The sequence below is a fragment of the Raineyella sp. genome (assembly GCF_034933565.1).
GTDB lineage: Bacteria > Actinomycetota > Actinomycetes > Propionibacteriales > Propionibacteriaceae > Raineyella.
Genome location: NZ_JAYFNG010000052.1, coordinates 1 through 57,671 on the forward strand (window position 1 = coordinate 1; position 57,671 = coordinate 57,671).

Sequence of the window (57,671 nt, forward strand, 5' to 3'; positions counted from 1 at the left end):
ACCCCCACCCCCCCCCCCCCCCCGCGGGGCGGGCGCCCGGCCGCACCTGTCCCACCCGTCGTACCGCTGCCGTACTTCAGCGCCCCGTCGAACTCCCCCACGGTGTTGTCCTCGGGCCAGCCCATGTCGGTCCTCGCGACGAACTCCCCCTGCGGTGTCCTGACCTCGTACTGGAGCACCGGTTCAGCGATTCCCATCTCCTTCAGCACCGCGCGGCTGACCGACTCGCCACCCGATTCCGCCAGCGGCGAGGCGTACGCGGTGACCGCCCGCGCCACGGCGATGGCGCCGCGACCCTTCTGGGCACTCAACACGGCAGTGATCCGGTCCCGTAGACCAGCCGTCCGCTGCCCGGGAGGCCGGTTGCGCAGCGCGCTGTCGGCGACCACCAACCCACCAGCGAAGCCCAGCAGCCGGGCGCAGTCCACCACGGTCCACGCGACCGAGGTGAGTCGTACGCCGTCGATCTCGACGATGCACTCCGTCGGAATGCGCGCTCGGTGACTGATCAGCCTGCTGCGGCGACTGCCGCCCCCGACCTGTCGTGACACGTGGACCGCGTCACCGAGCTCCGACCAGGGCACCTCGAGCCCGTGCCACACCGCGGCGGAGACATGACTGATCACGGTGGCATCGCCCAGCTCGCCGACGGTCGCCCGTACCCGCTGCCGGTGGCGCTCAGCGGGCGTGTCCGGCCGGGACGTCGCATAGATCCCCCGCCGCAGCCGCACCAACGACCCGTCCGCCAGCGCCCGGTCGATGTCATGCGGGGTCAGGCCACGCGCCGCGAGTTCAGGGGTCGAGACCAGTCGGTCGGGGTCCCGGTCGGAAGCTTGCAGACTGTCCACGGCACCAGTGAACATGCCGCGGTGGTGCCCAGGACCCGGGACAACACACTCGCCAACATCGGCACCCGAACGGACAACACCGTCCGGGCGTACGTGGCGGGGCAACACCGTCCGGACCGCACGTGGCGGGGCAACACCTGTCCGGAGAACACTCGTTGGGGCAACATTTCCGGGAAGCGCGCATCCGGGCGCTCCGGGCACTGCCGGCGGAGGCAGTGAGGCAGACCACCACCATGAGGCGGGCAATCGGGCATCTGCATCGGCATCGGCATCGGCATCGGCATCGGGCGATTCTCGAGGCCGCTGGGTGCCATCAAGTTGACGTTGGCCGATGATTCGCAGGTCAGCCGATCGTCCGTGACCTGGCCGACGGACTTCCGTCGCACAGCTTCCACAGTGTCGGCCAACGCCAGTACCGTCGCACAGCTGCCCAACACCAGTACCGTCGCACAGCTCCGCTGCCACCGACCGACAACCACGACCACCGACCGACACCGGGCCCGCCGCCATCCTGCGGAAACGCCTGAGGGGCGGGCCCCGTGTGGGACCCGCCCCTCAGGACGGATGTCAGCTCCTCGGGACCCGCGGGCCCGAGGCCGTGCTCACTTGACGGAGACGGAGGCGCCGGCAGCCTCGAGCTTCTCCTTGGCCGCGTTGGCGGCGTCCTTGGCGACCTTCTCCAGGACCGGCTTCGGGGCGGCCTCGACGAGCTCCTTGGCCTCCTTCAGACCGAGGGAGGTGAGCGCGCGCACCTCCTTGATGACCTGGATCTTCTTGTCACCGGCGGACTCGAGGACGACGTCGAACTCGGTCTGCTCCTCCTCGGCGGCGGCCTCAGCGGCGGCGGCCGGGGCGGCAGCGGCCACGGCGACCGGAGCGGCGGCGGTGACCTCGAAGGTCTCCTCGAACAGCTTCACGAACTCGGAGAGCTCGATCAGCGACATCTCCTTGAAAGCGGCAATCAGCTCGTCGTTGCTCAGCTTGGCCATGATTGGTTCCTCACTTCTTGGTGTGTGATGCAGTCTGGCCGTACGGGCCACGCCTGCGGTGTGGGTGATCCTGACGGATCATTCGGCAGCAGGCGCTGCCTCGGCGGCCTCCGCAGCCGGGGCTGCATCGGCGGTCTCAGGCTCCGTGGTCGCCACCGCGGCCGGCGCTTCGCCGGCGCCCGCGATGAGGAGGGGGTCCGCCTCGGCAGCGGTCTGCAGGGCGCCGAAGGCGCGCGCAGCAGTCTGCAGCGGTGCGGCGAACAGTCCGGCGGCCTTGGAGAGGTTGCCCTTCATGGCGCCGGCGAGCTTGGCGAGGTAGACCTCGCGCGACTCGAGGTCGGCCAGCGCGCCGACCTGCTTGGCGTCGAGGAAGTTGCCCTCCAGGACGCCACCCTTGATGACCAGGAGCGGATTGTCCTTGGCAAAGTTCTTGAGGCCCTTGGCCACGGCCGCGATGTCACCCTTGATGAAGGTCAGGGCGTTCGGGCCGGTCAGGATCTCATCCAGCATGTCGATGCCGGCCTTGTTGGCCGCCAGCTTCATGAGGGTGTTCTTTGCCACGGCGTAGGTGGCGTCCTCGCCCAGCGCGCGCCGAAGGGTCTTCAGCTGCGCCACGGAGAGGCCGCGGTACTCGGTGAGCACAACAGCGTCAGAGCTCTCGAACTGCTCCGTGAGCTGGGCGACAGCTGCTGCCTTGTCCTCCCTCGCCATGGTTCTCCTTCCACTTCTGTCGTGTGCACGTCCCGACGGGACGTACGCCTCGACCGCGACTCGACCCGACGGAGGGCAAACAAAAAGCCCCATGCGCAGCACGGGGCACAGGAGCATCCGCCGCTCGGGACGGACCCGACGAAGGACAATCATGAATCTCGCCTGCGCGGGCCTCCGGGCGGAGCTTAAGGGCGTACGACGGACGTACGACCACCAGCGGTCTTCAGCTCGTCAAACTATACGGAGGGCCACCGTGACAGGCAAATCGGCGATCACCACGATGACCACCGCACAGCCTCATCGCCGCACAGCCTCATCGCCACGGGGCTAGGCCTCATCGCCGCGGCTGCACTCGCCGCCGAGCGATCGACGCCGCCGGGTAGGGGCGGGAAGGTCTCCGACAGCGGTCGAGGGCCCGGCCCCGATGAGAATCGGAACCAGGCCCTCGCACTGCGGAGTCCTGCATCAGCGTCCGACGAGCAGAACCGCCGCAGCGGCGGCCTCTCGTTTGCCGGAGCGGCTCAGGCGCTCGCCTCGCTGCCGGAAGTCGCCCCGATGCCGGGACGACTCAGGCGGTCGCCTCGAGGTCGGCCTTGACCTTGACCGGGTCCATCAGGACGCCGGGGCCCATGGTCGAGGACGCGGAGATCTTCTTCACGTAGCGGCCCTTGGCGGTCGTCGGCTTGAGGCGGACGATCTCCTCGACGGCGGCGTAGTAGTTCTCCAGCAGCTGGTCGATGCCGAAGGATGCCTTGCCGATGATGAACTGCAGGTTCGAGTGGCGGTCGACGCGGAACTCGATCTTGCCGCCCTTGATATCGGTGACGGCCTTGGCGACGTCCATGGTCACGGTGCCGGTCTTCGGGTTCGGCATCAGACCGCGCGGGCCGAGGACACGACCCAGCTTGCCGACCTTGCCCATCATGTCCGGGGTGGCGACGACCGCGTCGAAGTCCAGGTAGCCACCCTGGATCTTCTCGATCAGTTCGTCGGCGCCGACCTCGTCGGCGCCCGCGGCCGTGGCGGCCTCGGCGTTCGCACCGGTGGCGAAGACGAGGACCCTCGCCGTCTTGCCGGTGCCGTGGGGAAGGTTGACCGTGCCGCGGACCATCTGGTCGGCCTTGCGGGGGTCGACGCCGAGGCGCATCGCGACCTCGATCGTCTCGTCGAACTTCGCGGAGGCGTTGTCCTTGACCAGAGTCAGGGCCTCATGCGGGGAGTACAGGGCCTGTTCGTCGCGATGGGCGGCGGCTGCCCGATATGCCTTGCTGCGCTTCATGAGCTGGTTTCCTTTTGGTGCTGGTACCAGTGGTGGTGCGGACCGCGCCGGTCCTCCCACATCCGGTGGATGGAGCCCGATCCGTCTCGTACGGACCGGAACGGGATCAGTCCTCGACGGTGACACCCATGGAACGGGCGGTGCCGGCCACGATCTTCATGGCAGCCTCGACGTCGTTCGCATTGAGGTCGGGGAGCTTGGTGGTGGCGATCTCACGCACCTGGTCGGCGGTGAGCTTGGCGACCTTGTCCTTCAGCGGGTTGGACGAGCCCTTCTTCAGGCCGGCGGCCTTCTTGATCAGCTCGGCGGCCGGCGGGGTCTTCGTGACGAAGGTGAAGGACCGGTCCTCGTAGATGGTGATCTCGACCGGGATGACGTTGCCGCGCTGGGATTCCGTCGCGGCGTTGTACGCCTTGCAGAACTCCATGATGTTCACGCCGTGCGGGCCGAGGGCGGTACCGACAGGCGGTGCCGGGTTGGCCTGGCCGGCGTTGATGGCGATCTTGACGATCGCCGCGACCTTCTTCTTGGGAGGCATGCGATGGGTCCTTTCAGTGCATGCTCATGGGCGTACGCGGACGTACGTCCAGCTCTTCGGTGGCCGCACGGGGTCGTGCGACCGGGGTGTCGGTGGCCCGCCTCGCAGTGGGCCTCCACAGAGGCCCGCGGAGGCGGGAACCGGGCGCCGCGGACGCGCAGGGCGTCCGGACGCGGCGGCCGTCGGGGCAACCTGGCTGGGGCGCCCGGAGTCCGACCGGTGCGTCGGACGGACCGCCCGGGGGCGGGCGTACGACGCACAGTGTCGAATCATAACCCGAGGACCCCTCCGCCGCGTAATCCGCGGGTCGGAGGGGTCCTCGTACGTGCCTGCTGGGGCCGGCCGACCGGCCGCCGGGTCAGGACTTCTGGATCTGCGGGAAGGTGAGGTCGACCGGGGTGTCGCGGCCCATGAACTCCACCGTCGCGATGAGGCGCTGGGTGTTCGGGTTGATCTCGGTGATGATGCCCGGGACGCCGGCGAACGGGCCCTCGATGACCATGATCGAGTCGCCGATCTGGTAGTCCTGCACCTCGACCTTCTTGGCCGGACGCTTGCCCTTGCCCACTGCCGAGGCAGCGACGCGTGCCACGACCGAGGGCCGCATCATGTTCTCGACCTCGTCGAGGGTGAGCGGCGTCGGGTCGTTGGCGTTGCCGACGAAGCCGGTCACCGCCGGGGTGTGCCGGATGCAGCCCCACGACTCGTCGGTCAGGTCCATCCGGACCAGGACGTAGCCGGGCAGGTAGACCCGGGTGACTTCCTTCTTGTTACCGTTCTTCATCTCGACGACCGTCTCGGTGGGGACGACCGTCTCGTAGATGTAGTCCTCCATGTTGAGGGAGGTGACGCGCTGCTCGATGTTCTGCTTGACGCGGTTCTCCATGCCGGCGTACGTGTGCACCACGTACCAGTCGCCGAACTTGCTGTCCAGGTCGGTGCGCAGGTCGGCCATCGCGGTGGCGACCGCGGTCTCGGCGTCGAAGTCCATCACCGGCGCGGCGGTGGTCTCCTCCTCCTGGTCCGCGTCGAAGTTCAGGTTGATCTCGAAGTCGTCGTCCAGGCCGCGGGCGGGAGCGGAGGGTGCGGTGACGTCCTGCTCACGCTCCTCGACGCTCTGCCCGGCCGGCTCCTCGTCGGAGGACACCTCGGACACCTCGCCGAGCGACTCCTCGTCGACCGACTCGGCCGCGGCCGACGTCTCGGCGCCGGTCTGCGGCTCGGCGGCCGTCGTGGCGGCCCCGTCGGTGCCGAAGAGATCGGCGACGCTGAGCTCCTCGTCGGTCGGCTCCTCGGCCGTCAGACCGAAGTCCAGGTCGGGCTCGTCACCGACGGTGTCGTCCTCGAACGCGTCCAGGTCGATCTCCACCTCGGACTCGTCGAACTCGTCGTTGTCTGCCACGTTTCCCTCTCGGTCGTTGTCGTACGTCGTCATCCGCCGAACACCTTCAGCACCACCCAGCCGAGCCCGGTGTCGAGCAGGCTGACGAACACCATGATGAACGCCACGAAGAGGAGCACAGCGACGAAGGAGCCACCCATCTCCTGCCGGGTCGGCCAGGTGACCTTCTTCAGCTCGTCGACGGACTGCCCCACGAAGGCGATCGGGCCGGCCTTCTGCTCGTACGGGGGAAGCGCGGAACGGCGCGAGGAATCGTGGGCCCTGCGCACGGGGCGGCGACCACTCGGTCCGCCGGCACGGCGGTCGGGGGTGCCCTCCTCGGCGGCTGCGACATCATCGGAATCCTGCGGATCCCTCAGGTCCTCTGCCACACATCGTCCTTCGTCTCGCCAGGTCAGCGACCTGTCCGGTCTCGGTGCCCCCCGGCGGTCGAGGCGTGCCCCGACAAGGCAGTGCCATCGACCGGCCCGGACGACATCACCGACTCTAGCGCCAGCGAGGACTGCTCGTCGCGCCCGGAACACGCCTGTGCCCCGGACTCGCACGGCACGAGGGACTTGAACCCCCAACCTTCGGTTTTGGAGACCGATGCTCTGCCAGTTGAGCTAGTGCCGTCCGTCGTACGGTTACCCGTCCGACAAGATCGATAGTGTACGCAGGTCCCCGGCCGGATGTCGAACCGGAGCCGCCGCACCGCGTTCTGCGGCACGCTGCAGATACGGGACGGGACCGCGGACAGGCCTGCTGTGGGCACACCGTCGGGCGCAGTGGGCATCCGACGCGGCGCCGTCGGGCACGCAGAAGGGTGCCGTCGACGCCCGGGCTCAGGCCCGGTCCACCACCACCGCCGAGCGGGGCCCCAGCCGCAGACCGACGGCGGTCTCCTCCACTTCCCCGGTGGCCAGCAGCACGAGGCCGGCCACGGCACTCACCACTGTCCCCTCGCCGAGGTTGACGGCGACCACGATCCGTTCGCCACGCTCGAGGACCAGCAGGTCACCGCCGGCGGCGAGCGCGACGCGGGTCCGGGCGAGTCGGGGGTCGCCGAGATCGGGCCAGGCCCGGCGCAGCGCGATCAGGTCGTGGACCAGGGCGAGGTGGGCCGCGTACGGCTCGCGCAGCGGCTCGCTCCAGTCGAGGATCGAGTCGGTGAAGGTCCGGGGGTCCTGCGGGTCGGGGACGACGCCACTGTCCCAGGCCATCCGGGCGAACTCGGCCCGCCTCCCCTCGGTCACCGCCCGGCCGAGGTCGGGCTCGGGGTGGGAGGTGAAGAACGCCCACGGTGTCGAGGCGCCCCACTCCTCGCCCATGAAGAGCATCGGGGTGTACGGCGCGGTGAAGGTGAGCACCGCCGCCAGGGCCAGGGTCCGGTCGTCGACCCGGGTCCGCAGCCGGTCGCCGGCGGCCCGGTTGCCGATCTGGTCGTGGTTGCCAGCGCACACCACCAGCCGCCACCCGGGCGTCCCCGGCGGGAGCGGCCGGCCGTGCGTACGTTGCCGGAAGGTGGACCAGCGCCCGTCGTGCAGGAAGCCGTGGCCGAGCACATGGGCCAGCGCCTGCGGGTCGGCGAAGTCGACGAAGTAGCCGACGTCCTCCCCGGTCAGCGTGGCGACGACCGCATGGTGGAAGTCGTCCGCCCACTGCCCGGCGAGGCCGTAGCCGCCGGCCTCCCGCGGGGTGAACAACCGCGGGTTGTTCTGGTCGGATTCGGCGATCAGGGTGAGCGGGCGCCCCAGGAAGGCGCTCAGCGCGTCGACCTGGACCGACAGCTCCTCGAGGATGTCGACGGCCCGGCCGGGGTCGGTGAGGGCATGCACCGCATCGAGCCGCAGCCCGTCGACGTGGAAGTCGCGCAGCCAGTGCCGGGCGTTGTCGAGAAGGTACTGCTGCACCTCGTCGGAGTCCGGCCCGTCGAGATTGACCGGGTTGCCCCACGGGGTGTCGGTGCTGGTGTCGAGGTAGGGGCCGAACATCGGCAGGTAGTTGCCCGACGGGCCCCAGTGGTTGTGGACGACGTCCTGGATCACCGCCAGGCCGCGGGCGTGGCAGGCGTCGACGAAGGCCTGGTAGGCCCACGGCCCGCCGTACGCCTCGTGGACGCAGAACCAGTCGACCCCGTCGTAGCCCCAGCCCCGGGGACCGTTGAACGCCGCCACCGGCATCAGCTCGACGGTGTCCACGCCGAGGTCGACCAGATGGTCGAGCCGCTCGATCGCGGCAGTGAGGGTGCCCTCCGGGGTGAAGGTGCCGATGTGCAGCTCGTAGATGATCGACCCGGCCAGCTGCCGGCCGGTCCAGCCGCTGTCGGTCCACGGGAAGGCGGCCGGATCGTACGTCCGGGACACGTCGTGCACCCCGTACGGCTGGCGCAGCGTCCGCGGGTCCGGCCGCGGGGTCGGGTCGTCGTCGAGCAGGAAACCGTAGTCCAGCTCCCCGTCGGCCGCCAGCTCGACCGGTGCCACCGGTTCCCACCAGCCGTCCTCACCCCGGGTCATCTCGGTGATGACCGCGCCCGCGCCGCCGGCGGCGGCGGGAGCTGCGGGAGAGCCCGAGGCGGCCGTGGCAGCTGCGGGAGACCCCGAGGCGGCCGTGGCGCCGGCCGGAGTACCTGCGGCGGTGGCCGGGGTGTCGGCCGTCGGGATGTCCGCGGCGGCCGTGGGGCCGGACGCGGCGGGCCGGGTCCACAACCGGACCCGTCGGGGGCGGGGGGCCCAGACGGCGAAGTCCGGCCATCTCCCGGCGAGGTCGCGGATCGGTACGCTGCCGTCAGTCACGGGGGTCCTCCGGGGTCAGGGGAACAGGAGTCGGCCGGCGGTTCAGACCCGGACGTCGTCCAGACTGCAGTTCACCAGGTTGGGCTCGGGCACGAGGCTGACCCCGTACGTGTCGCGGACGCCGTCGCGGACCGCCCGGGCGAGCTCGAGCACATCGGCGGTGCTGGCGCCGCCGCGGTTGGTGAGCGCGAGCGTGTGCTTGGTCGACAACGTCGCCGGCGCGGCCCCCTCGCCGTAGCGGGGCAGGTGCCAGCCCTTGGTGTAGCCGGCGTGTTCGATCAGCCAGGCGGCCGAGGTCTTCACCCTGCCGGGGCCCGCGGGGTAGCGCGGCGCACCCTCCGGCAGATCCGCGGCGAGGGCCTCCGGCAGCACCGGGTTGGTGAAGAAGGAGCCGGCGCTCCAGGTGTCGTGGTCGGCCGGGTCGATGACCATGCCCTTGCCGGCCCGCAGCTCGAGCACCGCCCGGCGGACCTCCGGGGCGCGGGCCGGCTCGCCGAGGCCGACGCCCAGCTTGTCGGCCAGCTGCTGGTAGCGGACCGAGGAGAGCAGGTCACCGAGCAGGAACTGGAACGCGACGTCGAGGATGATCCAGCGCCCGGGCTCCTCCTTGAACCGCGAGGTGCGGTAGCCGAACCCGCACTCGAAGGGGAAGAAGGTCCGCTGGGCCCGCTCCTGGCGGTCCCAGGCGCGGACCCGGACGATGTAGTGACCGACCTCCGTGCCGTACGCCCCGACGTTCTGGATCGGCACGGCGCCGACCTGACCGGGGATGCCGGACAGGCACTCCAGGCCGCGCCACTGGCGGGTGATCGCCTCCTGGACGAACCCGTCCCAGGACTCCCCCGCGGCGACCGTCACGTTGGCGCCGGCGCAGCAGGACTCCTCCTCCACCCACAGGCCCGAGGTGGCGACGTTGACGACGAGTCCGTCGAACCCCTCGTCACCGATCAGCAGGTTGGACCCGCCGCCGAGGATCAGCACCGGCTCCCCCGTGGTGTCGGCCGCGGTGACCAGGTCGATCAGGGTCCGGTCGTCGCGGGCGACCTCGAAGCGGGCGGCCGGCCCGCCCAGGTGGAAGGTGGTGTGGTCGGCGAGGAGCTCAGCCACGGTCCACCTCCGCGGTCGCCTGACCGAGCACCTTGACGTCCTCACCGTCCGGCCCGGTGATCACCGCGGTGATCGTCACCGTGGCGGTCTCCTCGGTGAGCGCCGTGATGGCGGCGGTGATCCGCAGCTCGACGCCGGTCTCGTCGTCGGGGACGGGCACCGGGCTGGTGAAGCGGCAGGAGTAGGCCCGGACCTTGGCCGGGTCACCGACCCAGTCGGTGACGATCCGCAGCGCGGTGGCCATCGTCAGCATGCCGTGCGCGATGACCGATGGCATGCCGACCCGGCGGGCCATCCGGTCGGACCAGTGGATCGGGTTGAAGTCGGTGGACGCGCCGGCGTAGCGGACCAGGTCGGCCCGGGTCAGTGTGACGGTGAGCGGCGGCAGCGCGGTGCCGATGGTCAGCGGCGTGGGCTCGGTCATCATCGGGTGCCCTCCTCGGTGGCGCTCCGTACGGCGGCCTTCGGCTCCTTCGGCGCAGGCACCTCACGGTTGTGGATCAGCTGGGCCGTCACGGTGCAGACCTGCTCCCCGGCGACGGTGCTGACGTCGACCGAGGTGGTGACGAACTCCATCGGCCCACGCACTCGGACCTTGTCGAGAGTGAGCACGCCGACGACCTCGTCGCCGGCCCGCAACGGACGGTCGTAGCGGAACTTCTGTTCGCCGTGGATCACCCGCTCCAGCCGCAGCTCGAGCTCCGGATCGGCGAACATCGCCTCCCATGCGGTCGACGCGATGACGAACGCGAAGGTCGGCGGGGCGATCGGGTTGGGGCCACCGTACGAGGGGTTGTCGTCCCCGATCGCCCGGGCGAACTCGTGGACCTTGGCACGGGACACCTGGTACGGCTCCGTGGCCGGGTAGGACCTCCCGGCGTGCTCAGACGTGATGGCCATGACCCCAACGCTACTCGGTCCGGTGATCGGCGGGGAGGCTCGTGGGACGTCCCGCCGGACGCCTCGGCCGGATCACCGTACGACCCGCGGCGGGGCCGCGTGCCCGCCACGGCGGGGACATCGGGGCCCGACGCGTCGGCGCGGGGAAACGCGACAGGGCGCCACCACGTGGGTGACGCCCTGTCGGGAAGTCTGTCGCGTACGCTCAGCGGGTCTCGCGGTGAGCGGTGTGACGGCCGCACTTCGGGCAGAACTTGTTCATCTCCAGACGATCCGGGGTGTTGCGCCGGTTCTTCTTGGTGATGTAGTTCCGCTCCTTGCACTCGGTGCAGGCAAGCGTGATCTTCGGGCGAATATCAGCACCCTTGGCCATGATCGATCCTCTGTCTGTTCAAGTTCACTGGTCTGAATGGTAGCGAGGGCGGGATTCGAACCCGCGACCTCACGATTATGAGTCGTGCGCTCTCACCAACTGAGCTACCCCGCCATGTTCCGGACCAGTCACCTGGCTGGCATCCACGGTGGCAACGACTGCGGTTGTCGCTGGCCGTGGATCCGGAGTCCGAGCCCCCAAGCAGAATCGAACTGCTGACCTTCTCCTTACCATGGAGACGCTCTGCCTACTGAGCTATAGGGGCCTGCACCCTGTCCCGGACGGCGAGTTCCGGCACAGCTGCCGGGGAACCAACTTACACAACCCGGCCCGACTTGCCAAACCGTGGTTCGGCGAGGTCCAGCCAGGGGTGCAAGCCGGGACTCCGACTGTGCGTGGCAGGTGCTGGATTCGAACCAGCGTAGGCGAAGCCGACGGTTTTACAGACCGCTCCCTTTGGCCGCTCGGGCAACCTGCCATGCCTGATCCCCCCGGTTTCCCGGGTTTCTCGGGCGACGGAAACCATAGCAAGGTTCCACCACTCAGCGCAAAACGGCGCCGCGATGCACTGCCGGGCGGCCTCCGCGATGCACTGCCGGGTGGCCTCCATGGCGGACGACCGGCCACCGGGCCGACCACGGGCCGACCACGGGCCGACCATCGGGTCGGCGCTGCACCGCCGACCGACCCGGCTGCGGAGGGCTGCCGAGGCGACCGGTGCAGGGCAGAATGGTCGGACACCGACCCCCATCCCGAGGAGCGCATCGTGGCCAGTGAGAACTCTTTCGACGTCGTGAGCAAGGTCGACCACATGGAGGTGGCCAACGCCGTCAACCAGGCGGCCAAGGAGGTGCACCAGCGCTTCGACTTCAAGGGCACCGACGCCAGGGTCACCCTGTCCGGGGAGGACGTCATCGAGCTCGAGGCCACCACCGAGGAGCGGGTCGCCGCCGTGCTGGATGTGCTGCAGTCCAAGCTGGTCCGCCGCGGGATCAATCTGAAGTCGCTGGATGCCGGCGCCCCGCGGTCCTCCGGGAAGGTGTGGAAGATCACCGCGTCGATCCAGGAGGGGATCAGCCAGGAGAACGCCAAGAAGGTGTCCAAGCTGATCCGCGACGAGGGCCCCAAGGGTGTCAGGACGCAGATCCAGGGGGACGAACTGCGGGTCTCCTCCAAGAGCCGCGACGACCTGCAGACCGTCCAGTCGCTGATCAAGGCGCAGGACTACGACTTCGCGGTCCAGTTCACGAACTACCGGTAGGCCGCCGGGACGTCGGGCGCCGACGTCACCCCCTGCCCCTATGCTGGGCGGGTGCTGCGCATCGCGACCTTCAACGTGAACGGGATCCGGGCCGCGGAGCGACGCGGTTTCCCCGCCTGGCTGGCCGCGCGTACGCCGGACGTGCTGGCGGTGCAGGAGATGCGCTGCCCGGTCGGCGAGGTGCCGGACGTGTTCGGCGGCTACCACCTCGTCCACGACGCGGGGACGATCCCGGGGCGCAACGGGGTGGCGATCGCCAGCCGGACGGCGCCGAGTGCGGTCCGGCTCGGGTTCGGCAGCAAGGAGTTCGACCGCGAGGGTCGCTACCTGGAGGTCGACCTCGACCCCGCCGACGGGCCCCGGCTGCGAGTCGCCTCGGTGTACGTGCCCAAGGGCGGCACACCGTACGAGGACGAGGCCTCGCTGGCGAAGATGCAGCGGAAGTTCCGCTTCCTGGAGTCCTTCTCCCGCCACCTGACCCGGAGCCGGCGCGAGGCGGGCCGGGAGGGTCGGGAGTTCGTCGTGATGGGCGACTGGAACATCGCCCCGACCGAGCTGGACATCCGCAATTGGCGCTCCAACCGGCGCTCGGAGGGCTTCCTGCCCGAGGAACGGGAGTGGATCGCCGGGGTCCAGTCGCCCCGCACCCTGGTCGACGTGGTCCGCCGCCATCACGGTGAGGTCGAGGGCCCCTACTCCTGGTGGTCGTGGCGCGGCAAGGCCTTCGACAACGACGCCGGCTGGCGGATCGACTACCAGCTGGCCACCCCCGGGCTGGCCGGCGCCGCGTCCGTGGCCGGCACGGACCGCGATCCGGCCTACGACACCCGGATCTCCGACCACGCCCCGGTCGTGGTCGACTACCAGCTGTGAGCGCACGCGTCACGCCGTGAACGTACGACGCCTCGCTCCTCTTGCCCGACGGAGGAAGGAACCCTGATGGAGCTGACCAGCCGCAGCACCGACGACGTCCTGTTCGGCACCGACGGCCCGGTGGCCCGGATCGTGCTCAACCGCCCGCGGGCGATCAACGCCCTGACCCTGGGCATGGTGACCGACATCCACGCCGCGCTGGAGGAGTGGGCGCTCGACGAGCGTGTCGGCGTGGTGGTCGTCCAGGGTGCCGGCGCGCGAGGGCTGTGCTCCGGCGGGGACGTCCGGGCAGTGCGCAGGAGCGTCCTGGAGGACGGCGACCCCGGCCCCTTCTTCGCCACCGAGTACGGCATGAACGCGGCGATCGCCGACTTCCCCAAGCCGTACGTGGCGCTGATGGACGGGATCGTGATGGGCGGTGGCGTCGGCGTGTCCGGCCACGGCTCGATCCGGCTCACCACGGAGAACACCCGGCTCGCGATGCCCGAGACGATCATCGGCTTCACTCCCGACGTCGGCGCCCAATGGCTGCTGGCCGGGGCACCGGGCCAGATCGGCGCCTGGATGGCGATGACCGGGGTGACCATCGACGGCGCCGACGCGGTGGCCGCCGGGTTCGCCGACGCCATGGTCGCCGCCGACCGGATGACGGAGATGGCGGCACTGGACGGGCGCCGCGACCCGTGGCTGTACGCCCTGGCCGAGGGCGCCCCGTTCACCGGCGTGGAGCTCTCCTTCCCCGCCCTGTCCGCCCTGCACGAGGACGGCCCGACCCGGCGGTGGATCGACGAGTGCTTCACCGGCGCGGACGCCACGACGATCGTCGGGCGACTGCTCGACCACGAGCACCCGGCCGCCCGCCGGGCCGGCGCCGACCTGCGCCTGCGCTGCCCGCTGTCGGTGGTGACCAGCCTGGCGGCGCTGCGCCGGGCCCAGGCGATGTCCGGGGTGCACGAGGTGCTGGCCCAGGACCTGCGGGTGGCCGAGCGGATGGCGATGCTGCCCGACTTCGCCGAGGGGGTCCGTGCCCAGCTGGTCGACAAGGACCAGGCCCCGCGGTGGAGCGATGCCTCGATCGAGGACGTCGACCCGCAGGAAGTGGCCGAGCTCTTCGCCGATTGAGCCGAAGAGCCGGTGCGGGCCGATTGAGCGGGAGGGCCGGGCCGGTGAGCCGGGGAGCGCCGGCGAGCGGGTCGGCTCCGCTCGCCCCTGTGGTCAGGGTTGCCGGGCGAGCAGCGGGCCGTGATCGGCCGGATCCAGGCCGTCGGGTGCCCCGATCGGGGCCCGCCACGCGGCCCGGTCATGGCGCACCATCAGCACGGCGTACGGCACCAGGGAGGCGATGGCGAGCCAGCCCGCCTGGTTGCGGAATGCCAGGTTGGTGGCGTAGTAGACGACCATCCCGACGCTGACCCAGACGGCAACCCGGACGAGGCGCCGCGACGGCCGGGCCACCGGGAGCAGCAGCCCGCCCCACAGCAGGTACCACCCGTGCAGGGCGGCGCCACCGATCGCGGCGGCCAGCAGGCCCCAGGAGACGAACCGGATCGGTCGGTGCAGCGCGATCCGGGCACCGATCCACCCGATGAACCCGACGGTGGCGACGCCGAAGACGCCCTCGACCGTCGCGGTGATCACGCCGCCCCATTCGTAGTAGCCCCACTGCAGGACGAGCCCGTTCACCGCCTGGGCGACCAGGCTGCTCGGCGCGATGGTGGGTACCGATCCGGGCACGGTCATCGCGTGCAACCAGCCGAACCCGAGCCCGGTGAGCAGCGACACGGCGCCGAACGACGCCAGCGCGATCGCCGCGGTCGTCCCGGTCCGCCGCAGGATCTCCCGCCAGGCGGCCCAGCGGCGCGCCTCGGCGGGCAGGAACATGACGGCGACGGCGAGGCCGGCCAGCGCGGCCGGTTGCTTGGCCGCGGTGGCCACCCCGACCAGGATCGCCGCGGTGACGAACGACCTCCCGCCGGCGTACCACAGGGCGAGGACCATCAGGCCGACCATCAGGGCGTCGTTGTGGGCGCCGCCGACGAAGTGGACGATCATCAGCGGGTTGGCCACGGCCAGCCACATGCCCCGGTCGGCCTCCGGGCCGACCGCCCCGGCATGACGCAGCAGCGCGGGCAGGCAGGCGGCGATCAGCACGACCCCGAGGACGGCCGGGATCCGCATCGCCATGGCCGCCAGATAGGCGTGCAACGGGCTGCCCACCGTCGGCACGAGACCGCCGGTCGCGTCGACGAGGATCCGCTGGATCTGCAGACTGAGGGGGCCGTACGGCGCCGGGGTGTAGAGCCAGACCCGCGACACCGCGTCGGCGAACGGGCCGGGCAGGGCCCCCGGGCCGACCTGGTAGGGGTCGACGCCGCGGGAGACCAGCCAGCCCTGCGCGGCGTACGAGTACGCGTCGTGGCTGAAGATCGGTGGCGCCACCAGGAACGGTGCCGACCAGAGGGCGAGCACCGCCCGGAAGTCGTGCCGGCCCGACGCCGACGGGCGCAACCGCAGCCAGGCGTCCAGCGCGAACCATGCCCCGGTCAGCGCCACGAGTGAGGCGAAGGTGCTGCCCACGGGCGTACGGACCATCCCGCTGCCCGGCAGGGACCAGAGCGGGGAGCTGTCCGGGATGAAGGCGGGGCTCAGCGACCCCAGGACGATGAGGACGAACCCGAGCAGCCCCTGGCGGACCATCGGGTCGTACCATTCGGCGGCCAGTGCCGCCAGGGCGTCCGCGGCACGGAGCCGCAGGGTGTGGTCGCGACGATCGAGGCGCTCGCGGTGCGCCCGCTGATCGTCGTACGTGCCGTGATCGCTGTGGTCGCCGTACGCGACATGAGCGCTGCGGTCGCCGTGGTCACGGTCGGAGAGGGTGGTGCGCCGGGGGTCGGGGAGCGACCCGAGGTCGCGCAACTGTTCACCTGCCATCCGCTTCCCTTCACGCGTTCCCCGGCCCGGCGCGAGGCGCTCGCACACCCCGCGACGTCATCCTCCGACAAAGGCACCTACTGTGCCAGGGTAAGCGTCCGGCCGCACTTCCGGCCAATCCCCCGCCCCCCGAGGCCCCCGGACCGGGGCCCGGAGGACGGCCGAACAGGACCCGACGACGGCCGAGCAGGCCCCCGGGAGGGTCGAACAGGGGCCGAACGAGGGCGGAACGGTTCAGTCCGTCCCCGGTGCCAACCGGTCGCGTTCGTGGACCAGGTCGGCGGTGCTGTGGCCGGGCGCCACATGACCCTCGGCCCACTCCAGCGCGTCGAAGGGGCACTCATCGACGCAGATGCCGCAGTACATGCACACCGACCAGTCGATCGCGAACCGGTCCAGCACGTTGTGCACCCGGGGCCGGCGGGCGTTCTCCGAGCCCGGGTCCGATTCGGTGTGCGCCTCGATGCTGATGCACCAGACCGGGCACTCCCGGGCGCAGATCATGCAGGAGGTGCAGCGATCCTCGATCAGCTGGATCGCGCCGTGGCCGCCGGTCACCGGTCCGCCCCCCGCTCGCTCCGTCCGCCCCGCTCACTCCCACGGCCCCGCTCGCTGCGTCCGCCCCGCTCGCCGTCACGGGAGCGACGGACCCGTCCGCCCGCGGCACCGGCGGCGATGTCCTCGGCGTCGGCAGGACCGGCGGCGGGGTCGCGATCACCCCAGACGGCCGGGTCGGGCACCCCGGGGGGCACCATCCGGCGGCGGGACCGGCCGCCCTCACCGGGCTCGGTCGCCCCGGGCCACGGCACCGCGACGCGGGCGGCGAGCAGGTGGTCCTTGAGCAGCGGCGCCTCGGGGGCGTCCGGGGCGAGCAGCAGCCGCCGCGGGTCACCGCCGTCGAAGGTGACCGCGAACCCCTCGCCCGCCTCGCGCTCGCACCAGCCGGCTCCGGGGAAGACCGTCGCCAGGCTCGGCAGCACCCCGTCGCGCCGGGACACACCGGTCCGCAGCCGGACCGCCCGCCCGGTGCGGTCCTGCAGCCGGCAGACCACCGTCACGGTGTCGGCCCGGCCGATGTCGTCGGTGGCGTCGAGCCAGTCGAACCGGTCGAAGCCCTCGTCCCGGGCGCCCTGCGCGGCCGCCACCCAGTCGGCGGGATCGACCCGGCGGATGATGTCGTCGAGCAGGTCGTCGGTGCCCCCGGTCATCGATCCTCCTCCACGGCCGGGGCCGAAGGCGCCGTCCCCGCGCCGGCGGTCAGCCCGGCCAACGCGTCCTCCAGTGATCCCGGTGGCGGCGGGCAGCCGGGCACGAACGCGGCCACCGGGACGAACTGCCCGATGCCGTCGGCGACCGCGTACGAGTCCCAGTAGGGCCCCCCGGAACTGGCGCAGGCGCCGTACGCGACGACCCGGGCCGGTCGTCCGGCCCGGGTGCCGAGGGCGTCGATCGCCTCCACGACGACCGGGACCAGGGCGTCGGGCACGGTGCCGGAGACCACCACCGCCAGCGGTGCGTCGGGCCGGAGGCCGGGCACCGCAGGATCGATCCCGGGCCGGTCGAACACAGCGGGATCGACCTCGGGCCGGTCGAGCGTCGCGGCCTCGAACTCGAGGGCGCAACAGGCCAGTCCGAGGTCGGCGACGAGCAGTCGACCGTCGCCGTACCAGTCGTACACGCGTGTGCCCTGAGCCATACCGGACAGCCTATCGCCGTGCGCGTCCCGCTCCCCGGACCACCCTGAAGCATAAGGACTTGCGCGAGGAATCATTAGCAGATCAAATAGGTGAGGCTCACCTGACGCCGCACTAGACTTGACCGGCGCCTCCACCCGAGGCGGCGTACGACACAAGAAGCGAGGCATACCGACGTGGCAGACGTCCAGATGCTCAACCGCGTGGTCATCCGGTTCGCGGGCGACTCCGGCGACGGGATGCAACTCACCGGTGACCGGTTCACCGCGGAGGCGGCATCGTTCGGCAACGACATCTCCACGCTGCCGAACTTCCCGGCAGAGATCCGTGCCCCCCAGGGCACGATCCCGGGTGTGTCGAGCTTCCAGGTGCACTTCGCCGACTTCGACATCATGACCCCCGGCGACACCGCCGACGTCCTGGTCGCGATGAACCCGGCCGCACTGAAGGCCAACCTCGCCCAGCTCAGGCGCGGCGGCCTGATCATCGTCGACACGGCCGAGTTCACCAAGCGCAACCTGACCAAGGTCGGCTACTCTGCGAACCCGCTGGAGGACGGCTCGCTGGACGACTACCAGCTGCACGCCCTCGATCTCACCGGCATGACGGTCGCCGCGGTGCACGACTTCGGGCTGACCCGCAAGGACGCCTCGCGGGCGAAGAACATGTACGCGCTGGGCCTGCTCAGCTGGCTGTACAACCGCGACACCGAGACGACGCTGAAGTTCCTCAGCGAGAAGTTCGCCGGCAAGCCGCAGCTGCGTGACGCGAACATCACCGCCTTCCGCACCGGCTACGCCTTCGGCGAGACGACCGAGACGTTCGGCGTCACCTATCAGGTCGCCCCGGCCCCGATGCCCGCCGGCCGCTACCGGCAGATCTCCGGCAATGTCGCCCTGGCGTACGGCCTCGTCGTCGGCGCGCAGAAGGCCGGCATCCCGATGTTCTTCGGCGCGTACCCGATCACCCCCGCCTCGGACGTGCTGCACACCTTGTCGAAGCTCAAGCGGTTCAACGTGATGACCTTCCAGGCCGAGGACGAGATCGCCGCCGCCGGCTCCGCGCTGGGCGCCAGCTTCGCCGGCCGGCTCGGCGTGACCGCCTCCTCCGGCCCGGGCATCGCGCTGAAGTCGGAGACCATCTCGCTGGCGGTGATGACCGAGCTGCCGATGGTGATCTGCGACGTCCAGCGCTCCGGCCCCTCGACCGGCATGCCGACCAAGACCGAGCAGGCCGACCTGCTGATGGCGCTGTACGGGCGCCACGGTGAGGCGCCGGTGCCGGTGATCGCCGCCCAGTCGCCGTCGGACTGCTTCACCGCGGCCCTCGAGGCCGTCCGGGTCGCGATCGAGTACCGTACGCCGGTCTTCGTGCTCACCGACGGCTACCTGGCCAACGGCGCCGAGCCGTGGAAGGTGCCGCAGCTGGAGGACATCGCGGCGATCGACCCGCAGTTCGCCACCGGGCCGAACGGCCCGAAGGGCGAGTTCCTGCCCTACCTGCGCGACGAGGAGACCCTCGCCCGCCCATGGGCCGCCCCCGGCACCCCCGGCCTCGAGCACCGCCTCGGGGGGATCGAGAAGGACGCCCGGACCGGCAACATCTCGTACGACCCGGCCAACCACCAGCTGATGACCGACACCCGCCAGGCGAAGGTGGACCGGATCACCCGGATCATCCCGCCGCTCGAGGTCGACGACCCGGGCCGCGCATCCGGCGACGGCGCCCGCGTGCTGGTGCTCGGCTGGGGGTCCACGTACGGCCCGGCGCTGGCCGCCATCCGCCGGATGCGGAAGACCGGGACGAAGCTCGCCCACGCCCAGCTGCGCTGGCTCAATCCGTTCCCGGCCAACCTGGGCGAGGTGCTGCGGTCGTACGACAAGGTCGTCGTGCCGGAGATGAACCTCGGCCAGCTGGCCATGCTGCTGCGCGCGAAGTACCTGGTCGACGTGCAGAGCTACTCGCGGGTCCGCGGCCTGCCGATCTCGGTCGACGAGTTCGAGGCGGACCTGTTCGAGATCGTACGAGAGGTCGAGGGCCGGGCGCCTGCCGCCGCGGCCCCCACCCCGGAAGGAGCCCTCCAGTGACCGCCACCCAGGACCGGCCCGCGATCAGCCGTGGCCTCGCCCACGTGCCGCTCGCCCTCGAGCCACTGAACCGCAAGGACTTCGTCTCCGACCAGGAGGTCCGCTGGTGTCCCGGCTGCGGTGACTACGCCGTGCTCGCCGCCTTCCAGGGCTTCATGCCCGAGCTCGGCATCAAGCGCGAGAACACCGTGATCATCTCCGGCATCGGCTGCTCGTCGCGGTTCCCCTACTACGTCGACTCGTACGGCATGCACTCGATCCATGGCCGCGCCCCGGCGATCGCCACCGGCGTCGCGGCGGCCCGGGAGGACCTGGCGGTGTTCGTGATCACCGGCGACGGGGACGCGCTGTCGATCGGCGGCAACCACCTGCTGCATGCGCTGCGCCGCAACGTCAACATCACCGTCCTGCTGTTCAACAACCGGATCTACGGGCTGACCAAGGGCCAGTACTCGCCGACCTCGGAGCTGGGCAAGGTCACCAAGTCGACGCCGATGGGGTCGCTCGACCAGCCGCTCAACCCGGTGTCGCTGGCGCTCGGCGCCGAGGCGACCTTCGTCGCCCGCGCGATCGACTCCGACCGCAAGCACCTCAGCGAGGTGCTGAAGGCGGCTGCCGCGCACCGCGGCGCGTCGCTGGTGGAGATCTACCAGAACTGCCCGATCTTCAACGACGGTGCGTTCGACGCGCTGAAGGGTGGCGAGGAGTCGGCCGAGGCGATCATCCCGCTCCGCCACGGCGAGCAGATCATCTTCGGCGTCGGCGGCCACCTGGCCGTGGTCCGGGACCGGGCCACCGGGGCGCTGCGCATCGCCGAACGTGCCGACGTCGCCGCGGAGGACATCGTCGTCCACGACGCCCACCTCGACGACCCGTCGTACGCCTTCGCCCTCTCCCGCCTGAGCAGCGCCGGTCACCTGCAGCGCTCCCCGATCGGCATCTTCCGCGATGTGGCGCGTCCGTCGTACGACGACGAGGCGCGCGAACAGGTGCGGACCGCCCGCGGCGACGGGGCCGACACCGAGGCCTCGCTGCAGGACCTGCTCTACGGGCAGGACACCTGGGAGGTCGTCGGCTGATCCACCTCGGTCGACGGCTCTGGGTCGATGGCCCGCGACGATGTCCTCGGTCGCGGACCGTCGGCCGAGGAGCTGAGCCCCGGCTGAGAATCGCGACGACGCGCACGGTGGGATCCACCGTGTCGCGGGAGGACCCGCCTAGCTTAGGGTGGACTTATTCCACCCGGCGTGCCCGGCCACCCCGTCCCGGTGGCCGGGGCGAAGCAGCCAGGGGCGCCGTCGTGGCACCCCGGAGGAAGTCCCGATGACCCCATCCCGCCCGTCCGTCCCCGTCCGCCCGTCGTCCCGACCGCCGGTCCGCTCGACCCGACCGGCCTGGCGCCGCGCGCTCGTCGCCGCCGCCCTGCCGTTGCTCGCGGCCGGGGTGCTGACCGCCTGCGCGCCGCCGTCACGGGCCGACCGTTCCGCGGCGAGCCCGAGCCCGACGCCGACCCCGCTGGTCGTGGCGGGCACCAACCACAACGCGGCGGCCCAGGCGTACGCCTATCCTGCGGCCAAGGTGCAGGGCTGGCTGCGGCAGGGCAACACGGCGCCCGACTACCCGACGCAGAAGATCGCCTTCCTGACCTTCGACGACGGCCCGAGCGCCGACGCCACCCCGCAGGTGCTCGACGCCCTGCGTGCCAACAACGTGCCGGCGACCTTCTTCGTGATCGCCGGACCGCTGGGCCTGGGGCGCACCGGCCCGGCCCAGCTGCGCCAGGAGGTGGAGGCCGGCAACGCGGTGTGCATCCACTCGTACAGCCACGACTACCAGTACCTCTACCCGCAGCGGCAGGCGAACATCGACCACATCCTCACCGACGAGGCGAAGGCGCTCGACCACATCCGGGCGGCGCTCGGCCCCGACTACACCCCCGGCTGCTTCCGCTACCCGGGTGGTCACATGTCCTGGAAGGGCCTGGCCGACTCCGACGCCGGTCTGGCCGGCCGTGGCCTGTCGTGGATCGACTGGAACGCGATGACCGGCGACGCGGAATCCAAGAGCAAGGTGCCGAGCACGCCCGAGGAAGCGGCGGCCAACGTACGCCACGACATGGCGCTGGTGAAGAACCCCAATGTCGTGGTCATCCTGATGCACGACGCACCCGGCAAGAAGATCTCCACCGAGGCGCTGCCGCTGATCGTCTCCGACCTGCGGGCGGCCGGCTACGCGTTCGGCGTGATCGCCTGATCATCCGCCGCGATGTCGTCCGGGACCGCCGGACAGGGCCCGGACCCGCGATGTCCCAGTAGACCGCGATACGCATGTCCCGACCCTGTCCGGGTGGGTAGTTGATAGATTGACGGCCGGGCGGTGGACCGCCGGGCACCGCCGCCCTTCCCCCGGGGTGATCTGGGCGCGGTCCGTCCGTACGCCGACACGGGTCCGTAGGCCGGCACGGTTCGTACGCCGCCCCTTCCGGACGTCCCCGACCGCGAGGAGATCGCGCATGCCCGAGCCGACCGCCACCACCACCCGGCCCGGCCTGCAGCGCGGGCTGCTCAGCGGGTTGGGCGCGTACCTGCTGTGGGGCTTCTTCCCGCTCTACTGGCCCCTGCTGTCGCGGGCGGGAGCGATGGAGATCCTCGCCCAGCGGATCGTCTGGTCGCTGGTCTTCGGACTGCTCGGCTGCCTGCTGCTGCGGCGCAGGTTCTGGCAGGGTCTCGACGGTCGCCGTGCCTGGATGACCCTGCTCGGCGCCGGGGCGCTGGTGAGCGTCAACTGGGGCACCTACATCTGGGCGGTGAACAACGGCCACGTCCTCGACGCGGCGCTGGGCTACTACATCAACCCGATCCTGTCGATCCTGCTCGGCGTGGTGTTCCTGCATGAGCGGCTCTCCCGGCTGCAGTGGCTGGCCGTCGGGCTCGCCGCGAGCGCGGTGGTGGTGCTCACCGTCGAGGTCGGCGGCCTGCCGTGGGCCGCACTGGTGCTGTCGGTGTCGTTCGGGCTGTACGGCCTGCTGAAGAAGGGCGTGCGGATCGACGCACTCTCCGGGATGGTCGTCGAGGGCCTGGGCATCAGTGTGGTCGCCCTCGCCTTCCTGATCCGGCTGCAGGCCAGCGGGCGCAGCACGTTCACCGCGTACGGTCCGCTGCACACCGGCCTGCTGGTCACCGGCGGTCTGGTCACGTTGGTGCCGCTGCTGTTCTTCGCCGACGCCGCCCAGCGGCTGCCGCTCACCACGCTCGGGCTGCTGCAGTACGTGGCGCCAACCATGCAGTTCCTGATCGGCTGGCTGGTGCGCGGCGAGGTGATGTCGCCGGGGCGCTGGGCCGGCTTCCTGCTGGTGTGGATCTCGATCGCCATCGTCAGCGCCGAGGCGCTGGTGGCCTGGCGGCGGCTGGACCGGGTGGGCCGACGGCGCCCGACTACGATCGGCTCATGACAGTTGAGGAGAGCCCCGTCGTCCTGGACCTCACCGCGGTGGACGAGGCGGTCCCCGCCCGCACCGACTTCTATCGGCACGTCAACGGCGCCTGGCTCGCCCGAGCGGTGATCCCCGACGACAAGCCCCTCACCGGCGCGTTCAGCGACCTGCGTGACCGCTCCGAGGAGGCGGTCCGCGACATCGTCACCGGGCTGGGCACGCCCGGGCCGCACGAGGGGCCGCAGACCGATGCGGACCGGATCGCCGGACTGTACGCGAGCTTCATGGACACCGCGACGATCGACGCGCTGGGCACCGCGCCGCTGACCGACGACCTGGCCGCGATCGAGGCGATCACCGACGTGCCCGCTCTGCTCACCCTGTTCGGGCGCAACGCCCGCCGCGGTCTCGGCACCCTGGTGTACGGCGGGGTCGACGCCGACCCGGGGGCCCCGGAGGCGTACGCCCTGTTCATCAGCCAGGGCGGGCTGGGGCTGCCGGACGAGGAGTACTACCGGCTCGACCGGTACGCCGACATCCGCACCGCCTACGTCGACCACATGGAGCGGATGTTCGGGCTGGCCGGGTTGCCCGGGCCGCGGGCGCAGGCCGAGTCGGTGATGGCGCTGGAGACGGCGATCGCCGCCTGTCACTGGGACAAGGTGCGTCGCCGCGACATGGTCGCCTCGTACAACCCGATCGGGATCGCCGCGCTGACCGACCGGGTCGGGGCGCTCAATCCGGCGGTCGACCTGCGCCGCTACTTCGACGCGCTGGGCGTGGAGGGGCAGAAGGTCACCGGGGTGATCGAGTCGCAGCCGTCGTTCCTCGACGACGTGGCACCACTGCTCGTCGCCGACCGGCTGCCCCAGTGGCGTTCCTGGGCCCGCTGGCGGCTGCTGGTCGGCACCGCCGCGTACCTGCCGGAGGCGTTCACCGCCGAGAGCTTCGCCTTCTACGGCACCACGCTGTCGGGCACCCCGACGATCAAGCCCCGCTGGAAGCGGGGCGTGGCGCTGGTCGAGGGGTGCGTCGGCGAGGCGGTCGGGCGACGCTACGTCGACCGGTACTTCCCGCCGGCGGCGAAGGAACGCTGCGACGAGCTCGTCGCCAACCTGCTGGAGGCCTACCGGCGCTCGATCAGCGCGCTGGACTGGATGACCGACGCGACGCGGACGGAGGCGCTGGCGAAGCTGGCGAAGTTCACCCCGAAGATCGGCTACCCGGGCAAGTGGATCGACTACACCAAGCTGTCGATCAGCCCCGACGACCTGCTCGGGAATGTACGCCGCACCGCGGAGTTCGAGACGGATCGTGAGCTGGGCAAGCTCGGCGGGCCGATCGACCCTGAGGAATGGTTCATGACCCCGCAGACGGTCAACGCGTACTACCACCCGTTGCGCAACGAGATCGTCTTCCCCGCCGCGATCCTGCAGCCGCCGTTCTTCCACCCGGAGGCCGACGACGCGGTCAACTACGGCGGCATCGGCGCGGTGATCGGCCACGAGATCGGGCACGGCTTCGACGACCAGGGCTCGACCTGCGACGGCGACGGCAGGCTGCGCAACTGGTGGACCGACCGGGACCGGGAGGCGTTCACGGCGCGGACCGCGGCGCTGATCGCCCAGTACGACGGGCTGTCCCCCGAGGGGGCCGACGGGCTGACCGTCAACGGGGCGCTCACCATCGGGGAGAACATCGGCGACCTCGGCGGTGTGTCCATCGCCTACCAGGCGTGGCGGATCGCCCTCACCGACCCCGCGACGGGTGAGGTGGCCGAGCCGGAGCCGCTCGAGGGGCTGAGCGGGGCCGAGCGGTTCTTCATGAACTTCGCCCGGATCTGGCAGCAGAAGACCCGGCCCGAGACGGTCCGTCAGCGGCTGGCGACCGACCCGCACTCCCCCTCCGAGTTCCGTTGCAACCAGACCCTGAAGAACGTCGACGCCTTCCACGTCACGTACGTCACGCAGCCGGGCGACGGGATGTGGCTCGCCCCCGAGGAGCGTGTCCGGATCTGGTGAGCCGGCGAGCGGTGGCGATCGCCCCGCCCGACCCGGCCCCGGCGAACGGCACCGGCCTGGCACCGTCCGCCTACGGCACGGAGCCGGCGCCGGTGTGCCGGTGTCCCATCAGGTGCAGCACCCGGTGCGCCATGTCGTCGAGCAGCGTGTAGCGCATCGTCCTGCCGTCCCGCTCGGCGCCGACCCAGCCCTGCCGGCGCAGCACCCGCAAGGCCTGGGAGGTCGTGGTGGGCGTGGTCCCCGCCGCCTCGGCGAGGGCGCCGACCGTGCAGCCCGGATGCAGGTGCATGTAGGCGAGCAGGCGCAGCCGGGTGGGGTCGCCGAGCAGGTCGAACCGGGCGGCCCAGGCTGCGATGTCGTCCGCCGGGATGGGGAGCGGTCCGTCGGCCGGGCGGGTCATCTCAGGCCCTCCAGCCGGAACCCGTACGGCAGCTCGAGGCGATGCGCCGCCAGCAGCTCCGGGTCCGACAGGACGTCGAGGGCCGGGCCGTCGGCGACGATCCGGCCGCCGTCCAGGACCGCGCACCGGGTGCACAGCTGGGCGGCGTACGGCAGGTCGTGGGTCACCATCAGGACGGTCACGTCGAGGGACTCCAGGATCTCGGCAAGCTCGCGGCGCGCGGCCGGGTCCAGGTTCGAGGACGGTTCGTCGAGGACGAGGATGTCGGGATCCATCGCCAGCACCCCGGCCAGCGCGACCCGACGCTTCTGGCCGAACGAGAGGTGGTGCGGGGTCCGGTCCCGGAAGCCGGCCATCCCCACCCGCTCCAGCGCCTCGGTCACCCGCTTGTCGATCACCTCGTCCGGCCAGCCGAGGTTGGCGGGCCCGAACGCGACGTCGCGGCCGACCGTGGGCAGGAACAACTGATCGTCGGGATCCTGGAAGACGATGCCGACCCGGCGCCGGACGTCTGCCACGGTGTCGCGCCCGACCCGCACGCCGGCGACCCGGACCTCGCCGACCCCGGTGCCGCCCACGGCCGGGCCGAGGGTGCCGTTGAGGTGCAGCAGCAGAGTGGTCTTGCCCGCACCATTGGGCCCGACCAGCGCGACGCGCTCGCCGGCGGCGATGGTCAGGTCGACACCGAAGAGGACCTGACGGCCGTCGGGGTAGGCGAACGCGAGCCCCTCCACGGCCAGCGCCGGCGGCAGGACGTCAGCTCCGGCCGCCTCCCTGGCTCCGGCCGCCTCCCTGGCTCCGGCCGCCTCCCTGGTTCCGGCCGCCTCCCTGGTTCCGGCCGCCTCACTGACTCCAGCGGCGACACCGGCCGCGTGACCGACACCGGCCGCCTCACCGACACCAGCACCACGCACCGGTCGGGCGTCGGTCATCGCAGACCCACCCCTCGGGCCACCGGCAGGGCGAGAAGGATCAGGGCGGGCAGGGCGAGGGCCCGCGCCCACTCCCCCGGCGTCGCCCCCGGTCGGCCGCTCGGCGGCAACGCACCGGCGTACCCCCGCGACAGCATGGCCAGGTGGAGCCGTTCCCCGCGCTCGAAGCACCGGACGAACAGGTGACCGGCCGACGCGGCAGCGGCGGCCAGCCGGACCGATCGCCGCCGGTGGTCGCCGCGGGCGGCCTGCGCGATGCCCTGGCGGCGCAGGTCGTCGGCCACGATGTCCAGGAACCGGATCATGTGGGTGAGGACGTCGACCAACGCCCGCGGCAACCGCAGTCGGCCGAGCGCCTCGATGATCTCGTGCGGCGGGGTGGAGGCGGTCAGCACCAGCGCCACGCCGAGTCCCAGGGTCGCCCGGGTGATCACCAGGCCCCCACCGACCAGCCCCGCTTCGGACAGCGTCAGCGGCCCCACCCTCATCCGCGGGCCGCTGGCGACAAGTGGCATCAGCAGCGCGAAGATCAGGAACGGCACCTCGACCCCGCTGCGGCGCAGCGCCCAGCCGACCGGCACCCGGGCGAGCCGGGCGACGACCAGCAGACCGGCCGCGGCGACCAGGAGCACCGGCCACGACGCGGCGGGCACGGCCACCACGGCCAGGGCGAACGCCACCAGCGCGACGAGTTTGGTCTCCGGCGGCAGGCTCCGGACCGGGCTCGGACGCTCCCAGGGCCGTACGACACGACCGGCGCCGACCGGCAGCAGCACCGGGGGCGAGGCCGGCCCCCGGACGTAGGCGGTCGTCACGGCCGGTCCTCGATCGACACCGACCGGCCTTCCACGCCGGAGCATCGGTCCTCCACGCCGCGGCGTTGCCCCTCCACCCTGGAGCGTCCGTCCTCCACGCCGGAGCATCCGTCCTCCACGCCGGAGCGGTGGTGCCCCACACCTGAGCGTCGGTCTTCCACGCACCCACCGGGACCCGGTTGCGGCGCGCCGAGCAGCCTGACCCGGCGGGGACGTACGACCCGGACGACCAGCAGGCCCAGGCCGAGGGTCAGGGCCACCCCGGCCAGCCCGGCCAGCGACGTGCCGAGGACTCCGAGACCGGCGATGTCATAGCCGGCCAGCGGCGAGCCCGACAGCGTTGTCCGGGCGGTGTGCGCGAAGCCGAGCGCATCGGCGACGTGTTCGAGGCCATCGGGGCTGGTCGAGGCGACCAGGCTCAGCCCGCCGGCCACCACGACTGTCACCACCGGGGCGAGGACAGCGAGCCGCCGGCCCGGGCGGGCGACCCCGGACGTACCGGACCGGGCAGCACGGAGCCCGGCAGTATCGGACCCGCCGGCACCCGACCTGGCCCCGGCCGCGGACCTGGCCCCGACACCCGAACCGGCCCCGACACCCGACCCGGCGTCGCCGACCCCGCCGGCACGGTTGGTCGACGCGATCCCGGTGGCGGGCCGCAGCACCACCGTGCCGTCCGGCAGCGTCGCGGCACCCACCCGGGTGGCACTGCCCCCGGCCAACCACACCAGGTCGGGTCGTACGGCCAGCACGGCGCCGACCACGGCGGCAGTGATCAGTGCTTCTCCGACGCCGATCACCAGATGGGTGCCCACCATGGCGAGGGTGAGCGTGCCGAGCGGGATCGGCACCGCGCCCCCGACGGCGTAGAGCAGGCAGAACGCTGCGGCCGCCGTCGGGACCGACACGAACGCGCCGACCCCGCTCGCGATCACGACGCCGCCGCGACGACGGCCGGGCAACGCCACCGCGCCACGCGAGATCAGGGCGGCGACGCCGACCCCGACGACCCCCATCAGCACGATGTTGGTCCCCAGCGCGGTGACCCCGCCATCGGCGAAGACGAGCGCCTGCACCACCAGGACGCAGGACATCACCAGCACGGCGGTCCACGGCCCGACAAGGGCGACGGCCAGTGCGCCGCCCAGGAGGTGTCCGGAGGTCCCGGCCGCGACCGGGAAGTTGACCATCTGCGCGGCGAAGATGAAGCACGCGGTCAGCCCGGCGCGGACCGCCCCGGCCTCCCCCAGCTCACGCCGCGACCCGCGCAGCGCGCCGGCCAGGGCGAGCGCAGCCACGGCTCCGGTCGCCACCGAGGTGGGGACATCGAGGAAGCCATCGGGCACGTGCATGGCGCGACACTATCCCGACGATCACGACATGTGAACAGCCGCTCAGCTATTGCCGCCGCCGATCCCGCGGCTCCGCCTCTGCGGAGCAGTACTGTCGGTCCGCCTCGGCGGAACGATCCCGTCGACCCGGCCACAGTGGAGCCCTGTTGATCCGATCGCGGAGCGGCCTGTGACCCGGCTGCGGTCACGCAGCTGTCCGGGTGCGGCCCGGGTGGGCAGCCCTATGCGGAGCGGCTCACCACGGTGTCGCACAGTTCGCTCAGCGCATCGCGGGCGATCCCCTCGGGCAGCAGCGCCAGGTGGCCGCGGGCGACCTCGGCACGGCGGGCGACCTCGTCGCCGGCGCGTTCGATCACGGCATGGCCGCGCAGCCGGCGCAGCACCTCGGCCAGTGCCGCATCATCGGACAGGTCACCGTGGATCTGCGCGAGCAGATCGCAGGAGTCCTCGTCGTGGTAGTCCGCCAGCATCAGGGTCGGCAGCGTCGGCACGCCCTCGCGCAGGTCGGTGCCCGGCGTCTTGCCGGTGCTGTCAGAGGTGATGTCGATCAGATCGTCACTGAGCTGGAAGACGACGCCCAGTTCCTCACCGAAGCCGGCGAGCGCGGCGACCTGCTCGTCGGGCAGCCCGGCGACCATGCCGCCGAACATCGCCGACGAGGCGATCAGCGAGCCGGTCTTGTCGGCGACCACGTCGAGGTACGCCCCGACGGCGTCCTGGCCCTCGGCGGGGCCGACCGTCTCGGCGATCTGACCCTGCACCAGCCGGGAGAAGGTCCTCGCCTGGAGCCGGACGAAGTCCACGCCGAGATCGGCGACGATGTCCGAGGCCCGGGCGAACAGGTAGTCGCCGATCAGGATGGCGACGCTGTTGTCCCACACACTGTTGGCGCTGGGCGCGCCGCGGCGGATCTCCGCCTCGTCCATCACGTCGTCGTGATAGAGGCTCGCCACGTGGGTGAGCTCCATCACCAGGGCCGCCCGGGTCAGGTCCTCCGCCGACCGCGGCGTGCCGAGGGACGACGCCAGGATCACCAGCAGCGGCCGGAACCGCTTGCCCCCGGCGGAGATGATGTGCCGAGCGGCTTCGGTGACGAACGGCATCGAGCCGGTCGCAGCGGCCGCGAGAGCGGTCTCGATCTCCTCGAGCCGCTCCCGCACGTACGCTTCGAACGCGTCCCGGTTCTGCGGGGCTGAGATGGGAGTCACAAGGCTCACATCATACCCAGCCGCAGGAACTCACCCGCATTGTGGAAGAACGTCATCGCCGGGCCCGGCACGATGCCGAGGACCACCGTGGCGACCAGTCCGAGGACCACCACGACCAGCGTTGCGGCGGAGGTGTCGATGACCTCCGGGCCGTCGACCGGCTCACGGAAGAACATGATCGCGATCACCCGCAGGTAGTAGACGGCGGCCACCAGGCTGAGCAGCACGCCGACCAGCGCCAGCCAGCCCCAGCCGCCCTGGAAGGCGGCGGCGAAGACGGCCCACTTGCCCATGAAGCCGGCGGTCAGCGGGATGCCGGCGAAGCTCAGCATGAACACCGCCATCACCGTGGCGAACACCGGATTCTTCCGGCCGAGCCCGGCCCACCCGGTCAGCTGGGTCACCTCGGCGCCGTTGTCACGCACCATGGTCACCATGGCGAACGCCGGGATGGTGGCCACACCGTACGTGAGCAGGTAGAACGAGGTGGCCGACACCGAGGTGAGACCACCGATCCCGTTGGCGGCCTGGGCCGCACCGGCGACGGCGACGAGGATGTAGCCGGCGTGGGTGATCGAGGAGTACGCCAGCAGCCGCTTGATGTCGGTCTGCACGAGACCGACGAACGCGCCGACCAGCATGGTGAGGATCGCTGCGACGGCCAGCACCGGCTGCCAGTTCCACCGCTCCGCTCCGAGGGCCACGTACAGCACCCGCAGCAGCCCACCGACGGCGGCGATCTTGGTGCAGACCGCCATGAAGGCGGTGACCGGGGTCGGGGCGCCGGTGTAGACGTCCGGCACCCAGCTGTGGAACGGCACGATGCCGACCTTGAACAGCAGGCCGACCAGCATCATCAGCAGGCCGGTGATCAGCACGCCCTCGGCCAGAGTGCTCTGGCCGATGCTGGAGTCGATCACGGCGAGCTGGAAGGACCCTGAGTACGCGAACACCAGCGCGATGCCGAACAGGAAGAACGCCGAGGAGAGCGCGCCGAGCAGGAAGTACTTCAGCGCGGCCTCCTGGCTGAGCAGCCGACGGCGGCGGGCCAGCCCGGAGAGCAGGTAGAGCGGCAGGGACATGATCTCCAGCGCGACGAACATCATCAGCAGGTCGTCGGCCGCGAGGAACAGCATCATGCCGGTGAGCGAGAACAGCAGCAGGGTGAAGACCTCGCTGTGCTCATGGCGGGCCTCGCCGGCCGCCTTCTCGTCGACGGAGCCAGGGGTGGCCGCACCCGACGGGGTGAAGGCGCTGACGCCGCCGTACACCTCGCGCTCGGCGAAGAGCAGGACGGAGAACAGGCCGAAGATCGCCAGCAGCATCCACAGGCCGAGGGCCGGCCGGTCGACCATCAGCATCGCGGTCTGGTCCTTGGCCATCGAGGCGGTCGAGCCGTACATGGCCAGCGAGGAGCCGAAGGCGAGGACCAGGACGACGAGCGACAGTCCCAGCTGGGTCCCCCACCGCGCCCGCCGCGGCAGGACCGCCTCGGCGAGCAGGCTCAGCGAGGCGCCGGCGAAGACGATCACGACGGGCAGGATCGCGGTGAGCAGGCCCGCGTAGTCGATGCTGGTGTTCATCAGTTCTTGCCCTCCGGGATCTGCGGCTGGGGTTCGGAGACCCCGACGCTCTGCATCGCCGCGACCGTCTGGGCCCCCTGGGGGTCAGCCAGCTGCAGGGCAGGACGCGGGAAGAAACCGAGCACGAGGATGATCGCGAGCAGCGGGGCGACGGCCACCCGCTCGCGCAGGGTGAGGTCGGTGTGGACCGTACGGGCCACCTGATCGGTCACCGGACCGGTCATCGTGCGCTGGTAGACCGACATCACGTACACCGCCGACAGCAGCAGGGCCACGGCACCCAGGGCAGCGATCCAGCGGTACTTGCTGAACGTGCCGGCCAGCACCATGAACTCCGAGACGAAGCTCGACAGGCCCGGCAGGGCCAGCGCGGACAGGCCCGAGACCAGCAGGAAGCCGGCCATCATCGGGGCGACCTTCTGCACCCCGCCGAACGCGGCGATGTCGGCCGACCCGCGGCGCTTCACCATGAACCCGACGACCAGGAATAGTGCCGCCGTCGACAGCCCGTGGTTGAACATGTAGAAGATCGAGCCGGAGATGCCGGAGGTGGTCATCGCGAAGATCCCCATCACCATGAAGCCGAAGTGGCTCACCGAGGTGAACGCCACGAACCGCATCAGGTTGCGCTGTCCGATCGCGGCGAGTGCGCCGTAGATGATCGAGATCAGCGCCAGCACCAGGACGAACGGGGTCGCCCACACGCTGGCCTCCGGGAACAGGCCCAGGCAGAACCGCAGCATGCCGAAGGTGCCGATCTTGTCCAGCACCGACACCATCAGGGTGGCGCTGCCGGGGTTCGAGGCCTCGGCGGCGTCGGCCAACCAGGTGTGCACCGGCACCATCGGCGCCTTGATGGCGAACGCGATGAAGAAACCGGCGAACAGCCACTTGCCGATCGGCGTGTTGAACAGTCCGGCAGCCGCGGCCGGCTGCAGCGACTGCAGCGCGTACGTGGGCTGGCCGAGGCCGGCGGTGACCGCGTAGATCCCGATCACCGCGACCAGCATCACCAGGCCGCCGGCGAGCGAGAAGAGCAGGAACTTCATCGCAGCCGCGTTGCGCTTGTGCCCGCCGAATCCGCCGATCAGGAAGTACATCGGGATCAGGGTGGCCTCGAAGAAGAGGTAGAAGAGCAGCACGTCGGTGGCCATGAACACGTACAGCGACAGGCCCTCCAGCAGGAGCGCCAGGCCGAAGAACGTCTGCGAGGTCCACCGGCCCTCGTTGGCGTCCGGGTCGTCCCAGACGGCGATCAGCACGACGGGCACCAGGATCGTGGTCAGCAGGACCATCAGCAGGCCCATGCCGTCGACGCCCAGCGAGTACGAGGCGCCGATGGCCGGGATCCAGGACTGCTGCTCGACGTACTGCATGCCGTTGCCGGGCTGGAAGCCGACGGCGACCACGATCGAGACGACCAGCGTCACGAGGGAGAAGGCGAGGCCGACCGTACGGGCCAGCGAGCCCTTGATGAAGACCAGCGCGAGCGCGCCGATCAGGGGCAGCACCGCGAGAACGGTGAGCCAGGGAAACGTCGTCATGTGGTTTCTCCTCCCGTCAGGCCAGCCGGCCCAGGATCAGCACGACGGCGATGAGGACGAAGCCCGCCACCATCGTCAGCGCGTACGAACGGACGTAGCCGGTCTGGAACCGCTTGATGAGCTGCCCGACGCCCGCGAAGGCGGTTCCCGTGCCGTTGGCGACCGCGTCGATCGCGTGATCGTCGACGGCCACCACGCCCGTCACCACACCGGCACCGGTGTTGGTGAACGCCGCGGCATTGATGGTGTCGCCGTACAGGTCGTTGCGGCCGATCCGGGTCATGATCGAGACGTTCTCCGGGGCCCGGTCGGGGATGTCACCGCGGAACAGCCACCAGCCGAGCGCGACACCCGCGGCCACCACGACCAGCGTGATCAGGCCGATCGGGGTGAAGTGGAACAGCCCGGTGACCTCCACCTCGCCGTTCACCGCCGGGGCCAGGAAGCGGCCGATCCAGTTGTTGATCTCCAGGCCGGCACCGATCGACATCAGCGCGAGCAGGACCAGCGGCACCCACATCACCGCCGGCGACTCGTGCGGATGCTGGTCGTCGCGCCAGCGCTTCTCGCCGAAGAAGGTCATCATCATCAGCCGGGTCATGTAGAAGCCGGTGACCCCGGCGCCGAACAGCGCCAGCACCCCGACCACCGGGTTGAAGTGGAACGCGGCCTCGATGATGTGGTCCTTCGAGTAGAAGCCGGAGAAGAACGGGAAGCCGATGATCGCCAGATAGCCCATCGCGAAGGTGAGGAAGGTGATCCGCATCGCCTTGGACAGGCCGCCGTAGTGGCGCATGTCGACGTCGTCGTTCATGCCGTGCATGATCGAGCCCGCCCCGAGGAACATGTTGGCCTTGAAGAAGCCGTGGGTGAGCAGGTGGAAGATCGCGAACGCGTAGCCGGCCGGGCCGATGCCCGCAGCCAGCATCATGTAGCCGATCTGCGACATGGTCGAGCCGGCCAGCACCTTCTTGATGTCGTCCTTGGCCGACCCGATCCAGGCGCCGGCGAGCAGGGTGACCGTGCCGACGATGACGACCACGGTCGAGGCGACCTCCGACATCGCGTAGATCGCGCCGGAGCGGACCACCAGGTAGACACCGGCGGTGACCATCGTCGCGGCGTGGATCAGGGCGGAGACCGGGGTCGGGCCCTCCATGGCGTCGAGCAGCCAGGCCTGCAGCGGCACCTGGGCCGACTTGGCGCAGGCACCGACCAGCAGCAGGATGCCGAGCAGGGTGGCGACCGACGTGGTCATCTGCGGCGAGCCGGCGTTGACCGCGTCGTACGAGGTCGAACCGAACAGCGCGATCATCAGCATCAGCGCGATCGACATCGCCACGTCACCGATCCGGTTCATCACGAACGCCTTGGTGGCGGCCTTCGCCGCCCGTGGCCGCTCCTGCCAGAAGCCGATCAGCAGGTAGGACGACAGACCGACGCCCTCCCAGCCGAAGAACAGCAGCAGGTAGTTGTCCGCCAGCACCAGGATCAGCATCGCCGTGATGAACAGGTTCAGGTAGGCGAAGAACCGGCGCCGGTTGGGGTCGTGGGCCATGTAGCCGATCGAGTAGATGTGGATCAGCGACCCGACACCGGTGATCAGCAGGGCGAACAGGATCGACAGCTGGTCGATCCGCAGCCCGAAGCTCGCCGTCCAGCTGCCCGCGTTGATCCATTCGTACAGCGGGGCGCTCACCACGCGCTGGTCCGCCGGACGCAACAGCATCTCGGCGAACAGGCAGGCGGCGATCGCGAACGACCAGATCGGCATCAGGGTGGCCAGGTAGTGGCCCCACTTGTCGGTCACCCGTCCGAGGACGAGCAGCAGCAGGGCACCGAGCGCGGGGGCGGCGATCATCGTCCAGCCCCAGGTGAACATTCCCTCGGCCGGGACCGAGGTGACCAGTTCAAGCGGAATCATCGGCGCGCCCCTCAGAACTTCAGCAGGTTGGCGTCATCGACCGAGGCCGAGCGACGCGTACGGTATATGGACACGATGATCGCGAGGCCGACGACGACCTCACAGGCCGCGACCACCATCACGAACAGCGCACCGACCTGCCCGTCGAGGACTCCCCAGTAGTGGGAGAAGGTCACCAGCAGCAGGTTGGCACTGTTGAGCATCAGCTCGATCGACATGAACGCGACGATGGCGTTGCGCCGCAGCATGACGCCCGAGGCGCCGATGACGAACAGCAGCGTCGCGAGGATGAGGTAGTTGTTCGGGCTCATCGTTCTTCGGTTCCCTCCGCGGACTCGGTCCCGGCGCCCGCCGACACGGCGGCCTCCAGCTGCTCACGCTCGGCCTGCGCCGCACCGTCGGCGCGCACCTGCGCCTCCCCCTCGGCATGTGCCTGTGCGACCGTACGACCACCGACGGTGTCCTCCGACTCCGGCTCGATCGCCGCCAGGCTCTCGCGCACCGGATCGGCCAGGTTGTCGCCCCGCAGCATCACACCGCGCAGCTTCAGGGTCCGCGAGACCGACGGTTCGGCCACCGAGCCGTCCGGCAGCAGGGACGGGGCGTCGACGCCGTTGTGCCGGGCGAACACGCCGGAGGCCGGCAGGCCACCCGGATGGGCGCCGGTGCGGGCGTACGCCTGCATCCGCTCCCGCGACTGCTCGGGCTGGGACTTCTTCGGGGTGGTCCGCTCGCGGTGGGCGAGCACCATCGCGCCGATCGTGGCGATCAGCAGCAGGGCCGCCGCGGCCTCGAGGACCAGCACGTAGCGGTTGAAGAGCAGGTAGGCGATGCCCTGCGCGTTGCCCAGCGAGTTCGCCTCGGCCAGGCCGTGCGGGGTGCCGGCGACGGCGTGGCCGAGGCCGACCACCACCAGCACCAGCAGGGCGATCGCGGCCAGCACGGCCAGCACCCGCTGCCCCTTGATCGTCTCGACGACGGAGTCGGTGGTGTCGACACCGACCAGCATCACGACGAAGAGGAACAGCATCATGATCGCGCCGGTGTAGACGATGATCTGCACCGCCAGCAGGAAGGGCGAGTCGAGCGCGCCGTACTGCACCGCCAGGGCGATCATCACGAACGCCATGAACAGCGCCGAGTGGACCGGCTTGCGGGAGAGCACGATGCCGAGGGCGGCCAGCACCATGAACGGCGCCAGCAGCCAGAAGGCCACCGCCTGTCCGGTCACCAGGGCGATCATCGTTCGGCTCCCTTGTTCTTCGCCGGGCCGAGGGTCCGGACGTCCTGGCCGCCCCCGAGCGCCGGGTCCGCGGGCATGCTGTAGTCGGGGTGGAACTGCTTGCGCATCTCCTTGCGCACCTCCGACCCCGCGCGGATCCACGGTGTGCCCACCGGGCGGGCCTCGGACTCGTCGACGTACGTGTCCTGCTGTCCCTCGGGCATCCGGGTGTCCCGGACGCCGGTGTCGGGCAGGCCGAGGAAGTACGCGCGCTCGTCGTCGCCGAGCCGACGCGGGTGCGGCGGCTGCTCCATGCCGGGCAGCAGCGGGGCGAGCAGCTGGTCCTTCTCCAGGATCATCGCCTCGCGGCTGGTGTCGGCGAGCTCGAACTCGTTGGTCATCGTGAGTGCCCGGGTCGGGCACGCCTCGATGCAGAACCCGCACAGGATGCAGCGCAGGTAGTTGATCTGGTAGACGCGGCCGTAGCGTTCCCCGGGGGAGTAGCGCTCCTCCTCGGTGTTGTCCGCGCCCTCGACGAAGATCGCGTCCGCCGGGCAGGCCCAGGCGCACAGCTCGCAGCCGACGCACTTCTCCAGGCCGTCGGGCCAGCGGTTGAGCTGGTGACGCCCGTGGTAGCGCGGCATGATCATCGCCGGCCGCTCCGGATACATCCGGGCCTGGTCGCCCTTGATCTGGGTCTTGCGGAACAGGGTGGAGAACGTCACCCCGAACCCGGCAACAGGATTCACCATCAGGAATCAGCCCTTCGCTGGGAGTCGGACGTTTCGGACAGCGCCGTGCGGGCGGGCTCGTCGGCCGCGGAGCTGACCACGTCGACCAGCCCGGGCACCTGCTGGCCGGGCATCGGCGGGACGGGGTAGCCACCGGCGTACGGGTCGAAGGCCGCCGGCTCCTCCTCGGTCTCCTCGGCCTGTCGCGGACCGCCGAACAGCAGCAGCGCGATCAGCACGGCGGCGACCACGATCGCGGCGATCCAGAAACCGCGGCTGCCGAGCCACCCGTCGGCCACACCGACGCGGAACACGGCCACCAGCATCGTCCAGACCAGAGAGATCGGGATCAGCCACTTCCAGCCCAGTCGCATCAGCTGGTCGTAGCGGATACGGGGAACGGTCGCCCGCACCCAGATGAACAGGAACATGAAGAGGTAGGCCTTGATCAGGAACCAGACCGGGCCGAGCCACGGGTTGTTCAGCGCCGCGATGTTGTTGAACGGCCAGATCGGCAGGTAGCCGCCCATGAACAGCGTCGTCGCCACACAGGAGACCATGAACATGTTGATGTACTCGGACAGGAAGAACAGGGCGTACGTCATGCCGGAGTACTCCGTCATGTAGCCCGACCCCAGCTCGCCCTCGGCCTCGGGGAGGTCGAACGGCTGGCGGTTCGTCTCGGCGAACATCGAGATCACGTAGATGATGAACGACGGGATGAGCAGCAGGAAGTACCAGCCCATCGACCCCTGCCACTGCGCCGAGCCGAACTGCAACGGCCGGGCCTGGGCCTGGACGATCTCGCTGGTCGACATCGTGCCCGCGTACAGGAAGACCGACACCAGCGACAGGCCCATCGCGATCTCGTACGAGATCATCGACGCGGTCGAGCGCAGGCCGCCGAGCAGGGCGTACGTGGAGGAGGACGACCAGCCGGCCAGCACCACGCCGTACACGGCGATCGAGGTGAGGGCCAGGTAGAGCAGCACCGCCGTGGGGGTGTCCACCAGCTGCAGCTGGGTCTGCACGCCGAACATCTTCACCGTGCCGCCGAAGGGGATCAGCGAGAAGGTGCCGAAGGCGACCACCGTCATGATGACCGGTGCCAGCTTGAAGACGAAGCGGTCCGCCAGCTTCGGCGTCAGGTCCTCCTTGAACAGCAGCTTCAGGCCGTCGCCGAGGGCCTGGATCAGACCGAACGGGCCGGCGAAGTTCGGCCCGATGCGCTGCTGCATCCGACCCAGCGTACGGCGCTCCAGCCAGACGTTGAAGATCGTCGCCAACAGGATGAACACGAACCAGATGATCACCTTGACGATCACCAACCACACCGGGTCGTGACCGAACAGGGAGAGGTCCAGCGGGGTCATGCCATGCCTCCAGTCGAATCGTCGGAGCGAGCAGTCGAATCTTCGGTGGCCGGGGCGGCCGCGAGCCCGACCCGGTCACCGGAGCCGACACCGAGGTGCTCGGCCACCGACCGCCCGGGGGCGTTGCGGGGCACCCAGACCACGTCGTCGAGCATCGAGGGCTCCACCACCAGCGGCAGCGTCAGCTCGGCGTCGCCGGCCCGGAGCACCACGGCGTCACCGGCACCGATCCGGGCGGCGGTCGCCGCGGACACCCGGGCGACCGAGGCGGGGGCGGTCCCGGCGAGGTACGGCTCACCGTCCTGACCGCGGCCCGCGTCGAGCAGGGTGCGCCAGGTCGCCAGCACCACGCTGCCGTCGCCGGCACCGGCCGTCACGGCGGCGGGCGCCGGGGTGGTAGGGGCGGCGATCCGCTCCCCCTCCCAGCGGCCCAGCTGATCGAGCTCGGCCTTGGCGGCGTCGACGTCGGCGAAGCCGAGGTCGACGCCCAGCCCATCGGCGAGCGCGACCAGGACCCGCAGGTCGTCGACCAGCGTCTGTGGACGGACGACCTGGGCGACCGGGCGCTCCCGGCCCTCCCAGTCGAGGAAGGTGCCGCGGCGTTCCTCAACAAAGCTGACCGGGAACACCACATCGGCGCGCTCGGTCACCTCCGAGAGGCGCTGCTCGAGGCTGATCACGAAGCCGGCGTTCTCCAGCCCGAGGCGGGCGGCCGCCGGGCTGGCGAAGTCGGTCGGCTCCACGCCGCCGACGATCAGGGCCTTGAGCGTGCCGGCGGCCGCAGCGGCGAGGATCGCGTCGGCGTCCAGGCCGGCCCGGGTGGGCAGCTCGGCGACATCCCAGGCGGCGCGGACGTCGACCCGGGCGGCCGGGTCGGCGACCGGACGCCCACCGGGCAGCAGGGTCGGCAGCAGACCGGCCTCGACCGCACCGCGCTCCCCCGCCCGGCGGGGGATCCAGGCCAGCCGGGCCCCCGTACGCTCCGCGAGCCGCAGGGCTGCGCTCAGCGCACCGGCGTCACCGGCCGCGCGCTCACCGACCAGGATGATCCCGGTCGTCCCGAGCGCGACATCGTCGGTCAGTCCGTCGAGCCCGGCGGCCTCGGCCCCGGGGACGGTCGGCACCAGGGTGGCACCGACCTTGGCTGCACCGTTGCTGAGGTAGGGGGCCAGCGTCCAGACCCGCAGCTTGCGCTTGAGCCAGGCCTTGCGCAGCCGCAGGAAGACGATCGGCGACTCCTCCTCGGGCTCGAACCCGACGAGCAGCACCCCGGAGGCCTTCTCCACGTCGGCGTAGGTCACCGACTCCGCGAGCGTCCGGCCGGCGACCGCATGACCGAGGAACTCGGTCTCCTCGGCGCTGTGCAGGCGGGAGCGGAAGTCGACATTGTTGGTGCCGACCGCGACCCGAGCGAACTTGGACCAGGCGTACGCGTCCTCGACGGTGGTCCGGCCACCGGGCAGCAGACCGACGGACGTGCCGGCGGACCGCAGACCGGCGACCGCGACGTTGATCGCCTCGGGCCAGGAGGCCGGGCGGAGCAGGCCGCCCTCGCGGACCAGCGGGTAGCTGAGCCGATCGTCGCCGCGCCCGGAGGTGAAGGCGAAGCGGCCCTTGTCGCAGTTCCACTCCTCGTTGACCTCGGGGTCGTCACCGGCGTAGCGGCGCATCACCTCGTTGCGGCGATGATCGACGCGCAGCTCGCAGCCGGCCGCGCAGTGCTCGCAGGTCGTCATGGTGGAGACCAGGTCGAACGGGCGGGCCCGGAACCGGTAGGCGGTGCTGGTCAGCGCACCGACCGGACAGATCTGGATGACGTTGCCGGAGAAGTAGGAGTCGAACGTCTGGTCGCCGTGGATCGCGACCTGCTCGACCGGGCCGCGCTCGGCCAGATCGATGTAGGGGTCACCGGCGATCTGGTCGGCGAACCGGGTACACCGCGAGCACAGCACACACCGCTCACGGTCGAGCAGGATCTCCGAGGACAGCGGGATCGGCTTGGGGTACGTACGCTTCACGTCGCTGAAGCGGGTGTCGCCGTTGCCGACCATCATCGCCTGGTTCTGCAGCGGGCACTCGCCGCCCTTGTCGCAGATCGGGCAGTCGAGCGGATGGTTGATCAGCAGGAACTCGTTGATCCCGTTCTGCGCCTTGGCGGCCACCGGGGAGGTCTCCTGGGTCCGGATCACCTGGCCCGGCATCACCGCGGTGGTGCAGGAGGCCTGCGGCTTCGGCATCGGCCGGCCGCGACCGTCGTCGGTGATCTCCACCAGACACTGGCGGCAGGCGCCGACCGGGTCGAGCAGCGGGTGGTCGCAGAACCGCGGGATCGGCTTGCCGATCATCTCCGCGGCCCGGATGATCATCGTGCCCTTCGGCACCCGGACCTCGACGCCGTCGATGGTCACGCTGACCAGGGTGGCCGGGTCCGTCTCGGCGATCTGGCGCGCCAGCGGGTTGCGGGAGGCGACGGGGGCCGCCGCGGTCCGCTGGACGAGGGCCTGGGGGTCCTGGATCGTGTCGTCGGTCATGCGGTGGCTCCGCTCTCGGCAGCGACCGCCGGACGGTACCAGGCGGTCGTCTTCTCGTAGGGGAACAGCTCCCAGGCCGGCGTGTGCAGACCGGCCTCGAACTCGGATCGGAAGTGCTGGACCATCGACTTCACGATCGTGGCGGTGCCGTCGGCGAGCGCGCAGAACGACCGGCCGGCGATGTTGTCGGCCAGGTCGAGCAGCTTGTCGACGTCACCCTCCTCGCCCTGACCCGCCTCGAGCCGGGCGAGCAGCTGGACGAGCCACCACGAGCCCTCGCGGCAGGGGGTGCACTTGCCGCACGACTCGTGCTTGTAGAACTCGACGTAGCGGGCGCAGGCCCGGACCGCGGAGGTGGTCTCGTCGAAGCACTGCAGTGCCTTGGTGCCGAGCCCGCTGCCGGCCTTGGCCGGCCCGTCGTAGTCGAGCGGCACGTCCAGGTGGTCGGCGGTGAGGACGCCGAGCGAGGAACCGCCCGGGGTCCAGAACTTCAGCTGGTGACCGTGCCGGATCCCGCCGGCGAGGTCGAGCAGCTGGCGCAGGGTGATCCCCATCGGCGCCTCGAACTGCCCCGGGTTGGCCACGTGGCCGGACAGCGAGTACAGCGTCATGCCCCGCGAGCTCTCCGAGCCCATCGAGGTGAACCAGTCCACGCCGTTGGCGATGATGGCCGGGACGGTGGCGATCGTCTCGACGTTGTTGATCACCGTCGGGGAGGCGTACAGGCCGGCGACGGCCGGGAACGGCGGCTTGAGGCGCGGCTGGCCGCGGTGGCCCTCGAGCGAGTCGAGCAGGGCCGTCTCCTCGCCGCAGATGTACGCGCCGGCACCGGCGTGCACGGTGACCTCGAGGTCGAAGTCGGTGCCGAGGATGCCCTTGCCGAGGTAGCCGGCCGAGTACGCCTCGCGGACGGCCTGCTGCATCCGGCGGATGACGTGCAGCACCTCACCGCGGATGTAGACGAACGCGTGGTGGCAGCCCACCGCGTACGAGCTGATGATGATGCCCTCCAGCAGGGTGTGCGGGGAGGCCATCACCAGCGGGATGTCCTTGCAGGTGCCCGGCTCGGACTCGTCGCAGTTGACCACGAGGTAGACCGGGTTGGGGTTGTCCTTGGGCAGGAAGCTCCACTTCACGCCCGCCGGGAAGCCGGCGCCGCCACGGCCGCGCAGGCTGGACGCCTTCACCTGACCGGCGATGTCGCCGGCGGGCTGGGCGAGGGCCTTGCGGAGCGCCGCGTAGCCACCGCGACGCTCGTAGTTGGTCAGCTTCCAGGCCCGCTCGTCGCCCCAGTTGGCGCTGAGGACCGGGGTCAGCATGTCGGTCACTTGCCCTCCTCCTGCGATGCCGTGCCCGGCAGGTCGGCCGGGTCGGGGGCGTGCCAGCCGTTGCGCTCCGCGATCTTCAGGCCGAGCAGGGACTGCGGCCCGGCGGCCGGACCCTCGTCGGCGCGCCCGTCGGGGAAGCCGGCGAGCACCCGTTCCGCCTCGCGCCACGAGGTGATGGTGGCGCCGCGCGGGGAGACCACGACCTCGTCGTGGCGCAGCTTCTCGACCAGTTCGACCGCCTTGCGGGGGGTCATCGTGTCGAAGAACTCCCAGTTGACCATCACCACCGGGGCGTAGTCGCAGGCGGCGTTGCACTCGATGTGCTCCAGCGTGATCGCGCCGTCCTCAGTGGTCTCGTCGTTGCCGATGCCGAGGTGCTCCTGCAGCGCGGCGGCGATCTCGTCACCGCCGAGGATCGCACACAGCGAGGTGGTGCAGACCCCGACGTGGTGCTTGCCCATCGGCTTGCGCTTGTACATCGTGTAGAAGGTGGCGACGCCGTTGACCTCGGCGGGCGTGATGCCGAGGATCCGGGCGCAGATCTCGATCGCGGCTGGGGTGATCCGGCCCTCGACGCTCTGCGCCAGGTGCAGCATCGGCAGCAGCGCGGACCGCTTCTGCGGGTAGCGGGAGGCGAGTTCCTCCATCTCCGCGACGGTCTCGGCCGTGATCCGCGTCTCCTCGGTGGGGTCGGCCTCGACGCCCCCGGTGTGGTCGAAGTGGCTCCGGAAACCGCTCATCGATCGACTCCTCCGATCACCATGTCGAGACTTGCCCCGGCGACGGAGACGTCGGAGAGCATGGCTCCCTTCGCCATCGCCGGGAGGCCCTGCAGATTCGCGAAACTGGGGTCGCGGAAATGTGCCCGGTAGGGCCGGGTGCCGCCGTCGGAGACGACGTGCGCGCCGAGCTCCCCCTTGGGGCTCTCCACCGGGACGTACGCCTGGCCGGGCGGGACCTGGAAGCCCTCGGTGACCAGCTTGAAGTGGTGGATCAGCGACTCCATCGACTCGCCCATGATGTGGCGGATGTGCTCGTTGGCGTTGCCCTGGCCGTCGGGGCCGACGGTCAGCCGGGCGGGCCAGGCGATCTTCGGGTCGTCCACCATCCAGGGCTGCCCGTCCATCCGCTCCAGCCGGTCGATCGCCTGGTCGATGATCTTCAGCGCCTCGAACATCTCGTCGCGACGGACCACGAACCGCGCGTACGCGTCACAGCCGTCGTCGGTGACGACGTCGAAGTCGTACGTCTCGTAGCCGCAGTACGGCTGCTTCTTGCGCAGGTCCCAGTCCAGGCCGGTGGCCCGCAGCGGCGGTCCGGAGGTGCCCAGGGCCATGCAGGCGGACAGGTCGAGGAAGCCGATGCCGTTGTCCAGCCGGGCCCGGAAGATCGGGTTGTCGTCGCACAGCTGGCCGACCTCGGGCAGGTGGGCGTGCAGCCAGGCCGACATCTCCCGCAGCTTGGGGATGGCTCCGGCGGGCAGATCGTTGGCGACGCCGCCGGGACGGATGAAGCCGTTGTTCATCCGCAGGCCGGTGATCATCTCGATCATGTCGAAGATCACCTCGCGCTCGCGGAACGCGACGGTCATCACGGTGGTGGCGCCCATCTCGTTGCCGGTGGTGCCGATGGCGACCAGATGGTTGACGATCCGGTTCATCTCCATCAGCAGGACCCGCATCACGCTGGCCTTCTCCGGCACGTCCGCCTCGATGCCGAGCAGCCGCTCCACCCCTAGGCAGTAGGACACCTCCTGGAAGAACGGGGTGAGGTAGTCCATCCGGGTGCACAGGGTCACGCCCTGCGACCAGGTGCGGTACTCCATCGACTTCTCGATGCCGGTGTGCAGATAGCCGATCGCGACCCGGCAGTCGGTCACGGTCTCACCGTCGAGCTCGAGGATCAGCCGCAGCACACCGTGCGTGGAGGGGTGCTGGGGGCCCATGTTGACGACGATGGTCTCGTCGCCGCGCTCGGCCTGGGCCTCGGCGATGTCGTCCCAGTCGCCGCCGTCGGCGTAGTAGGTGGCGTCGACGTCCGGGTCACCGGTCTGGCGGTACGGGTCCGCACCGGCCGCGGTGGTGTCGTCGAGGATCTCCTCGTCGTGGAATTCGGTGCTGCTCATGAGTTGTAGTCCCTCCGCTCGTGGACCGGGGAGTTCGTGGCGCCGTGGAACTCGATCGGGATGCCGCCCAGCGGGTAGTCCTTGCGCTGCGGGTGGCCGGGCCAGTCGTCCGGCATCTCGATCCGGGTCAGGGCCGGGTGGCCGTCGAAGATGATCCCGAAGAAGTCGTACGTCTCCCGCTCGTGCCAGTCGGCCGTCGGGTAGGTGGCCACCACCGAGGGGATGTGCGGATCGGCGTCGGGGCAGGTCACCTCGAGCCGGATCCAGCGGTTGTGCGTCATCGAGAGCAGGTGGTAGACGGCGTGCAGTTCGGCACCCCGATCGGTCGGGTAGTGCACCCCGGACACGCCGGAGCACCACTCGAAGCGCAGCATCGGGTCGTCCCGCAGCACCCGGGCGACCTCGGCGATGTGCTCGCGCTCGACGAACAGGGTGATCTCGCCACGGTCGATGACGACCTTGCGGATCGCCGTGTCCGGGTCACCGATGCCGGCGCGCAGACGCTCCACGGCGTCGTCGTACCAGCCGCCGTACGGGGGACGGCTGGCCTGCGGCATCTCGACGTACCAGGTCATGTCGTTGTATCCGGAGACGTCGGCGGTGGTCGACGCGTGGAACATGCCCTGGCGGACGTCGAGGACCTCACGCTCCTGGCGGGGGCGCTGCTCGCTCTCGGGGACGGCGGGGACGTTCTGTTCACTCATCGGAGCAAGCCCTTCTGCTCGGCGAGGGGGGAGGCGACCAGCTGGCGAGCCTCCCGGGCGATCGCGGCGTCCCGCTCGTCGGCGCCGATCGGCGCGTTCTGCACGATGGTGCGCAGCTTCATGATGCCGTCGATCAGCATCTCCGGACGCGGCGGGCAGCCGGGGACGTAGACGTCGACGGGGACGATGTGGTCGACGCCCTGGACCAGCGCGTAGTTGTTGAACATGCCGCCGGAGGAGGCGCACACGCCCATCGACAGTACGCGCTTCGGCTCGGCCATCTGGTCGTAGATCTGCCGGACGACCGGGGCGAACTTCTGACTCACCCGGCCGGCGACGATCATCAGGTCGGCCTGGCGGGGCGAGGCCCGGAAGACCTCCTGACCCCAGCGACCCGCGTCGTGCGGGGTGGCGCCGAAGGACATCATCTCGATCGCGCAGCAGGCCAGGCCGAAGGTGGCCGGCCAGAAGGACGCCTTCCGCGCCCAGCCGAACAGCTGTTCGGCGGTGGTCAGCAGGATCCCCTGGGGGATCTTGTCCTCGACACCCATATCAGCACCTCACAATTCGGCTGTGGACGGACGTGGCGACGCGTGTCAGTCCCACTCGAGACCCCCACGGCGCCACTCGTAGATGTAGGCCAGGAAGACCAGGCCGATGAAGATCAGCATCTGCACCAGGGCGAAGGACCGCAGCCCGGGCATCTCGAGGGAGACGGCCCACGGGTAGAGGAAGACGACCTCGATGTCGAAGATGATGAAGAGCATCGCGGTGATGTAGTACTTCACCGGGAACCGGCCACCACCGACCGGCTGGGGGGTGGGCTCGATGCCACACTCGTACGAATCGGACTTGACCCGGTTGTACCGGGACGGCCCGATGATCGCCGACACCAGAGCGACGGCCGCCATGATGGCGCCCATCACCAGCATCAGGATCAACGGAAGGTACATGTTCATCGCCAGGTCCTTTCCTGTGCCGTGTCCATCCTCGCAGCCCTCTCTGTCATTTCCGTCACCCGCCCCGGCCGAGGTTACTCAGACCGACGGGGCGATCTTCACGAGGGTGTTGATCACCCGATCGAAGGCGTCTCCGTCGCGCTGGTCGGTGAGCCCGGCCAACAATTTGTGCACCAGCCGCATCAGGGTGTGGCGTGGCAGTCCGTGGTGCACGGCGATCCGCATCACCGTGGGGTTGCCGATCAGCCGGGCGAAGACCGCGCCGAGGCGGTAGTACTTGCCCAGCTCGTCCTTCATCAGCAGCGGGTAGCCGCGCAGCGCCCGCTCGGCCGACGCGGTGCCGAAGCCCCGCGACTTCGCGTCGACGATGACCCCGGCCGCGACCCGGCCGGCCTGCATGGCCGAGTCGATGCCCTCACCGTTGAACGGGTTGACCATGCCGCCGGCGTCGCCGACCAGCACCAGCCCGTCGCGGTAGTGGGGCTTGCGGTTGAACGCCATCGGCAGCGCCATGCCCTTGATCGGCACCTGGAGGTTCTCGGGGCGGAAGCCCCATTCCTCCGGGGTGTTCTCCAGCCAGGTCCGCATCATCGCGCGGTAGTCGGTCTTCGCGAACGCCGGGGAGGTGTTCAGCATGCCGAGGCCGACGTTGACCGAGCCGTCCCCCATCGGGAAGGCCCAGCCGTAGCCGGGCAGCAGGTTCGAGGCACCCGGGGTGCCGTCCCACAGCTCCAGCCAGGACTCCATGTACTCCCCGTCGTGGCGCGGCGAGGTGACGTACGACCGGACGGCCACCCCCATCGGGCGTTTCTCGTCGCGGGTGATGCCCATCGCGACGGCCAGCCGGGAGGAGTTGCCGTCCGCGGCGACCACCACCGGCGCCCGGAACGTACGACCGTCCTTGGTCCGCACACCGACGATCCGCCCGCCGCGCAGCACCGGCTCGGTGACGTGCGCCCCCTCGACCAGCCGGGCACCGCGACCGACGGCGTGGCGGGCGAGCAGCTCGTCCAGCTCCGCCCGTCGCCGGGTCATGCCGTAGTGCGGGAAGTCGGCCAGCTCGGGCCAGTCGAGGGTGAACGGACGCCCGTTGCCGCCGTAGACCCGCAGCCCACGGTTGTGCACCCAGCCGGCATCCTCCGAGGTGTCCAGGCCGAGACGGACCAGCTCCTTGACCGCCCGGGGAGTCAGGCCGTCACCGCAGATCTTGTCCCGGGGGAAGGTGGCCTTCTCCAACAGTGCGACGTCGAGGCCCAGACCGGCCAGGTGGGCGGCAGCGGTGGAGCCGCCGGGGCCGGCACCGACGATCACCACGTCATGCTCGGACACCACATCACGCTCGGATGAGGTGTGCACTCCCCCCGCGGCGCTCACTGCTGCCTGGTTGGCGGGGGACATGGACACGCTCCTGTGGGGTCGGGCCGGCGGGGGTCGGGATCGTCGATCTGCGCGCCGCGCAGATCGACGGATATTCGCAGTTTACGACTCCCGCCGTGCTAGAGCGAACCCTCAACATTCTACGTTTCCCCTAGTCAGAGCTTTATTGCGCGAGGGATTTCCGCAATACTTCCGTGGTGTTATTCATCTGTGACTCGCGGGATGAGGGACCGGCGGAACCACGTCGGCGGGTGGTGCGGAAGCACCTCGGCGGGTGGTGTCGACGGGCTAGAGTGCCGGGGTGATGCAGCCCGCCTCGCTCCCGCCCGTCCCCCGCCTGCATGCGGTCACCACCCCGCTCGACGATCCGGGTCCTCTGCAGGATTTCCTCCCCGACACTGGGGCGAGCGCCTGGTTCCATCGCGGGACAACGGGGGCAGGCGGCCGGGCCGCACGCGGGACAACGGGGGCGAGCAACCGGGCGATGCTCGACGACGGGGTGATCGGGCTCGGCGAGGCCGCCCGATGCGAGGTCGACTCGTTGGCCGAGGCCGACGCCTGGTGGCGGGCGGTGGTGGCCGCGATGCCCGCCGGCCCGGGGTCGGACGACCTGCCCTCGGGGGTCGGGCCGCTGGCCTTCGGATCCTTCACCTTCGACCACGACCACACGACCCGCCGTTCGGTGTTGGTGGTGCCGTCGCTGGTGCTCGGCAGCCGCGACGGCCAGCACTGGATGACCCGGATCGGCCCGGTCGATCAGCCGTTGCCGGAGCCGGCGCTGCCGCCCCGGCCCCCCGCCCCGATCGGTCCCGGGGCGGTGTCCTGGTCGGACGGAGCGATGTCCGGCCCGGATTGGGAGGCGGCGGTCGGCACCGCCGTCCGCCGGATCGCCGGTGGACGGCTGCAGAAGGTCGTGCTGGCCAGGGATGTCGTCGCCACCACCCAGGGCCGGATCGACCCGCGGTGGCTGGTCGGGCGGCTCGGGCCGCGATATCCACGCTGCTGGACCTTCTGGGTCGACGACATGGTCGGCGCGACCCCCGAGATGCTGGTCCGGGTCGACCAGGGGCTGGTCACCTCGCGGGTGCTCGCCGGCACCATCTGGCGTGGGGCGATGGGCCCGAAGCGGCGGGCCGTGGGCGAGACCGGCCACCGGGAGGTGGAGGACACCCTCTCCTCCCGGGCGATCGCCGAAGTGTTGTCCCAGTCGGAGAAGAACCTCGGTGAGCACGCCCTGGCCGTCGAATCGGTGGCCCGGGCGCTGGCGCCGTACTCGACCAGCATGAACGTGCCGGAGACCCCGTACGTCCTGGAACTGCCCAATGTGATGCACCTGGCCACCGACGTCAACGCGGCGGTCCGGCCGGGGACCACGGCGCTGGCCCTGGCCGCGGCGCTGCACCCGAGTGCCGCGGTGTGCGGCACCCCGACCGATGTCGCCCGGGCCACCATCGCCGAGATCGAGGGCCTGGACCGGGGTCGTTACTCGGGACCGGTCGGCTGGATCGACGCCCGGGGCAACGGCGAGTGGGCGATCGCCCTGCGCTGTGGCCGGCTGCTCCCCGACGGGCACTCGATCGAGCTGTTCGCCGGCTGCGGGATCGTCGCCGACTCCGAACCGGCCAACGAGCTGGCCGAGTCGAACGCGAAGCTCGTCCCGATGCGCGACGCGCTGGAGGAACAGCGGGACTGACGGCCACACCCCTCCGGTCCCCGGTCCCGGCCCCGGGGACCCGGTTTCCCGGCCAGGAGCGCCAGGCCGGGTGGCTCTGGTCGGGAGGCCGTCGGCGGGCGCGCCGGGAAACCGCCGGGCGGGTGGCCCCCGGGCTCAGCGGAAGGGCAGTGCCCGGCCGTACTGGACCGGGAACCGGCTCGGTCCGCCGTCCAGGTGTGCCTCCCAGCGGGCCGGGGCGTACGGATCGCGGAGCAGCTCACGGGCGACCATCACCGCGTCCGCGCGGCCCTCGACCAGCACCGCCTCGGCCTGGTCGGCGTCGACGATGATCCCGACCGTGCTGACCGGGATCCCGACCGCCTCGCGGACCTCCTCGGCGAACCGCACCTGGTAGCCCGGCCCGACCCTGGTCGGTCGGGACCGTGGCGAGACCCCGCCGGTGGACACGTCGATCAGGTCCACCCCGTGCTCCTCCAGCAGGCCGGCGAACGTACGGGTCTGCTCCAGGGTCCAGCTGTCCTCCTCGAGGCCGTTCTCGGCGAACCAGTCGGTGGCCGAGACCCGGTAGAGCACCGGGACGTCGGGCCCGACCTCGTCGCGTACCGCGTCGACGACGGCCAGCGGCAGCCGGACCCGGCCCTCGAAGGAGCCACCCCAGTCGTCGGTCCGTCGATTGGTGAGCGGGGAGCAGAACTGGTGCAGCAGGTAGCCGTGGGCCCCGTGGATCTCGACCGTGTCGAAGCCCGCCTCCAGTGCGCGGCGCGCGGCGGACCGGAACCCCTCGATCACCGAGACGACGTCGGCGGCGGTCATCGCCCGGGGGGTGGTGTGCTGTTCGTCGAAGGCGAGCGCGCTCGGGGCGACCGGGACCCAGCCGCCGTGCTGCACCGGCACGCTCCCCACGCCCGCCCAGGGCTGCCAGGTGCCGGCCTTGCGACCGGCGTGGTTCAGCTGGATGCCGACCATCGCACCGAGCCGGTGGCACAAGTCGACGATGGGCGCGAACGCATCCGCCTGCGCGTCGTTCCACAGCCCGAGGTCCCACGGCGAGATCCGCCCCAACGGCAGCACGCCGGTCGCCTCCACCATCACCAGGCCCGCGCCGCCACCGGCCCGGGAGGCCAGGTGTTGCAGGTGGAAGTCTGTGGGACAGCCGGCCGAGATGCCGGACGGGGCCGCGGAGTACATGCACATCGGGGACATCCAGACCCGGTTCGGGAGCGTCGTGCCCCGCAGGGTCAGTGGCGTGAACAGTTGCGACATGCGATGAGGGTAGACCCCGGGACGGTCCGTCATCCGTCCCGCCATTTCCACCTCACGGACGTCCGCCGGCGCCGCAACCTTCCCTGGTCACCATGCTGTAACGGGCTTCCATCGGCATGTCGAGGCCTCGCCGGTCGATCACCCGTCCAACCGGACACCGAGCCTCTCTCAGCATAATCTCAGGACATGATTCCTTTGCCTGCCCGGGGCGTTCCTCGCGCCATTCAGGGCATCGACGACGTGCACCGTGTGTGCGACCCGGAGGTGCTGCGCGAAGTCCCCCGCCCCAGTCCTCCGATGCGCCGGCGACAACCCCACCGATCCTCGGGGACCGCCCACTCCATAGGGATCAGTCAGCCGCCGACGTACGAGCGGATCCGCGTACCGCTGAAGGGCTGGGGCATCCACAGCATCGACGTGCTGAACACCCTTCCCGCGCTGATGGCCGCCGACGGCCTGCTCTTCGATGCCGAGATCATCGGCGCCTGGATCTGCGAACAGGGCGGCGTACGCCTCGTCCTGCGCGCGGTCGACCGGCCACGCGAAGCGCCGTTCGGCTTCACGGTGACCCGGGCCGACACCACCGACAGTGACGATCTCGCAGCAGGCCTGTGGACCGGTCTACTGCGGGTCCGCGAACTCGTCGCCCAAGGCGTGAACGGCGACGGCGCCCCCGGCGAGGACGGCATCCGCTGGCTGACCGACCCTGCCGATGACGCACCCTGGACAGAGCCGATCCCCAGCATCGATACGCCCGTCGACATGGCGCCGGCAGCCCGGTTCGACAAAGATCCTGATCCCGTCCCTCCCGAGCATTACGACGACCTGGCCCACCCCGCGTGGCACGGGATGGCAAACGTCGCCGATCTGCGTTATCGCTGGCGCGGAACGTTGTGGTCCACAACGCACGTGACCTGGTATGTCAGCGCCGATTCACCCCGCGCCGGCTGGCCACGAGCGGGGCTCCTGCTCGCTGTCTGGGCAGTTTCCCCCGGAATCTTCTACACCATCTTCCACGATCCCCGGTTCGGTAACTCCGAAGAGGACCACAGGATGGTTCGAGAAATGCTGCCAGCGAGTCAGCCACGGCCACGCTGGGGAAACATCCAATACGCCGGCGGCTACTGGTGTCACAACTGGGACCCGGGGTATGTCGCAGAACAGGATTTGATGCTGGAAGAAACTGTAGCCGTGACCCCGCCGTTGGCCTACACGCAACCCGAACGATACGTCTGGCAGGACACCGTCATCTGGGAGCGACGACACAGCTTGCCACCACCGCCGCCCATCCCTGAATCGTGGGTCACCATCTACACCCAAGAGGTCGACCATCCTGGCGATTCCACCTGAACGGACAATGGTCGATCTCCATTGCCGCGACACCGGTCACCATTACGAGCCAAGCGTGTGACCTCGCGTTCTTATAGCTTCAGAACATGAATCTTCCACGCGCCCGAGGGGTTCCCTTGGCTGTACAGGACGTTGACGATATCCATCGACTGTGCGATCCCGTGGTGGTACGCGCAGTCCGCGCCGCACCACCACCCCTCCGACCCAAGCCCGGCGACCCAACATATCTGGTGGCCGGCCACCAGACCGAGACCTACGAGCGGGTCCGCGTTCCGCTGAAGAGCTGGGGCATCCACAGCATCGACGTCCTGAACACGCTTCCCGCGCTGATGGCGGCCGACGGCCTGCTCTTCGACGCCGAGATCATCGGGGCCTGGATCTGCGAGCACGGCGGCGTACGTCTCGTCCTGCGCGCGGTCGACCGGCCACGCGACGCCCCGTTCGGATTCACGGTGACCCGGGCCGACACCGCGACTGGTGACGGTGACGATCTCGCGGCGGGCCTGTGGGCCGGGCTGGCTCGGGCCCGCGAGCTCGTCACCCGAGGCCTCAACGGCGACGGCGACCCGGGCGAGGACGGCATCCGCTGGTTGACCGGCCCGGTCGACGACGCCCCCTGGACCGACCCGATCCCCACCCTCGACACCCCGGTCGACAGGGCACCGGCGGCCCGGTTCAACAACGACCCCGACCCCGTCCCACCGAAGCACCACGACGACTTGGCCCACCCGGCCTGGCCGGGGATGGCGAACGTGGCCGACCTGCGGTACCGGTGGCGCGGCACCCTGTGGTCCACCACCCAGCTCACCTGGTACGTCACCGCCGACCCACCACGCACGGGATTCCGCTCAGGCCCCCTGCTCGCTGCCTGGGCCTTGACACCCGGCACCTTCCGTGTAATTTTCCATGATCCCCGGAACGGACTTTCCGAAGAGGACCACCGGATGATCCGAGAGATGCTGCCCGAGGGCCAGCCATGGCCACGCTGGGGCAACATCCAGTACGCGGGCGGCTACTGGGAAAACAACTGGGATCCAAGTTACATGTCGGAACTGAATCTCATGCTTTACGAAAGCACCGAGACTACGCCACCATTGGCATATTCCAACCCAGAACAGTACATCTGGCAGGACACCATCATCTGGGAACGTCGGGACAGCCTGCCACCACCACACATCCCGACCAAATGGGTCAACGTCTACGCCCAAGAGATCGACCATCACGCCAATTAGCGGGACTGCAGACCTCTTGAATATGGACACATCTCACGTTATCGCGCCAGGTGGGGCCACCGCCCTATTGGCCAGCGTTACAGCTGCAAGTAAAGAGGGGTGCCATGGTGAGGTTTTCTGATCCGGCTTTCATGGTCAGCATCTCGTACGGGTTTTTTGCGGGCGGTGCGGGTGACGTTCCTGAAATTGAGGAAGATATTCACAGGTTGGCGCTGCGAGACGAGTTCCCTGACGCCCTACGGGGGGGCGGTGAACGGAATCCGATGGTTTCTTTGATGTTGAACAATATCTGGAATCAGCCGATCTAGGTCGGATGGGATCGGGATCTCAAGACCTGGCGGGCGAAGGTTGGCACCTTGGCGTCGACGCCTGAGTCCTTGACGGTGTCGGAGTGTCGGGCGTGGTATTGGCGGTTGGTGTCGGAGGCGTTGGGGGGAGGAGCGGCTGGTCATGCCGGCCTGGGTCTATGCCCGGGAGGAGTACGGCGGCTGGGACACGCGCCGGGACGGACCGGTGGAGCTCAGCTACCTGGCCCCGTTCAAGCTCGGGGGCGGGACGCGTCGGCTGGTCCTGCCGATGGCGGACACCGGTCACCAGCGAGGGCCGGCGACGCGTGGGGCCGAGCGAGATGAAGCAGATGTCGAGGGGAATGAACGACGAGGACGTTCCCGATGACGTGGAGGAGGAGTCGTTGGGGTGGGCCCATCCGGCGTTTCGGCGGCGACGATCGTGGTGGGAGCGGCCGTCACCCTGCTGCGACTGTCCGGGCGGATCGATCCACCAGGCCGCGCCGCCGCGCTGCACAGCCTGGCAGTCCTGGAAGGAACGTACAGCCGGACGCCGGAGTTGGAACGCCAACGACTCGACCTGGAAACCTGGCACAACCCCGACGAAGCCGCCGATGACAAGGGAGGGCGGTGATCCTCCGCGCTGAGGACACGAGCGAACCTGGCCCCTTCATGACCTGGACGCTTCATCGTGCGTGGCCACGCCACGAGGGTTGGCCTGGCCCCATCCGTCATCGGATGAGCGGTCATGGTCCGGTCCGGCCTCCCGACACCGCCGGGCGTGCGCCGGCCTGTCCGTGGCATATTGGGGCCCGTGCCCCGAGGAGACGACAAGACCGACTACCGCGCGACGCTGGCGAAGCGCCGCCACGACGTGGCGATGATGTTCGACGGGGTGGCCCGCCGCTACGACCTCGCCAACGATGTCCTCTCGTTGGGCCAGGTCCGGTGGTGGCGCGACGCCACGAAGCGGGCGCTCGATCCTCGCCCGGGCCAGCTGATCCTCGACCTGGCCGCCGGCACCGGCACCTCGAGCCTCTCCTTCGCCGCCTCCGGCGCGACGGTCGTCCCCACCGACCTGTCGCTGGGCATGCTGCAGGTGGGCAAGGAGCGCCACCCCGAGCTGGCCTTCATCGCCGGTGACGCGCTGCGGCTGCCGTACGCGGACGGCGCCTTCGACGCCGTCACCGCCTCGTACGGGCTGCGCAACATGGAGGACACGGTCGGGGCCCTGCGGGAGCTGCGACGGATCACCCGGCCGGGTGGGCGGATCGTGATCTGCGAGTTCTCCACCCCGTCCTGGGCGCCGTTCGCGACGCTGTACAAGGAGTACCTGATGGAGGCGCTGCCGCGGATCGCCGGCGCGATCTCCTCCAACCCGTCGGCGTACGTCTATCTGGCGGAGTCGATCCAGGCCTGGCCGGACCAGGAGCGGCTGGCCGCACTGTTCGTCGAGGCCGGCTGGCGCGATGTGCAGTGGGAGAACCTCACCGGCGGCATCGTCGCGGTGCACCGCGCCTGGGCCTGACCCGGCGATGGCAGGACTCGTCCTCGACGCGTACGCCGCGCGCAGCTGCGCGGTGAAGACCCACAACCTCTTCGATCCCACCGTGGCCCCGGCCTCCGCAGCGGTGGACCCGTCGGTCGAGGAGAGCTTCGACAACGGGCCCAGCCATGCCGACCGGGTCCTCGACGCGATCCTGGCCGCGGCCCGGACGACCGGCCGCCCGCACGTGGTGGACCTGCGTGGCAGCGCACACGCACCCTGGTCCGAGCGCGAGGCGCAGTGCCGGGCCGCGATGCTCAGTGGCGCCGACGTGATCATCCACGGCATCGTGCCGCTGGACCTGGCCGGCCACCGCAGCGGCCGCGCCGACCTCTGGGTGCGGGGCACCGACACGCCCGACGGGCGACCGGGCTACCACCCGGTGGAGATCAAGGCCCACCGGGTGCAGGAGTTGCGCCGCTCCGGACGCGAGCACACCTTCGCCGTCCCGGTCTCGGCCCTCGGCGCTCCGTCGCCGCTGCGCGCCCGCCCGGCGGACTCGCGGGCGATCCGGGTGAACAGCCGGGAGAGTGACCTGGTGCAGGTCGCCCACTACTGGCGGCTGCTGGAATCGGCCGGGTTCGCCGCAGGCGGGCGACGCCTCGCCGGCGTCGTCGGCACCGACGACGTGCCGGGACTCGGCGTGGCGATCACCTGGATCGACCTGGACGAGCCGCTGGTCCGGACGTTCTCCCGCCACGCCCCCGAGGGCTGGACCCGGCGCAGCGTGCTGGAGCGCTACGACCACGAGCACGACTTCCGGGTCCGGGTGGCCCGGGTCGCACTGCAGCAGGCCGATCCCGAGCCGCCCGAACCGCTGGTGCTGCCGATCGTCAACAAGGAGTGCCCGCGCTGCGACTGGTGGGAGACCTGCCGGCCCAGGCTCGACGACCACGACCTGAGCCTGAAGATCGACAGGTCGCCGCTCGACATCCGCGAGATCTCGGTGCTGCGCCGGCTCGGGATCAACACCATCGACGACCTGGCCGCGATCGACCTCGCCGACCTGATGCCCCGCTACCTGCCGGAGGTGCAGCACCGGCCCGGGGCCGACCGGCGCCTCGAGCTGGCCGCGCGCCGGGCCCGGCTGATGGCCGCCGGCCGGACCCTCGAACGCCTCACCACCGGCCCGATCGCGGTGCCGCGGGCCGAGCTGGAGATCGACCTCGACATCGAGAACGCCGAGGACGACCGGGTCTACCTGTGGGGTTTCCTGGTCACCGACACGGCCTCGGGCGAGCGCTACTACCGGCACTTCAGCGCCTTCACCGACCTGGACGACGACGCCGAGATCAGGCTGGCGGTCGAGGCGATGGCGTGGCTGCAGGGGATGGCCGAGGGGCCGCGTACGGTCCGCGTCTACCACTACTCGGCGTACGAGGTGACCCGGCTGGCTCGGCTGGCCGAGCGCAGCGGCGACGCCGTGCTGGCCCGGGCCCGGGAGTTCGCCGGGGACCACTTCGTCGACCTGTTCAGCACGGTCCGGGAGCACTGGTTCGGCACCCACGGGCTGGGCCTCAAGGTGGTGGCCCACGAGGGGCCGGGGTTCAGTTGGCGCGACGACGATCCCGGCGGGCTCAACTCCCAGGCGTGGTTCGACGAGGCGGTGCACGCCGACGACGAGGAGGAGCGGGAAGCCTCCCGCAGTCGGGTGCTCGAGTACAACGAGGACGACGTACGCGCCACTGCGGCGCTGCGGGACTGGCTGGCCTCGGCCTGACCGTACGGGGTCGGACCGTACGGGTCGGAACGTCCCCGTCGGGGGCTGTCGGGCCTGCGAGCCGGCGTTCGGCGGGGCTGTCTCGGCTCCCCCGGAGTGTCGCTCCCGCGTTCCCCGGGCTGTCGCCTCCCTCAGAGTGTGGCCTTTCGGTCATTGGGCGGGCCCTCCGGCGGTGGTTAGGGTGAAAGAGCCTCGCCGCGGAGCCGTCCCCGGCGGACCGCTCCCCGAACGGAGGACGTCGCCATGACCGCCCCGATGCCCCGGATCATCTCGCTGGCCCTCGTCGGCTTCGTCGCCGCCTTCCTGCTGGGCGGCTGGCTCATCGGCACCATCGGCGGAGCCGGTTGGGGCCACTCGCTCGCGATGGCCGCGGCACTCGGCATCGCGGGCGCCGGCCTGCAGCTACTGCTGCTGGCAGTGCGTCGGCGCCGGGAGCTGGAGGACCCGGAGGTCTGACCCGACCGGCCAGGCCCCCCCGACCGGCCAGGCCCCCCGACCGGCCAAGCGCCCTTCCGGCCGGCCGAGCACCCTCCCAGGCGGGACGTCCCCACCCGGCCCGCCGGTCTCAGCCGGCCGGCCGGACCAGTGCCCGCAGCCGGGTGTCGAGGTCGCGACGGTCGGCGCGGCTGATCGGCACCTCGAGCAGTTCTCGGCCCTGCACCGGCGCGGCCAGCGCCTCAGCGAGGTCCTCGCGGCCCCCGATCCGGCGGTGCCGCCAGCCGTACGCTCCGGCGAGGGCGGCGAAGTCGAGCCCGTGCGGGGTGGCGAACAGCCGCTCGAAGGCCCCCTCGTACGCTCCCGCGTCGTAGCGTGGGTCGCCCTGCTCGAGGGTGTGGAAGATCGACCCGCCGTCGTCGTTGACCAGCACCACCCGCAGGTCGGGCACCTGCTCGGTCGGGCCGATCAGCAGGCCGCCGGCGTCGTGGGCCAGTGAGACGTCGCCGATCAGCGCGGTGACCGGCCGGCCACTGCCGATCCCGGCGCCGGTGGCGGTGGACACCAGGCCGTCGATTCCGGACAGGCCGCGGTTGCCGAGCACCATCGCCGGAACGGCCAGGGTCGGGGCCAGGTCGGCGTCGCGCATCGGCTGGGAGTTGCCGAGCAGCAACAGATCCTCGGGGGGCACCGACGCGACCACTGCGGCGGCGATCTCCGGGCCGGTCAGGGCCGGCTGGGCGGCGAGCAGGCCGGCCACCTCCGCGGTGACCCGCCGATCCGCCTGCTGCCACCCGCTGAGCCAGTCGGGGTCGCCGGCCGGCAGCCGGACCT

The 57,671-nt window shown here is 70.6% G+C and carries 52 protein-coding genes, 4 tRNA genes and 1 pseudogene (1 of these 57 running past the window's edge); 15 read left to right on the plus strand and 42 right to left on the minus strand.

Translation table 11 applies throughout. The features are described from left to right. The 16 genes from VB059_RS13050 to VB059_RS13125 form a co-directional block, all read right to left on the minus strand. A partial coding sequence (locus VB059_RS13050) for a type IV toxin-antitoxin system AbiEi family antitoxin domain-containing protein (RefSeq protein ID WP_323422421.1) occupies positions 1–848 on the minus strand: 848 nt, incomplete at its 3' end. Positions 849–1,450: 602 nt separating this feature from the next. After that, complete coding sequence (gene rplL / locus VB059_RS13055; protein ID WP_323422422.1) at positions 1,451–1,837, minus strand: 50S ribosomal protein L7/L12; 387 nt, start codon at positions 1,835–1,837, stop codon at positions 1,451–1,453. Between the two features lie 78 nt (positions 1,838–1,915). Further along, the gene (rplJ, locus tag VB059_RS13060; protein WP_323422423.1) at positions 1,916–2,548 is read right to left on the minus strand and encodes a 50S ribosomal protein L10; all 633 of its coding nucleotides are present in this window, start codon (positions 2,546–2,548) and stop codon (positions 1,916–1,918) included. Between the two features lie 568 nt (positions 2,549–3,116). Then, positions 3,117–3,827 (minus strand): 50S ribosomal protein L1, encoded by a 711-nt coding sequence (gene rplA / locus VB059_RS13065; RefSeq protein ID WP_323422424.1) that lies wholly within the window; start codon positions 3,825–3,827, stop codon positions 3,117–3,119. 106 nt (positions 3,828–3,933) lie between these two features. Further along, positions 3,934–4,365, minus strand: a complete 432-nt coding sequence (gene rplK / locus VB059_RS13070; protein WP_323422425.1) for a 50S ribosomal protein L11 — start codon at positions 4,363–4,365, stop codon at positions 3,934–3,936. Positions 4,366–4,723: 358 nt separating this feature from the next. Further along, positions 4,724–5,767 carry a transcription termination/antitermination protein NusG gene (gene nusG / locus VB059_RS13075; protein WP_416339563.1) on the minus strand — a complete coding sequence of 348 codons (1,044 nt, stop codon included), beginning with the start codon at positions 5,765–5,767 and terminating at the stop codon, positions 4,724–4,726. Between the two features lie 29 nt (positions 5,768–5,796). Beyond that, positions 5,797–6,138: a preprotein translocase subunit SecE gene (secE, locus tag VB059_RS13080; protein WP_323422426.1), complete on the minus strand. Its 342-nt coding sequence runs from the start codon at positions 6,136–6,138 to the stop codon at positions 5,797–5,799. A gap of 171 nt (positions 6,139–6,309) precedes the next feature. After that, positions 6,310–6,382 (minus strand) — tRNA-Trp (locus VB059_RS13085). Between the two features lie 209 nt (positions 6,383–6,591). Continuing rightward, positions 6,592–8,541, minus strand: a complete 1,950-nt coding sequence (treZ, locus tag VB059_RS13090; protein ID WP_323422427.1) for a malto-oligosyltrehalose trehalohydrolase — start codon at positions 8,539–8,541, stop codon at positions 6,592–6,594. A gap of 42 nt (positions 8,542–8,583) precedes the next feature. Then, positions 8,584–9,648 (minus strand): UDP-N-acetylmuramate dehydrogenase, encoded by a 1,065-nt coding sequence (locus VB059_RS13095; RefSeq protein WP_323422428.1) that lies wholly within the window; start codon positions 9,646–9,648, stop codon positions 8,584–8,586. Beyond that, on the minus strand, positions 9,641–10,072 hold the full coding sequence (locus VB059_RS13100; protein WP_323422429.1) for a MaoC/PaaZ C-terminal domain-containing protein: 432 nt from the start codon (positions 10,070–10,072) through the stop codon (positions 9,641–9,643). The genes VB059_RS13095 and VB059_RS13100 overlap by 8 nt, the downstream gene beginning before the upstream one ends. Beyond that, positions 10,072–10,548, minus strand: coding sequence for an FAS1-like dehydratase domain-containing protein (locus tag VB059_RS13105; RefSeq protein ID WP_323422430.1), 477 nt, complete (start codon positions 10,546–10,548; stop codon positions 10,072–10,074). The genes VB059_RS13100 and VB059_RS13105 overlap by 1 nt, the downstream gene beginning before the upstream one ends. A 205-nt stretch (positions 10,549–10,753) precedes the next feature. Then, a complete protein-coding gene (gene rpmG / locus VB059_RS13110) occupies positions 10,754–10,921 on the minus strand; it encodes a 50S ribosomal protein L33 (RefSeq protein ID WP_323422431.1) in 168 nt (55 codons plus the stop codon). A gap of 37 nt (positions 10,922–10,958) precedes the next feature. Next, positions 10,959–11,035: transfer RNA gene (locus VB059_RS13115), tRNA-Met, on the minus strand. Between the two features lie 78 nt (positions 11,036–11,113). Further along, positions 11,114–11,186: transfer RNA gene (locus VB059_RS13120), tRNA-Thr, on the minus strand. Positions 11,187–11,317: 131 nt separating this feature from the next. After that, a tRNA-Tyr gene (locus VB059_RS13125) sits at positions 11,318–11,399 on the minus strand. 288 nt (positions 11,400–11,687) lie between these two features. Between VB059_RS13125 and VB059_RS13130 the strand changes: the two genes are divergently transcribed. The 3 genes from VB059_RS13130 to VB059_RS13140 all read left to right on the plus strand — a co-directional run bounded on the left by VB059_RS13130 (position 11,688) and on the right by VB059_RS13140 (position 14,177). Further along, positions 11,688–12,182 carry a YajQ family cyclic di-GMP-binding protein gene (locus tag VB059_RS13130; RefSeq protein ID WP_323422432.1) on the plus strand — a complete coding sequence of 165 codons (495 nt, stop codon included), beginning with the start codon at positions 11,688–11,690 and terminating at the stop codon, positions 12,180–12,182. A gap of 54 nt (positions 12,183–12,236) precedes the next feature. Further along, entirely contained in the window at positions 12,237–13,055 is an 819-nt protein-coding gene (locus VB059_RS13135) for an exodeoxyribonuclease III (RefSeq protein WP_323422483.1), read from the plus strand. 66 nt (positions 13,056–13,121) lie between these two features. After that, a complete protein-coding gene (locus tag VB059_RS13140; protein ID WP_323422433.1) occupies positions 13,122–14,177 on the plus strand; it encodes a 3-hydroxyisobutyryl-CoA hydrolase in 1,056 nt (351 codons plus the stop codon). 93 nt (positions 14,178–14,270) lie between these two features. Here the strand turns inward: VB059_RS13140 and mptB are convergent, their stop codons facing one another. From mptB to VB059_RS13160, 4 genes are all read right to left on the minus strand, one after another. Continuing rightward, a complete protein-coding gene (mptB, locus tag VB059_RS13145) occupies positions 14,271–15,986 on the minus strand; it encodes a polyprenol phosphomannose-dependent alpha 1,6 mannosyltransferase MptB (RefSeq protein WP_323422434.1) in 1,716 nt (571 codons plus the stop codon). 234 nt (positions 15,987–16,220) lie between these two features. Further along, positions 16,221–16,544 carry a 4Fe-4S binding protein gene (locus tag VB059_RS13150; RefSeq protein WP_323422435.1) on the minus strand — a complete coding sequence of 108 codons (324 nt, stop codon included), beginning with the start codon at positions 16,542–16,544 and terminating at the stop codon, positions 16,221–16,223. Then, positions 16,541–17,194 (minus strand): NADH-quinone oxidoreductase subunit C, encoded by a 654-nt coding sequence (locus VB059_RS13155; protein WP_323422436.1) that lies wholly within the window; start codon positions 17,192–17,194, stop codon positions 16,541–16,543. Before VB059_RS13155 ends, VB059_RS13150 begins: the two co-directional genes overlap by 4 nt. Beyond that, entirely contained in the window at positions 17,191–17,682 is a 492-nt protein-coding gene (locus VB059_RS13160; RefSeq protein WP_323422437.1) for a hypothetical protein, read from the minus strand. The genes VB059_RS13155 and VB059_RS13160 overlap by 4 nt, the downstream gene beginning before the upstream one ends. A 189-nt stretch (positions 17,683–17,871) precedes the next feature. Between VB059_RS13160 and VB059_RS13165 the strand changes: the two genes are divergently transcribed. The 5 genes from VB059_RS13165 (at position 17,872) to VB059_RS13185 (ending at position 25,221) form a co-directional block, all read left to right on the plus strand. Continuing rightward, positions 17,872–19,767, plus strand: a complete 1,896-nt coding sequence (locus VB059_RS13165) for a 2-oxoacid:acceptor oxidoreductase subunit alpha (RefSeq protein WP_323422484.1) — start codon at positions 17,872–17,874, stop codon at positions 19,765–19,767. Then, complete coding sequence (locus VB059_RS13170) at positions 19,764–20,846, plus strand: 2-oxoacid:ferredoxin oxidoreductase subunit beta (RefSeq protein WP_323422438.1); 1,083 nt, start codon at positions 19,764–19,766, stop codon at positions 20,844–20,846. The genes VB059_RS13165 and VB059_RS13170 overlap by 4 nt, the downstream gene beginning before the upstream one ends. 244 nt (positions 20,847–21,090) lie before the next feature. Beyond that, positions 21,091–22,020 (plus strand): polysaccharide deacetylase family protein, encoded by a 930-nt coding sequence (locus VB059_RS13175; protein ID WP_323422439.1) that lies wholly within the window; start codon positions 21,091–21,093, stop codon positions 22,018–22,020. Between the two features lie 259 nt (positions 22,021–22,279). Next, entirely contained in the window at positions 22,280–23,218 is a 939-nt protein-coding gene (gene rarD / locus VB059_RS13180; RefSeq protein ID WP_323422440.1) for an EamA family transporter RarD, read from the plus strand. Then, positions 23,215–25,221, plus strand: a complete 2,007-nt coding sequence (locus VB059_RS13185) for a M13 family metallopeptidase (protein WP_323422441.1) — start codon at positions 23,215–23,217, stop codon at positions 25,219–25,221. The genes rarD and VB059_RS13185 overlap by 4 nt, the downstream gene beginning before the upstream one ends. A 70-nt stretch (positions 25,222–25,291) precedes the next feature. On the opposite strand, the gene VB059_RS13190 is transcribed toward VB059_RS13185, so the two are convergent. From VB059_RS13190 to VB059_RS13285, 20 genes and pseudogenes are all read right to left on the minus strand, one after another. Further along, a complete protein-coding gene (locus VB059_RS13190) occupies positions 25,292–25,621 on the minus strand; it encodes a metalloregulator ArsR/SmtB family transcription factor (protein ID WP_323422442.1) in 330 nt (109 codons plus the stop codon). After that, positions 25,618–26,553 carry an ABC transporter ATP-binding protein gene (locus tag VB059_RS13195; RefSeq protein WP_323422443.1) on the minus strand — a complete coding sequence of 312 codons (936 nt, stop codon included), beginning with the start codon at positions 26,551–26,553 and terminating at the stop codon, positions 25,618–25,620. Before VB059_RS13195 ends, VB059_RS13190 begins: the two co-directional genes overlap by 4 nt. Then, positions 26,550–27,368: a cobalt ECF transporter T component CbiQ gene (cbiQ, locus tag VB059_RS13200; RefSeq protein WP_323422444.1), complete on the minus strand. Its 819-nt coding sequence runs from the start codon at positions 27,366–27,368 to the stop codon at positions 26,550–26,552. Before cbiQ ends, VB059_RS13195 begins: the two co-directional genes overlap by 4 nt. Continuing rightward, positions 27,365–28,720 carry an energy-coupling factor ABC transporter permease gene (locus VB059_RS13205; protein WP_323422445.1) on the minus strand — a complete coding sequence of 452 codons (1,356 nt, stop codon included), beginning with the start codon at positions 28,718–28,720 and terminating at the stop codon, positions 27,365–27,367. Before VB059_RS13205 ends, cbiQ begins: the two co-directional genes overlap by 4 nt. 221 nt (positions 28,721–28,941) lie before the next feature. Continuing rightward, on the minus strand, positions 28,942–29,919 hold the full coding sequence (locus VB059_RS13210; RefSeq protein WP_416339564.1) for a polyprenyl synthetase family protein: 978 nt from the start codon (positions 29,917–29,919) through the stop codon (positions 28,942–28,944). A gap of 14 nt (positions 29,920–29,933) precedes the next feature. Continuing rightward, entirely contained in the window at positions 29,934–31,511 is a 1,578-nt protein-coding gene (gene nuoN / locus VB059_RS13215; protein ID WP_323422446.1) for an NADH-quinone oxidoreductase subunit NuoN, read from the minus strand. Continuing rightward, a complete protein-coding gene (locus VB059_RS13220; protein ID WP_323422447.1) occupies positions 31,511–33,055 on the minus strand; it encodes an NADH-quinone oxidoreductase subunit M in 1,545 nt (514 codons plus the stop codon). The genes nuoN and VB059_RS13220 overlap by 1 nt, the downstream gene beginning before the upstream one ends. A 16-nt stretch (positions 33,056–33,071) precedes the next feature. Continuing rightward, positions 33,072–34,979 carry an NADH-quinone oxidoreductase subunit L gene (gene nuoL / locus VB059_RS13225; protein ID WP_323422448.1) on the minus strand — a complete coding sequence of 636 codons (1,908 nt, stop codon included), beginning with the start codon at positions 34,977–34,979 and terminating at the stop codon, positions 33,072–33,074. A gap of 11 nt (positions 34,980–34,990) precedes the next feature. Further along, positions 34,991–35,290 carry an NADH-quinone oxidoreductase subunit NuoK gene (gene nuoK, locus VB059_RS13230; RefSeq protein WP_323422449.1) on the minus strand — a complete coding sequence of 100 codons (300 nt, stop codon included), beginning with the start codon at positions 35,288–35,290 and terminating at the stop codon, positions 34,991–34,993. After that, positions 35,287–36,222, minus strand: a complete 936-nt coding sequence (locus VB059_RS13235; protein WP_323422450.1) for an NADH-quinone oxidoreductase subunit J — start codon at positions 36,220–36,222, stop codon at positions 35,287–35,289. Before VB059_RS13235 ends, nuoK begins: the two co-directional genes overlap by 4 nt. Before the next feature lie 203 nt (positions 36,223–36,425). Then, positions 36,426–36,950 (minus strand): annotated as a pseudogene (gene nuoI, locus VB059_RS13240) (NADH-quinone oxidoreductase subunit NuoI); the annotation flags it as partial. 2 nt (positions 36,951–36,952) lie between these two features. Continuing rightward, entirely contained in the window at positions 36,953–38,305 is a 1,353-nt protein-coding gene (gene nuoH, locus VB059_RS13245; RefSeq protein ID WP_323422451.1) for an NADH-quinone oxidoreductase subunit NuoH, read from the minus strand. After that, a complete protein-coding gene (locus tag VB059_RS13250) occupies positions 38,302–40,746 on the minus strand; it encodes an NADH-quinone oxidoreductase subunit G (protein ID WP_416339565.1) in 2,445 nt (814 codons plus the stop codon). The genes nuoH and VB059_RS13250 overlap by 4 nt, the downstream gene beginning before the upstream one ends. 86 nt (positions 40,747–40,832) lie before the next feature. Beyond that, on the minus strand, positions 40,833–42,164 hold the full coding sequence (gene nuoF / locus VB059_RS13255; protein ID WP_323422453.1) for an NADH-quinone oxidoreductase subunit NuoF: 1,332 nt from the start codon (positions 42,162–42,164) through the stop codon (positions 40,833–40,835). Then, positions 42,161–42,904, minus strand: a complete 744-nt coding sequence (gene nuoE, locus VB059_RS13260; RefSeq protein WP_323422454.1) for an NADH-quinone oxidoreductase subunit NuoE — start codon at positions 42,902–42,904, stop codon at positions 42,161–42,163. The genes nuoF and nuoE overlap by 4 nt, the downstream gene beginning before the upstream one ends. Next, positions 42,901–44,289: an NADH-quinone oxidoreductase subunit D gene (locus tag VB059_RS13265; protein ID WP_323422455.1), complete on the minus strand. Its 1,389-nt coding sequence runs from the start codon at positions 44,287–44,289 to the stop codon at positions 42,901–42,903. The genes nuoE and VB059_RS13265 overlap by 4 nt, the downstream gene beginning before the upstream one ends. Next, positions 44,286–44,993, minus strand: a complete 708-nt coding sequence (locus VB059_RS13270) for an NADH-quinone oxidoreductase subunit C (RefSeq protein WP_323422456.1) — start codon at positions 44,991–44,993, stop codon at positions 44,286–44,288. Before VB059_RS13270 ends, VB059_RS13265 begins: the two co-directional genes overlap by 4 nt. Then, on the minus strand, positions 44,990–45,544 hold the full coding sequence (locus tag VB059_RS13275; protein ID WP_317691160.1) for an NADH-quinone oxidoreductase subunit B family protein: 555 nt from the start codon (positions 45,542–45,544) through the stop codon (positions 44,990–44,992). The genes VB059_RS13270 and VB059_RS13275 overlap by 4 nt, the downstream gene beginning before the upstream one ends. A gap of 45 nt (positions 45,545–45,589) precedes the next feature. After that, on the minus strand, positions 45,590–45,952 hold the full coding sequence (locus tag VB059_RS13280) for an NADH-quinone oxidoreductase subunit A (RefSeq protein WP_323422457.1): 363 nt from the start codon (positions 45,950–45,952) through the stop codon (positions 45,590–45,592). Positions 45,953–46,030: 78 nt separating this feature from the next. Further along, positions 46,031–47,350: a geranylgeranyl reductase family protein gene (locus VB059_RS13285; RefSeq protein ID WP_323422458.1), complete on the minus strand. Its 1,320-nt coding sequence runs from the start codon at positions 47,348–47,350 to the stop codon at positions 46,031–46,033. 283 nt (positions 47,351–47,633) lie between these two features. Between VB059_RS13285 and VB059_RS13290 the strand changes: the two genes are divergently transcribed. After that, positions 47,634–49,022, plus strand: coding sequence for an isochorismate synthase (locus VB059_RS13290; RefSeq protein ID WP_323422486.1), 1,389 nt, complete (start codon positions 47,634–47,636; stop codon positions 49,020–49,022). Between the two features lie 135 nt (positions 49,023–49,157). On the opposite strand, the gene VB059_RS13295 is transcribed toward VB059_RS13290, so the two are convergent. Then, complete coding sequence (locus VB059_RS13295; protein WP_323422459.1) at positions 49,158–50,267, minus strand: NADH:flavin oxidoreductase/NADH oxidase; 1,110 nt, start codon at positions 50,265–50,267, stop codon at positions 49,158–49,160. A gap of 186 nt (positions 50,268–50,453) precedes the next feature. Between VB059_RS13295 and VB059_RS13300 the strand changes: the two genes are divergently transcribed. The 6 genes from VB059_RS13300 to VB059_RS13325 all read left to right on the plus strand — a co-directional run bounded on the left by VB059_RS13300 (position 50,454) and on the right by VB059_RS13325 (position 56,858). Further along, positions 50,454–51,617, plus strand: coding sequence for a hypothetical protein (locus VB059_RS13300; protein WP_323422460.1), 1,164 nt, complete (start codon positions 50,454–50,456; stop codon positions 51,615–51,617). 230 nt (positions 51,618–51,847) lie between these two features. Next, complete coding sequence (locus VB059_RS13305; RefSeq protein WP_323422461.1) at positions 51,848–52,849, plus strand: hypothetical protein; 1,002 nt, start codon at positions 51,848–51,850, stop codon at positions 52,847–52,849. Positions 52,850–53,545: 696 nt separating this feature from the next. After that, positions 53,546–53,770, plus strand: coding sequence for a hypothetical protein (locus VB059_RS13310; protein ID WP_323422462.1), 225 nt, complete (start codon positions 53,546–53,548; stop codon positions 53,768–53,770). Between the two features lie 180 nt (positions 53,771–53,950). After that, a complete protein-coding gene (locus tag VB059_RS13315; protein ID WP_323422463.1) occupies positions 53,951–54,664 on the plus strand; it encodes a demethylmenaquinone methyltransferase in 714 nt (237 codons plus the stop codon). 7 nt (positions 54,665–54,671) lie between these two features. Beyond that, positions 54,672–56,402 (plus strand): TM0106 family RecB-like putative nuclease, encoded by a 1,731-nt coding sequence (locus VB059_RS13320; RefSeq protein WP_323422464.1) that lies wholly within the window; start codon positions 54,672–54,674, stop codon positions 56,400–56,402. Between the two features lie 243 nt (positions 56,403–56,645). Then, the gene (locus VB059_RS13325; RefSeq protein ID WP_323422465.1) at positions 56,646–56,858 is read left to right on the plus strand and encodes a hypothetical protein; all 213 of its coding nucleotides are present in this window, start codon (positions 56,646–56,648) and stop codon (positions 56,856–56,858) included. A gap of 109 nt (positions 56,859–56,967) precedes the next feature. Here the strand turns inward: VB059_RS13325 and menD are convergent, their stop codons facing one another. After that, positions 56,968–57,671, minus strand: the end of a protein-coding gene (gene menD, locus VB059_RS13330) for a 2-succinyl-5-enolpyruvyl-6-hydroxy-3-cyclohexene-1-carboxylic-acid synthase (protein WP_323422466.1). 946 nt of this gene lie beyond the right edge of the window; only the last 704 of its 1,650 coding nucleotides appear in the window; the start codon falls outside the window, past its right edge — the gene reads right to left on this strand; the stop codon is at positions 56,968–56,970.

Bases quoted from the DNA above. Each gene is read 5' to 3' on its own strand.
- rplL (WP_323422422.1), bottom strand. From the start codon at position 1,837: ATGGCCAAGCTGAGCAACGACGAGCTGATTGCCGCTTTCAAGGAGATG.
- rplJ (WP_323422423.1), bottom strand. From the start codon at position 2,548: ATGGCGAGGGAGGACAAGGCAGCAGCTGTCGCCCAGCTCACGGAGCAG.
- rplA (WP_323422424.1), bottom strand. From the start codon at position 3,827: ATGAAGCGCAGCAAGGCATATCGGGCAGCCGCCGCCCATCGCGACGAA.
- rplK (WP_323422425.1), bottom strand. From the start codon at position 4,365: ATGCCTCCCAAGAAGAAGGTCGCGGCGATCGTCAAGATCGCCATCAAC.
- VB059_RS13100 (WP_323422429.1), bottom strand. From the start codon at position 10,072: ATGACCGAGCCCACGCCGCTGACCATCGGCACCGCGCTGCCGCCGCTC.
- VB059_RS13105 (WP_323422430.1), bottom strand. From the start codon at position 10,548: ATGGCCATCACGTCTGAGCACGCCGGGAGGTCCTACCCGGCCACGGAG.
- rpmG (WP_323422431.1), bottom strand. From the start codon at position 10,921: ATGGCCAAGGGTGCTGATATTCGCCCGAAGATCACGCTTGCCTGCACC.
- VB059_RS13140 (WP_323422433.1), top strand. From the start codon at position 13,122: ATGGAGCTGACCAGCCGCAGCACCGACGACGTCCTGTTCGGCACCGAC.
- mptB (WP_323422434.1), bottom strand. From the start codon at position 15,986: ATGGCAGGTGAACAGTTGCGCGACCTCGGGTCGCTCCCCGACCCCCGG.
- VB059_RS13155 (WP_323422436.1), bottom strand. From the start codon at position 17,194: ATGACCGGGGGCACCGACGACCTGCTCGACGACATCATCCGCCGGGTC.
- VB059_RS13160 (WP_323422437.1), bottom strand. From the start codon at position 17,682: ATGGCTCAGGGCACACGCGTGTACGACTGGTACGGCGACGGTCGACTG.
- VB059_RS13165 (WP_323422484.1), top strand. From the start codon at position 17,872: ATGCTCAACCGCGTGGTCATCCGGTTCGCGGGCGACTCCGGCGACGGG.
- VB059_RS13175 (WP_323422439.1), top strand. From the start codon at position 21,091: ATGACCCCATCCCGCCCGTCCGTCCCCGTCCGCCCGTCGTCCCGACCG.
- rarD (WP_323422440.1), top strand. From the start codon at position 22,280: ATGCCCGAGCCGACCGCCACCACCACCCGGCCCGGCCTGCAGCGCGGG.
- VB059_RS13185 (WP_323422441.1), top strand. From the start codon at position 23,215: ATGACAGTTGAGGAGAGCCCCGTCGTCCTGGACCTCACCGCGGTGGAC.
- VB059_RS13190 (WP_323422442.1), bottom strand. From the start codon at position 25,621: ATGACCCGCCCGGCCGACGGACCGCTCCCCATCCCGGCGGACGACATC.
- VB059_RS13195 (WP_323422443.1), bottom strand. From the start codon at position 26,553: ATGACCGACGCCCGACCGGTGCGTGGTGCTGGTGTCGGTGAGGCGGCC.
- VB059_RS13205 (WP_323422445.1), bottom strand. From the start codon at position 28,720: ATGCACGTGCCCGATGGCTTCCTCGATGTCCCCACCTCGGTGGCGACC.
- nuoN (WP_323422446.1), bottom strand. From the start codon at position 31,511: ATGAACACCAGCATCGACTACGCGGGCCTGCTCACCGCGATCCTGCCC.
- VB059_RS13220 (WP_323422447.1), bottom strand. From the start codon at position 33,055: ATGACGACGTTTCCCTGGCTCACCGTTCTCGCGGTGCTGCCCCTGATC.
- nuoL (WP_323422448.1), bottom strand. From the start codon at position 34,979: ATGATTCCGCTTGAACTGGTCACCTCGGTCCCGGCCGAGGGAATGTTC.
- nuoK (WP_323422449.1), bottom strand. From the start codon at position 35,290: ATGAGCCCGAACAACTACCTCATCCTCGCGACGCTGCTGTTCGTCATC.
- VB059_RS13235 (WP_323422450.1), bottom strand. From the start codon at position 36,222: ATGATCGCCCTGGTGACCGGACAGGCGGTGGCCTTCTGGCTGCTGGCG.
- nuoH (WP_323422451.1), bottom strand. From the start codon at position 38,305: ATGACCCCGCTGGACCTCTCCCTGTTCGGTCACGACCCGGTGTGGTTG.
- nuoE (WP_323422454.1), bottom strand. From the start codon at position 42,904: ATGAGCGGTTTCCGGAGCCACTTCGACCACACCGGGGGCGTCGAGGCC.
- VB059_RS13265 (WP_323422455.1), bottom strand. From the start codon at position 44,289: ATGAGCAGCACCGAATTCCACGACGAGGAGATCCTCGACGACACCACC.
- VB059_RS13270 (WP_323422456.1), bottom strand. From the start codon at position 44,993: ATGAGTGAACAGAACGTCCCCGCCGTCCCCGAGAGCGAGCAGCGCCCC.
- VB059_RS13275 (WP_317691160.1), bottom strand. From the start codon at position 45,544: ATGGGTGTCGAGGACAAGATCCCCCAGGGGATCCTGCTGACCACCGCC.
- VB059_RS13280 (WP_323422457.1), bottom strand. From the start codon at position 45,952: ATGAACATGTACCTTCCGTTGATCCTGATGCTGGTGATGGGCGCCATC.
- VB059_RS13285 (WP_323422458.1), bottom strand. From the start codon at position 47,350: ATGTCCCCCGCCAACCAGGCAGCAGTGAGCGCCGCGGGGGGAGTGCAC.
- VB059_RS13290 (WP_323422486.1), top strand. From the start codon at position 47,634: ATGCAGCCCGCCTCGCTCCCGCCCGTCCCCCGCCTGCATGCGGTCACC.
- VB059_RS13295 (WP_323422459.1), bottom strand. From the start codon at position 50,267: ATGTCGCAACTGTTCACGCCACTGACCCTGCGGGGCACGACGCTCCCG.
- VB059_RS13300 (WP_323422460.1), top strand. From the start codon at position 50,454: ATGATTCCTTTGCCTGCCCGGGGCGTTCCTCGCGCCATTCAGGGCATC.
- VB059_RS13320 (WP_323422464.1), top strand. From the start codon at position 54,672: ATGGCAGGACTCGTCCTCGACGCGTACGCCGCGCGCAGCTGCGCGGTG.
- VB059_RS13325 (WP_323422465.1), top strand. From the start codon at position 56,646: ATGACCGCCCCGATGCCCCGGATCATCTCGCTGGCCCTCGTCGGCTTC.